At 62.9% G+C, this 46,065-nt stretch carries 47 protein-coding genes and 1 pseudogene; 44 read left to right on the plus strand and 4 right to left on the minus strand.

Annotated features, from left to right (window positions below; genetic code table 11):
- Window positions 1-74 precede the first annotated feature (74 nt).
- The 44 genes and pseudogenes from HNW77_RS11385 to HNW77_RS11600 all read left to right on the plus strand — a co-directional run.
- Window positions 75-2,096: pseudogene (locus HNW77_RS11385) on the plus strand (efflux RND transporter permease subunit); the annotation flags it as partial.
- A complete protein-coding gene (locus HNW77_RS11390) occupies window positions 2,093-3,379 on the plus strand; it encodes an efflux RND transporter periplasmic adaptor subunit (RefSeq protein WP_172157767.1) in 1,287 nt (428 codons plus the stop codon). The pseudogene HNW77_RS11385 and the gene HNW77_RS11390, both read left to right, overlap by 4 nt.
- A complete protein-coding gene (locus HNW77_RS11395) occupies window positions 3,376-5,019 on the plus strand; it encodes an efflux transporter outer membrane subunit (RefSeq protein WP_172157768.1) in 1,644 nt (547 codons plus the stop codon). Before HNW77_RS11390 ends, HNW77_RS11395 begins: the two co-directional genes overlap by 4 nt.
- 106 nt (window positions 5,020-5,125) lie before the next feature.
- A complete protein-coding gene (rplK, locus tag HNW77_RS11400) occupies window positions 5,126-5,560 on the plus strand; it encodes a 50S ribosomal protein L11 (RefSeq protein WP_010513094.1) in 435 nt (144 codons plus the stop codon).
- A gap of 5 nt (window positions 5,561-5,565) precedes the next feature.
- Window positions 5,566-6,261 (plus strand): 50S ribosomal protein L1, encoded by a 696-nt coding sequence (rplA, locus tag HNW77_RS11405; RefSeq protein WP_172157769.1) that lies wholly within the window; start codon window positions 5,566-5,568, stop codon window positions 6,259-6,261.
- Between the two features lie 279 nt (window positions 6,262-6,540).
- Window positions 6,541-7,059, plus strand: a complete 519-nt coding sequence (gene rplJ, locus HNW77_RS11410; RefSeq protein ID WP_172157770.1) for a 50S ribosomal protein L10 — start codon at window positions 6,541-6,543, stop codon at window positions 7,057-7,059.
- 103 nt (window positions 7,060-7,162) lie between these two features.
- The gene (gene rplL / locus HNW77_RS11415; protein ID WP_172157771.1) at window positions 7,163-7,537 is read left to right on the plus strand and encodes a 50S ribosomal protein L7/L12; all 375 of its coding nucleotides are present in this window, start codon (window positions 7,163-7,165) and stop codon (window positions 7,535-7,537) included.
- A gap of 256 nt (window positions 7,538-7,793) precedes the next feature.
- Window positions 7,794-11,966 (plus strand): DNA-directed RNA polymerase subunit beta, encoded by a 4,173-nt coding sequence (gene rpoB, locus HNW77_RS11420; protein WP_172157773.1) that lies wholly within the window; start codon window positions 7,794-7,796, stop codon window positions 11,964-11,966.
- A 102-nt stretch (window positions 11,967-12,068) separates the two neighbouring features.
- Window positions 12,069-16,262, plus strand: a complete 4,194-nt coding sequence (gene rpoC, locus HNW77_RS11425; RefSeq protein ID WP_172157775.1) for a DNA-directed RNA polymerase subunit beta' — start codon at window positions 12,069-12,071, stop codon at window positions 16,260-16,262.
- 414 nt (window positions 16,263-16,676) lie between these two features.
- The gene (gene rpsL, locus HNW77_RS11430) at window positions 16,677-17,048 is read left to right on the plus strand and encodes a 30S ribosomal protein S12 (RefSeq protein WP_003621118.1); all 372 of its coding nucleotides are present in this window, start codon (window positions 16,677-16,679) and stop codon (window positions 17,046-17,048) included.
- A 15-nt stretch (window positions 17,049-17,063) separates the two neighbouring features.
- The gene (rpsG, locus tag HNW77_RS11435) at window positions 17,064-17,540 is read left to right on the plus strand and encodes a 30S ribosomal protein S7 (protein ID WP_007399617.1); all 477 of its coding nucleotides are present in this window, start codon (window positions 17,064-17,066) and stop codon (window positions 17,538-17,540) included.
- Between the two features lie 93 nt (window positions 17,541-17,633).
- Window positions 17,634-18,824, plus strand: a complete 1,191-nt coding sequence (gene tuf / locus HNW77_RS11440; protein ID WP_172157777.1) for an elongation factor Tu — start codon at window positions 17,634-17,636, stop codon at window positions 18,822-18,824.
- 105 nt (window positions 18,825-18,929) lie between these two features.
- Window positions 18,930-19,238 carry a 30S ribosomal protein S10 gene (gene rpsJ / locus HNW77_RS11445; protein WP_007282720.1) on the plus strand — a complete coding sequence of 103 codons (309 nt, stop codon included), beginning with the start codon at window positions 18,930-18,932 and terminating at the stop codon, window positions 19,236-19,238.
- A gap of 10 nt (window positions 19,239-19,248) precedes the next feature.
- Window positions 19,249-19,932: a 50S ribosomal protein L3 gene (gene rplC, locus HNW77_RS11450; protein ID WP_061271393.1), complete on the plus strand. Its 684-nt coding sequence runs from the start codon at window positions 19,249-19,251 to the stop codon at window positions 19,930-19,932.
- A 12-nt stretch (window positions 19,933-19,944) separates the two neighbouring features.
- Window positions 19,945-20,559, plus strand: coding sequence for a 50S ribosomal protein L4 (gene rplD, locus HNW77_RS11455; RefSeq protein WP_061271391.1), 615 nt, complete (start codon window positions 19,945-19,947; stop codon window positions 20,557-20,559).
- A 35-nt stretch (window positions 20,560-20,594) separates the two neighbouring features.
- The gene (locus HNW77_RS11460) at window positions 20,595-20,891 is read left to right on the plus strand and encodes a 50S ribosomal protein L23 (RefSeq protein ID WP_172157796.1); all 297 of its coding nucleotides are present in this window, start codon (window positions 20,595-20,597) and stop codon (window positions 20,889-20,891) included.
- 16 nt (window positions 20,892-20,907) lie between these two features.
- Window positions 20,908-21,738 (plus strand): 50S ribosomal protein L2, encoded by an 831-nt coding sequence (rplB, locus tag HNW77_RS11465; protein WP_130730317.1) that lies wholly within the window; start codon window positions 20,908-20,910, stop codon window positions 21,736-21,738.
- A 12-nt stretch (window positions 21,739-21,750) separates the two neighbouring features.
- Window positions 21,751-22,029, plus strand: a complete 279-nt coding sequence (gene rpsS / locus HNW77_RS11470; protein ID WP_007399623.1) for a 30S ribosomal protein S19 — start codon at window positions 21,751-21,753, stop codon at window positions 22,027-22,029.
- Between the two features lie 2 nt (window positions 22,030-22,031).
- A complete protein-coding gene (rplV, locus tag HNW77_RS11475; RefSeq protein WP_007399624.1) occupies window positions 22,032-22,433 on the plus strand; it encodes a 50S ribosomal protein L22 in 402 nt (133 codons plus the stop codon).
- A gap of 3 nt (window positions 22,434-22,436) precedes the next feature.
- Entirely contained in the window at window positions 22,437-23,114 is a 678-nt protein-coding gene (rpsC, locus tag HNW77_RS11480) for a 30S ribosomal protein S3 (RefSeq protein WP_061271387.1), read from the plus strand.
- 53 nt (window positions 23,115-23,167) lie between these two features.
- Window positions 23,168-23,584 carry a 50S ribosomal protein L16 gene (gene rplP, locus HNW77_RS11485; protein WP_007399626.1) on the plus strand — a complete coding sequence of 139 codons (417 nt, stop codon included), beginning with the start codon at window positions 23,168-23,170 and terminating at the stop codon, window positions 23,582-23,584.
- 1 nt (window position 23,585) lies between these two features.
- Complete coding sequence (gene rpmC / locus HNW77_RS11490; RefSeq protein WP_159262189.1) at window positions 23,586-23,822, plus strand: 50S ribosomal protein L29; 237 nt, start codon at window positions 23,586-23,588, stop codon at window positions 23,820-23,822.
- A 13-nt stretch (window positions 23,823-23,835) separates the two neighbouring features.
- Window positions 23,836-24,117 (plus strand): 30S ribosomal protein S17, encoded by a 282-nt coding sequence (rpsQ, locus tag HNW77_RS11495; RefSeq protein ID WP_061271381.1) that lies wholly within the window; start codon window positions 23,836-23,838, stop codon window positions 24,115-24,117.
- Between the two features lie 14 nt (window positions 24,118-24,131).
- Window positions 24,132-24,500 (plus strand): 50S ribosomal protein L14, encoded by a 369-nt coding sequence (gene rplN / locus HNW77_RS11500; RefSeq protein ID WP_061271379.1) that lies wholly within the window; start codon window positions 24,132-24,134, stop codon window positions 24,498-24,500.
- Window positions 24,500-24,820, plus strand: a complete 321-nt coding sequence (gene rplX, locus HNW77_RS11505) for a 50S ribosomal protein L24 (protein WP_172157779.1) — start codon at window positions 24,500-24,502, stop codon at window positions 24,818-24,820. Before rplN ends, rplX begins: the two co-directional genes overlap by 1 nt.
- 10 nt (window positions 24,821-24,830) lie before the next feature.
- Entirely contained in the window at window positions 24,831-25,400 is a 570-nt protein-coding gene (gene rplE, locus HNW77_RS11510) for a 50S ribosomal protein L5 (protein WP_061271377.1), read from the plus strand.
- A gap of 105 nt (window positions 25,401-25,505) precedes the next feature.
- Window positions 25,506-25,811 carry a 30S ribosomal protein S14 gene (gene rpsN / locus HNW77_RS11515; RefSeq protein WP_061271375.1) on the plus strand — a complete coding sequence of 102 codons (306 nt, stop codon included), beginning with the start codon at window positions 25,506-25,508 and terminating at the stop codon, window positions 25,809-25,811.
- Window positions 25,812-25,823: 12 nt separating this feature from the next.
- Complete coding sequence (gene rpsH, locus HNW77_RS11520; RefSeq protein WP_010506719.1) at window positions 25,824-26,222, plus strand: 30S ribosomal protein S8; 399 nt, start codon at window positions 25,824-25,826, stop codon at window positions 26,220-26,222.
- A gap of 10 nt (window positions 26,223-26,232) precedes the next feature.
- Complete coding sequence (gene rplF / locus HNW77_RS11525) at window positions 26,233-26,766, plus strand: 50S ribosomal protein L6 (protein ID WP_061271373.1); 534 nt, start codon at window positions 26,233-26,235, stop codon at window positions 26,764-26,766.
- Window positions 26,766-27,128, plus strand: coding sequence for a 50S ribosomal protein L18 (rplR, locus tag HNW77_RS11530; protein WP_172157781.1), 363 nt, complete (start codon window positions 26,766-26,768; stop codon window positions 27,126-27,128). Before rplF ends, rplR begins: the two co-directional genes overlap by 1 nt.
- A gap of 17 nt (window positions 27,129-27,145) precedes the next feature.
- Window positions 27,146-27,724, plus strand: coding sequence for a 30S ribosomal protein S5 (rpsE, locus tag HNW77_RS11535; protein WP_014105019.1), 579 nt, complete (start codon window positions 27,146-27,148; stop codon window positions 27,722-27,724).
- Entirely contained in the window at window positions 27,717-27,905 is a 189-nt protein-coding gene (gene rpmD, locus HNW77_RS11540) for a 50S ribosomal protein L30 (protein WP_061271369.1), read from the plus strand. The genes rpsE and rpmD overlap by 8 nt, the downstream gene beginning before the upstream one ends.
- A 1-nt stretch (window position 27,906) precedes the next feature.
- Complete coding sequence (gene rplO, locus HNW77_RS11545) at window positions 27,907-28,395, plus strand: 50S ribosomal protein L15 (RefSeq protein ID WP_172157783.1); 489 nt, start codon at window positions 27,907-27,909, stop codon at window positions 28,393-28,395.
- A gap of 158 nt (window positions 28,396-28,553) precedes the next feature.
- Window positions 28,554-29,903, plus strand: a complete 1,350-nt coding sequence (gene secY, locus HNW77_RS11550; RefSeq protein ID WP_061271365.1) for a preprotein translocase subunit SecY — start codon at window positions 28,554-28,556, stop codon at window positions 29,901-29,903.
- Window positions 29,900-30,559: an adenylate kinase gene (locus tag HNW77_RS11555; protein ID WP_172157785.1), complete on the plus strand. Its 660-nt coding sequence runs from the start codon at window positions 29,900-29,902 to the stop codon at window positions 30,557-30,559. Before secY ends, HNW77_RS11555 begins: the two co-directional genes overlap by 4 nt.
- A gap of 233 nt (window positions 30,560-30,792) precedes the next feature.
- Window positions 30,793-31,170, plus strand: coding sequence for a 30S ribosomal protein S13 (rpsM, locus tag HNW77_RS11560; RefSeq protein ID WP_061271361.1), 378 nt, complete (start codon window positions 30,793-30,795; stop codon window positions 31,168-31,170).
- 77 nt (window positions 31,171-31,247) lie between these two features.
- Entirely contained in the window at window positions 31,248-31,640 is a 393-nt protein-coding gene (gene rpsK / locus HNW77_RS11565; protein ID WP_003621069.1) for a 30S ribosomal protein S11, read from the plus strand.
- Between the two features lie 120 nt (window positions 31,641-31,760).
- Window positions 31,761-32,780 carry a DNA-directed RNA polymerase subunit alpha gene (locus tag HNW77_RS11570; protein WP_007399646.1) on the plus strand — a complete coding sequence of 340 codons (1,020 nt, stop codon included), beginning with the start codon at window positions 31,761-31,763 and terminating at the stop codon, window positions 32,778-32,780.
- A 33-nt stretch (window positions 32,781-32,813) separates the two neighbouring features.
- Window positions 32,814-33,239: a 50S ribosomal protein L17 gene (gene rplQ / locus HNW77_RS11575; RefSeq protein WP_061271359.1), complete on the plus strand. Its 426-nt coding sequence runs from the start codon at window positions 32,814-32,816 to the stop codon at window positions 33,237-33,239.
- 265 nt (window positions 33,240-33,504) lie between these two features.
- Window positions 33,505-34,548 (plus strand): ABC transporter substrate-binding protein, encoded by a 1,044-nt coding sequence (locus HNW77_RS11580; protein ID WP_172157786.1) that lies wholly within the window; start codon window positions 33,505-33,507, stop codon window positions 34,546-34,548.
- The gene (locus HNW77_RS11585) at window positions 34,545-35,309 is read left to right on the plus strand and encodes an ABC transporter permease (protein WP_172157787.1); all 765 of its coding nucleotides are present in this window, start codon (window positions 34,545-34,547) and stop codon (window positions 35,307-35,309) included. Before HNW77_RS11580 ends, HNW77_RS11585 begins: the two co-directional genes overlap by 4 nt.
- A 5-nt stretch (window positions 35,310-35,314) precedes the next feature.
- Window positions 35,315-36,124 (plus strand): ABC transporter ATP-binding protein, encoded by an 810-nt coding sequence (locus HNW77_RS11590; protein ID WP_172157788.1) that lies wholly within the window; start codon window positions 35,315-35,317, stop codon window positions 36,122-36,124.
- A gap of 99 nt (window positions 36,125-36,223) precedes the next feature.
- Complete coding sequence (locus HNW77_RS11595) at window positions 36,224-36,484, plus strand: hypothetical protein (RefSeq protein WP_172157789.1); 261 nt, start codon at window positions 36,224-36,226, stop codon at window positions 36,482-36,484.
- 61 nt (window positions 36,485-36,545) lie between these two features.
- Window positions 36,546-36,722 (plus strand): DUF1328 domain-containing protein, encoded by a 177-nt coding sequence (locus tag HNW77_RS11600; protein WP_172157790.1) that lies wholly within the window; start codon window positions 36,546-36,548, stop codon window positions 36,720-36,722.
- A 60-nt stretch (window positions 36,723-36,782) separates the two neighbouring features.
- Here the strand turns inward: HNW77_RS11600 and HNW77_RS11605 are convergent, their stop codons facing one another.
- From HNW77_RS11605 to HNW77_RS11620, 4 genes are all read right to left on the minus strand, one after another.
- On the minus strand, window positions 36,783-38,339 hold the full coding sequence (locus HNW77_RS11605) for an efflux transporter outer membrane subunit (protein WP_172157791.1): 1,557 nt from the start codon (window positions 38,337-38,339) through the stop codon (window positions 36,783-36,785).
- A gap of 5 nt (window positions 38,340-38,344) precedes the next feature.
- Window positions 38,345-41,644 (minus strand): efflux RND transporter permease subunit, encoded by a 3,300-nt coding sequence (locus HNW77_RS11610; protein WP_172157792.1) that lies wholly within the window; start codon window positions 41,642-41,644, stop codon window positions 38,345-38,347.
- Complete coding sequence (locus HNW77_RS11615) at window positions 41,641-44,820, minus strand: efflux RND transporter permease subunit (protein WP_172157794.1); 3,180 nt, start codon at window positions 44,818-44,820, stop codon at window positions 41,641-41,643. Before HNW77_RS11615 ends, HNW77_RS11610 begins: the two co-directional genes overlap by 4 nt.
- 63 nt (window positions 44,821-44,883) lie before the next feature.
- Window positions 44,884-46,065 (minus strand): efflux RND transporter periplasmic adaptor subunit (locus HNW77_RS11620; RefSeq protein ID WP_241694429.1); only part of this gene is annotated, 1,182 nt, incomplete at its 5' end.

The raw sequence follows: 46,065 nt of genomic DNA on the forward strand, positions 1-46,065 counted from the left end.
CCCGTAAGCTGGAACAGCGGCATCCACACGATACAGATGCACAATGTCGAGACGAAGGTGGGAATGACGATCTGGTTGGCGGTCTCGCGCTGGCCGTGGGCATTCTGGTCGATGATGCGACGGTGATGATCGAGAACATCGACGCGCATCTGGAAATGGAGAAGGACCTGGAAACGGCCATCATCGATGCCGCCAACCAGATCGTCATTCCCACCTTCGTCTCGACATTGTGCATCTGTATCGTGTGGATGCCGCTGTTCCAGCTTACGGGCGTTGCGGGCTGGCTGTTCATGCCCATGGCGGAAGCCATCATCTTCGCCATGATCGCATCGTTCATCCTGTCGCGCACGCTGGTGCCGACCATGGCCAAATACATGCTTGCAGCCCAGGTTGCGGCGCACGCCAAGGCAAAGGCGGAGGGCGGCCATCATGAGCCGACCAACATCTTCGGGCGCTTCCAGCAGGGCTTCGAGCGGCGTTTCGTCACCTTCCGCAACAGCTACAAGGCGCTGCTCGAGCACCTGCTGCTCATCCGCGGGCGTTTCGTGCCGATCTTCGGCCTTGCGGCGTTCGCCTCGCTGGGGCTGCTGCTGTTTGCCGGGCAGGACTTCTTCCCCGAGATCAATTCCAACGCGCTGGCCATTCACATGCGCGCGCCCATGGGCACCAAGATCGCGGAAGCGGGCAAGATCGCCATGCTGGTCAATGGCGAGATCGAGCGCCTGCTGCCCGGCCAGGTCGAGGGCATTGTCAATAACTGCGGCCTGCCGTTCAGCCCGCTCAACCAGGCGTTCATTCCCACGCCCACCGTCGGCGCGCAGGACTGCGACCTGACCGTGACGCTGAAGGACGAGGAAGCGCCGGTGGCGAAGTTCCGCGGCATCCTGCGCAAGGGGCTGGCCGAGAAATTCCCTGGCACCGACATTACCTTCATGCCCGCCGACCTGACCGCCAAGATCCTGAATTTCGGGCTGCCCGCGCCGCTCGACGTGCAGGTATCGGGGCGCAACCTGTATGACAATTTCGACTTTGCCGAGAAACTGGCCGAGAAACTGCGCCACGTGACCGGCATTGCCGACGTGTCGGTGCAGGAACCGCTCAACACGCCCACGCTGCGCGTCAATGCGCGCCGCACCTACGCGCTGGGCACCGGGCTTACGGAAGCGGACGTGGCCAATAACGCGCTTGCCGTGCTGTCGGGCAGCGGGCAGGTGGCGCCGACCTACTGGCTCGACCCCAAGACCGGGGTGTCGCATCTGGTCGATATCCAGACGCCGCTGCAGTTCCTGCAGACCATGAACGACCTCGAGACCATTCCCATCGACAAGGGTGACGGCAACCCGTCCGACAAGCCGCCCCAGATCCTTGGCGGCCTGAGCGAGATCGTGCAGACCGGCACGCCGGGCGAGGTGTCGCACTACAACATCATGCCCGTGTTCAACATCTATGCCTCGAACGAGGGGCTGGACCTTGGCGCGGTCTCGCGTGAGGTCGGGCGCGTGGTGGATGAAGCCCGCAAGGAACTGCCACGGGGCTCGAGCCTGACCATCTATGGCCAGGCCTCGACCATGAACGGGGCCTATACCCAGCTGATCGGCGGCCTCGCGATGTCGATCCTGCTGGTGTACCTGATCATCGTGGTCAACTTCCAGTCCTGGCTGGACCCGTTCATCATCATCACAGCCCTGCCGGGCGCCCTTGGCGGCATTGCATGGGCGCTGTTTCTCACGCACACGGCGCTGTCGGTTCCGGCGCTGACGGGGGCGATCATGTGCATGGGCACGGCCACGGCCAACTCCATCCTTGTCGTGTCATTCGCGCGTGAGCGGATGGACCTGCATGGCGATGCGGTGAAGGCCGCGATCGAGGCGGGTTACGAGCGTATCCGCCCGGTGCTGATGACGGCTTCGGCCATGATCATCGGCATGCTGCCCATGTCGCTGAGCAATTCACAGAATGCACCGCTCGGGCGCGCGGTGATGGGTGGCCTGCTGGTGGCCACCTGCGCCACGCTGCTGTTCGTGCCGTGCGTTTTTGCGCTGATCCATTCCAGAAAGTCCAAGAAAGCCGCCGCAGGCGAAGGAGAGCACGCATGACCGCCTCAGGGGAAAACCAGACGCCGCGCATGTCCAGGCGTGGGCGGCTGTACGTGACCCTTGGCGGGGTTGTGGTGGCTGCCATCGTTGCCGGGGGCATTCTCGAGCGGCGTATCCATGTTTCGAACCTGAAGGATGCGGCGCAGGATGCCGCCATCCCGCGCGTGCAGGTCATCACGGCTGAAAAAAGCCCCGCCACCCGCACGCTCGACCTGCCGGGCAACATCTCGGCATGGTACCAGGCGCCGATCTACGCGCAGGTCTCGGGCTATGTGCAGATGTGGTACAAGGATATCGGCGCCAAGGTGAAGGCGGGCGAGATCCTGGCCACCATCGACACGCCGGGCCTTGATGCGCAGTACGCGGCCTCAAAGGCCAATTTCGACGTGGCGATGGCGCGTTACCGCCTGGCGCAGATCACGGCCAGGCGCTGGCGTGCGCTGCAGGGCACGCAGGCGGTCTCGCAGCAGGAGGTGGACGTGCAGGCCGCCGATGCCGAGGCCCGGCAGGCCGAGGTCGAGGCCGCCCGCCACGAGGTCTCGCGCTATGCGGCGCTGATCGGCTTCAAGCAGCTTGTCGCCCCCTTTGATGGCGTGGTCACCACCCGCCTGGCCGACGTGGGCGACTACGTGAACGCAGGCGGCGGCGATGTCTCCTCACGCGGGACGGCGACCGAACTGTTCAGCGTGGCCGATGTGCACCGCATGCGCGTGTTCGTGTCCGTGCCGCAGGATTATGCCGACATCATCAGCCCCAAGCTGGAGGGTGACGTGTCGGTGCCGCAATATCCGGGCCGGGTGTTCAAGGCCAAGTTCCTCGCCACCGCCAAGGCATTCAACGCGGGCACCCGCACCGTGACCACTGAACTGGTGGTCGATAACGACAAGCGCGAACTGTGGCCCGATTCTTACGCCAATGTACACTTTGTCGCACCCGGTGACCCCGATATCCTGATAGTGCCTGAAGGCGCGCTCGTGTTCCGTGCGCAGGGCATGCAGGTGGCGATCGTGGACAAGGACGACCGCATCCGCCTGCATAATGTAACGGTGGGGACGAACCTGGGTACCAAAGTGCAGATCCTGGCGGGAATCGGCCCGCAGGACCGGATTGTGAACAACCCCTCGGCAGGGCTGCTGGAAGGCCAGAAGGTCTATCTGGTCGGATCGACGCCCGGCTATAACGATGCAGGCGCCATGGCGTCGCCCGCCGTGGGCAAGGGAGATGACGTGCGGGCCATGCCAGCAGGAGACAGCAGTGCAAGTGACGCGGGAGTGCGTCAATGAGTGCAGCGCCGCGCAGCCGGTCACGCCATATCCCGTCCCGCCGCATGCTTTCGTGTCGCATGCTTTCCCTGGCAGGCTGCGCCGCCCTTGCAGGCAGCCTGGCCGGGTGCGTGGACCTGGCGCCCAAATATCGCCACCAGCACTACCTCCTGCCCGATAACTGGAAGGGCGACAGCCTGATGCAGTATGGCACGCCGCAGGATGGCGCGCCGCGCGGGGACTGGTGGAGCGTGTTCAACGACTCCACCCTCGATGACCTCGAGGACCGCGCCAGCCGCATGAACCCCAACCTGCAGGCCGATGCGGAAACCTTCACCCAGGCGCGTGACATCGCGGCCGAGGCGCAGTCCAACCTGTATCCGCAGATATCGGGTAGTACCGGCGCCTCGAACAACCAGGCGTCGTCGCACAGGCTGTGGCGTGGCGCGGGTTCGACGGGGCCGATCTACATGTCATCCGAGCAGTACAGCGCCACGGCACGGTGGGAGCCGGATTTCTGGTCGTCCATCCGTAACCGCAGGCGGGTGCAGCAGCGCATGGCGCAGGCGGCAGCAGCGGATTTTGCGGTGGCCCGGCTGAGCATCCAGTCCGAACTGGCCAATGATTACATGCAGTTGCGCGGCATGGACGCGCAGCACGCCGTCTATCTCGACTCGATCCGCTATTACCAGACCGCCGTGCAGATCACGAAGATGCGGCAGGCGGGCGCGATTGCGGCGGGTATTGACGTTGCGCGTGCCGAGACCCAGCTTGCCTCCACCCAGGCGGCCGATACCGACCTGCAGGCCCATCGCGCGGTGATGGAGCACGCCATTGCCATCCTGTGCAACGTGGCGCCCGCGAGTTTCCATATCACGCCGCGTGCGCAGATCAGCTTCCCCAAGGTGAAAATACCCGTGGGCCTGCCCTCCACCCTGCTGGAGCGGCGGCCTGACATCGCCAGCGCCGAGCGGCACATGGCGGCGGCCAACCGGGCCATCGGCATCTCGCGCGCGGCGTTCTACCCGCACGTGACCTTCAGCGCGATGGCCGGTTTCATGGATAACGGCTTCACGCTCGATAAGATCGCCAACGGCATGTACAACTATGCCGCCCAGGCGGTGCTGCCGCTGTTCCAGGGCGGCCTGCGCCGGGCGGAACTGCAGCGCAACTGGTCGCAGTACCGCCAGTCGGAAGACCAGTACCGCGCCACCGTGCTTGATGCCTTCAAGGACGTGGAGGACGGGCTGAGCATGACGCATGACCTCAATATCGAGGCTGGCCAGCAGGCCGAGGCCGTGCAGGCCTCCATGCGCACGCAGAACATGACCATGCAGCTCTATACCGGCGGCCTGACCAATTACCTCGACGTGGTGGTGGCGCAGGTCGCCGCCCTGCAGGCCCGCATTGCCGAGGTGCAGGTCGAGACCCGCTACATGCAGGCGCAGGTGGAACTCATCCGCTCGCTCGGTGGTGGCTGGACCACGGCCGAACTGCCCAACAACAAACAGATCCGCCCGTTTGACGTGATGCAGTACAGCCATCTGCGCATGCCAAAGGCGGTCAATGGCGTGAATGTCGATAACAGCCCCGAGTCCCTTGATCTGTCCGGCAGCGGATTCCATGACAAAGACTTGACAGGCACCCCAAAACAGCGGTAGGTGCGCGCCTCTTATCGGAACGCGGGAGGTCGCCCTCCCTGCCCATGCGGGGTAGCGGGCGGCCACCAGAACCGCGGTCCGGGTGAAACAGTCAGGAGCCCCGGATATGGCCAAAAAAATCGTTGGCTACATCAAGCTGCAAATCCCCGCCGGCAAGGCGAATCCGTCACCGCCGGTTGGTCCGGCACTGGGTCAGCGCGGCCTGAACATCATGCAGTTCTGCAAGGAGTTCAACGCCAAGACGCAGGGCCTCGAGCCCGGTATGCCGATTCCCGTCGTCATCACCGCCTATGCCGACCGTACGTTCAGCTTCATCACCAAGACCCCGCCGAACACCTACTTCCTGATGAAGGCTGCCAAGATCTCCAAGGGCAGCTCGACCGTAGGCAAGGCCGCGAGCGTTGGTAAGGTGACCATCGCGCAGCTGCGCGAGATTGCCGAGACGAAGCAGAAAGACATGAACGCCAACGACATCGACGGCGCCGTGCGCATGCTGGCAGGTTCTGCCCGCTCCATGGGCCTCGACGTGGTGGAGGGCTGATACCAATGGCAAAGAACAAGCGTCTGACCGCAGCCCGCGCCGCAGTCGATCCCACCAAGCAGTATGGCCTCGATGAGGCGATCAGCCTGATCAAGAACAACGCCAAGGCGAAGTTCGACGAGACGGTCGAGATCTCCATGAACCTGGGCATCGACCCGCGTCATGCCGACCAGATGGTCCGTGGCCTGCTGTCCCTGCCCAACGGCACGGGCAAGACCCTGCGCGTTGGCGTGTTCGCCCGCGGCCCCAAGGCCGAGGAAGCGAAGGCCGCCGGTGCCGACGTGGTCGGCGCGGAAGACCTGGCCGAGAAGGTGCAGGCTGGCGAGATCGAGTTCGACCGCTGCATTGCCACGCCGGACATGATGGCGCTGGTGGGGCGCCTGGGCAAGATCCTCGGCCCGCGTGGCCTGATGCCCAACCCCAAGCTGGGCACCGTGACCATGGACGTGAAGGGCGCGGTCTCCGCCGCCAAATCCGGCCAGGTCGAGTACCGCGCCGAAAAGGCCGGTATCGTGCATGCAGGCGTTGGCAAGGCATCGTTTGACGAAGCCAAGCTGGCCGAGAACATCCGCGCGTTCGTGGATGCCGTGCAGAAGGCCCGCCCCACGGGTGCCAAGGGCACGTATGTGAAGAAGATCGCCCTGTCCTCCACCATGGGGCCGGGTGTTACGGTTGATGTCGCCGCTTTCACGGCGGGCTGATTAACCAAGGAATGACCCTTTCCTGCTAAGGGGGAGGGGACAGGGGCTGGCGGCCTGGCCGCCAGTTTCCGAACCTGTCCATGACCGGATGTGGCGCAAGCCTTGATGGCCCCAAAAGGGTCGCAGCCGGGAGACGGGGATTACCGGATCGGGGCGAAAGCCCACACTGGTTGTTCCGTTAAAAGGACAGGCGAACCGGGATGCACCGGCCTGTCGGCGCATCCCCAGGGTAAACCCTACCTGCTGGCCCAGGCTGGCAGGTGATGATGGAGACGGGATTTGGACCGTACGGAGAAGCGGGAGTTTGTTGCCTCCCTCGCAGCCGTGTTCGCTGAAACGTCCATGGTCATTGTCACCCGTAATGACGGGCTGAGCGTGGCTGATGTGACGGACCTTCGGCGGCGCGTGCGTGCGGCTGGAGCGACACACAAGGTCGCGAAGAACCGGCTGGCCTCTCTCGCCCTGGCAGGGACCCAGTTCGAAGGCATCAAGCCGCTGCTCAAGGGGCCGACCGCGCTGTCGTGGGCGGATGAACCGGTAGCCGTGGCGAAGGTGCTCGTCGAGTTCGCCAAAACCAATGACAAGCTTGTTCTGCTCGGCGGATCGCTTGGTGCCCAGACGCTCAGCGTCGAAAGCATCAAGGCTCTGGCCGAACTGCCGTCGCTTGACGTTCTGCGCGCGCAGCTGGTGGGGCTCATCTCCACCCCCGCTACGCGGATCGCAGGCGTGCTGCAGGCGCCGGCCGGACAGCTTGCACGGGTTTTTGGTGCCTATGCCAAGACGGGCGAAGCCGCCTGAGACCCCATGGCCCGGCCCGCCGGGCTATCAACAAAACGGCATTTTCCCTAAAAAACGGGATTGTGTCGTGCCAACCAGTGTATAAATTAGGAAGACCAATATCATGGCCGATCTGAACAAGATTGTTGAAGACCTGTCCGCCCTGACCGTTCTGGAAGCGGCTGAGCTGTCCAAGCTGCTGGAAGACAAGTGGGGCGTTTCCGCCGCTGCTCCGGCCGCTGTTGCCGTTGCTCCGCAGGGCGGTGGCGCTGCTCCGGCAGAAGAGAAGACCGAATTTGACGTGGTCCTGGCCAAGGCCGGCGACAAGAAGATCAACGTGATCAAGGAAATCCGTGCGATCACGGGTCTGGGCCTGAAGGAAGCCAAGGACCTGGTCGAGGGCGCGCCCAAGACCATCAAGGAAGGCGCCAGCAAGGATGAAGCCGAGAAGATCAAGAAGACCCTTGAAGACAACGGCGCTTCGGTCGAAATCAAATAAGTTGGCCAATCGGGATGCGTCGTTTATGACGCACTCAGGCTGATTGTTCAGGTGAGGGTGGAAACCGTCTGGTTTCCGCCCCCTTGGGCGTTACAGGCACCCTGGCCGCGAGGCTTCGGGTGCCTTTGGCGGTAGTGAAAGGTTGGTCGGGCGCAGGTCCGGTCGATCTGCCAAGGATTTTCAAGGGCCGCGCAGTCCGCGTGACATGACCATGTCACGACCGTGCGGGCCTGTGTGGATGGGGGCTGGATAGGCGATGAACGCGATTACGAAATCGTTCACGGGACGCAAACGCATCCGCAAGAGCTTCGGGCACATACCCGAAGTGGCTCCGATGCCCAATCTGATCGACGTGCAGCGGGCAAGCTACGAGACGTTCCTTCAGATGAATGTGGCGCCCGACAGCCGGACGCCGACGGGCCTGCAGGAAGTGTTCCGTTCCGTCTTTCCGATCAATGACTTCGCGGGGCGCGGGCGTCTTGAGTTCGTCAGCTACGAACTCGAGGAGCCGAAATACGACGTTGAGGAATGCATCCAGCGCGGGCTGACCTTTGCCGCCCCGCTGAAGGTGATCCTGCGCCTGATCGTATGGGACGTGGATGAGGATACCGGGTCGCGCTCGATCCGCGATATCAAGGAGCAGCCGGTCTATATGGGCGACATGCCGCTCATGACCGATAACGGCACGTTCATCATCAATGGCACCGAGCGCGTCATCGTCAGCCAGATGCACCGCAGCCCTGGCGTGTTCTTTGACCACGACAAGGGCAAGACCCACTCCTCGGGCAAGTTCCTGTTTGCCGCGCGCGTCATTCCCTATCGTGGCTCGTGGCTCGATTTCGAGTTCGACAGCAAGGACCTGATCTACGTCCGCATCGACCGCAAGCGCAAGCTGCCGGTCACGACGCTGCTGTACGCGCTGGAAGGCGCCGCCTCCGAGGCCGCCCGCGCCGCCAAGGCCGCCGAGGGCGGGGATGTGGAGTCGATGGAAATCCAGGGCATGGACCCTGATGAGATCCTGTCCTACTTCTACGGCAAGGTGGAGTTTACCAAGACCGAGAAGGGCTGGGCGCGCCGCTTCGATGCCGAGGCCTTCCGTGGCCAGAAGCTGCTTGAGCCGCTGATCGATGCCCAGACCGGCGAGGAAGTGGCCCCGGCCGACGCCAAGCTGACCGCGCGCATGGTCCGCAAGATCGCCGAGACCACCAAGGAAGTGCTGGTTGGCCCTGCAGGGCTGATCGGTCGCTTCATTGCCAGCGACATCGTCAACGAGCACACCGGCGAGATCTATGCCGAAGCGGGCGACGAACTGACCGAGCAGAAGCTTGAGGAACTGGAAAACGAGGGCCTGACCACGCTGACCACCCTGGCGGTGGACGCGGCCAATGGCCCGTGGATCCGCAACACGCTGGCCGTGGACAAGAATGCCTCCCGCGAGGAAGCGCTGACCGACATCTACCGTGTCATGCGCCCCGGCGAGCCGCCCACGCCCGAGACGGCGGAAGCGATGTTCTCCGGCCTGTTCTTCGATCCCGACCGCTATGACCTGTCCGCCGTGGGTCGCGTGAAGATGAACATGCGCCTTGGCGTGGACGTGCCCGACACGGTGCGCGTGCTGCGCAAGGAAGACATCCTGCGCACCGTCAAGATCATGTGCGAACTCAAGGACGGTCGCGGCGCGATCGACGATATCGACAACCTTGGCAACCGTCGTGTCCGCTCCGTGGGCGAACTGATGGAAAACCAGTACCGCGTTGGCCTGCTGCGCATGGAGCGCGCCATCCGCGAGCGCATGGGCTCGGTCGATATCGATACGGTCATGCCGCATGACCTGATCAACGCCAAGCCCGCTGCGGCCGCCGTGCGCGAGTTCTTCGGTTCCTCGCAGCTCAGCCAGTTCATGGACCAGACCAACCCGCTGTCGGAAGTGACGCACAAGCGCCGCCTCTCGGCGCTTGGCCCGGGTGGCCTGACCCGTGAGCGCGCAGGCTTCGAAGTCCGTGACGTGCACCCGACGCATTATGGCCGCATCTGCCCGATCGAGACGCCGGAAGGCCCGAATATCGGCCTGATCAACTCGCTGGCCACCTATGCCAAGGTGAACAAGTACGGCTTTATCGAGACCCCGTACCGCATGGTCGAGGACGGCGTGCTTCAGGATGGCTGGAAATATCTTTCCGCCATGGAAGAAGAGAAGCTGATCGTCGCCCAGGCGGACGCAAAGCAGGACGCGCAGGGCCACCTGACCGATGATCTGGTGTCCGTGCGTCGTGGCGGCGACTTCCGCCAGGTGCCTCCGACCGAAGTGACCGCCTGCGACGTCTCGCCCAAGCAGCTTGTCTCGGTAGCCGCGGCACTCATTCCGTTCCTTGAGAACGATGACGCCAACCGCGCCCTGATGGGTTCGAACATGCAGCGCCAGGCCGTGCCGCTGGTGCGCTCGGATGCGCCGCTGGTCGGCACGGGCATGGAAGCGGCCGTGGCGCACGATTCCGGTGCCGCCATCGTGGCCCGCCGCCATGGCGTGGTCGACCAGATCGACGGCGCGCGCATCGTGGTGCGCGCCACCGATGAGGGCGGCGCCACGCAGGGCGTTGATATCTACCGGCTGCGCAAATACATGCGCTCCAACCAGTCCACCTGCATCAACCAGCGTCCGCTGGTGCGCGTGGGCGATGAAGTGCGCCCGGGCGAGATCATTGCCGATGGTCCCTCCACCGAACTGGGTGAACTGGCGCTGGGCCGGAACGTGCTGGTCGCGTTCATGCCCTGGAACGGTTACAACTTTGAAGATTCGATCCTGATTTCCGAGCGGATCGCGCGTGATGACGTGTTTACCTCGATCCATATCGAGGAATTCGAGGTCATGGCCCGTGACACCAAGCTGGGCCAGGAAGAAATCACGCGCGATATTCCCAATGTCGGCGAGGAAGCCCTGCGCAACCTCGACGAGGCGGGCATCGTCTATGTCGGCGCGGAAGTGAACCCCGGCGATATCCTGATCGGCAAGGTCACGCCCAAGGGCGAAAGCCCGATGACGCCGGAAGAAAAGCTGCTGCGCGCCATCTTTGGCGAAAAGGCGTCCGACGTTCGTGACACCTCGCTCAAGCTGCCGCCCGGCACGACCGGCACCATCGTGGATGTGCGCGTCTTCTCCCGCCGTGGCGTGGACAAGGACGAGCGCGCGATGGCCATCGAGCGCGCCGAGATCGAGCGCCTCGCCAAGGACCGTGATGACGAGCGCGCCATCCAGGAGCGTTCCTTCTACAACCGTCTGCGCGAGCACCTGATCGGCCAGACGGCGGGGGCCGGCTTCAAGGGCATCCGCTCGGGCACCGAGATCACGGATGAGGTCCTGTCCGAGCATCCGCGTGGCGCGTGGCGTAACATCACCGTCGTGTCCGATGAGGTCATGGCGGAGCTTGAAACCCTGCGCCGCGAGTTTGACGCGGCAGTGGCCAAGATCCAGGCCCGCTTCGACAACAAGGTCGAGAAGCTGCAGCGCGGCGATGAACTGCCGCCGGGCGTGATGAAGATGGTCAAGGTCTTTGTCGCGGTGAAGCGCAAGCTGCAGCCGGGTGACAAGATGGCCGGCCGCCACGGCAACAAGGGTGTCGTCTCGCGCGTCGTGCCGGTGGAAGACATGCCGTTCCTCGAGGATGGCACGTCGGTTGACATCGTGCTCAACCCGCTCGGCGTGCCCTCGCGCATGAATGTGGGGCAGATCCTCGAGACGCATCTGGGCTGGGCCTGCGCCAATATCGGCCGCCAGATCGGCCAGCTGGCCAATGACTACCAGCGCACGGGCGAGAAGCGGCAGGAACTGCTTGATGAACTGAAGTCGGTCTATGGCGACGCGGTTTATGACGAGCAGATCGGCGACATGACCGATGCCCAGCTGCTCGAGCTGTGCGGCAACCTGCGCAAGGGCGTGCCGATCGCGACCCCGGTGTTCGATGGCGCGTCCATTCCCGATATCGAGGCGATGCTGACCCGCGCGGGCGTGGACAAGTCCGGCCAGTCGCAACTGATCGACGGACGCACGGGCGAGCCGTTCGAGCGCAAGACCACGGTTGGCTACATCTACATGCTCAAGCTGCATCATCTTGTTGATGACAAGATCCATGCCCGCTCCATCGGCCCGTATTCGCTGGTGACCCAGCAGCCGCTGGGCGGTAAGGCGCAGTTCGGTGGGCAGCGCTTTGGTGAGATGGAAGTGTGGGCGCTCGAAGCCTACGGCGCGGCCTACACGCTGCAGGAAATGCTGACGGTCAAATCGGATGACGTGTCCGGTCGTACCAAGGTCTATGAGGCCATCGTGCGCGAGCAGGATGATTTCGAGGCCGGTATTCCGGAAAGCTTCAACGTGCTGATCAAGGAACTGAAGTCCCTTGGCCTGAATGTTGACCTGGAACAGAGCGGTAACTGATCCGGTCGGCATGTTGCACGTCGGTTCATCTATTTTTCTTTCAGGAGTGGAGGCAGGTGCGGCGCCTGCTTCCGCTTCATTCCCTCAGGGGGTTTGCGGCGCATGAATGAACTCATGAAGATCCTTGGCCAGGGCGGCCAGGCCATGACCTTTGACCAGATCAAGATCCAGCTGGCCTCGGCCGAGCAGATCCGTTCGTGGTCCTATGGCGAGATCAAGAAGCCCGAGACCATCAACTACCGGACCTTCAAGCCGGAGCGTGATGGCCTGTTCTGCGCGCGGATTTTTGGTCCGATCAAGGACTATGAATGTCTGTGCGGCAAGTACAAGCGGATGAAGTTCCGCGGCATCATCTGCGAAAAATGCGGCGTTGAAGTTACGCTGGCCAAGGTGCGCCGCGAGCGCATGGGCCATATCGAACTGGCCAGCCCGGTTGCGCATATCTGGTTCCTGAAGTCCCTGCCCAGCCGGATCGGCCTGATGGTCGACATGACGCTGAAGGATCTGGAAAAGATCCTGTATTTCGAGAGCTATGTGGTGCTCGAGCCCGGCACCTCGCCGCTCAAGCAGTACAGCCTGCTGACGGAAGACCAGTATCTCGATGTCATGGACGAGCATGGCGACGAGGGCATCGAGGTCGGCATTGGCGCGGAAGCGATCAAGAAGATCCTCGAGCGCATCGACTGCAAGGTCGAGAAGGAAGAACTGCGCCTCGAGCTGAAAGAGACCACGTCCGAGGCCAAGCGCAAGAAGCTGGTCAAGCGCCTGAAGCTGGTCGAGGCCTTTGCCGACAGTGAATCGCGCCCGGAATGGATGATCCTGGACCTCGTGCCGGTCATTCCGCCCGAGCTGCGCCCGCTGGTGCCGCTTGATGGCGGCCGCTTTGCCACGTCTGACCTGAATGACCTGTACCGTCGCGTCATCAACCGTAACAACCGCCTCAAGCGGCTGATCGAGCTGCGCGCGCCCGACATCATCGTGCGTAACGAAAAGCGCATGCTGCAGGAATCGGTCGATGCGCTGTTCGATAACGGCCGCCGTGGCCGCGCCATCACGGGTGCCAACAAGCGTCCGCTCAAGTCGCTGTCCGACATGCTCAAGGGCAAGCAGGGCCGCTTCCGCCAGAACCTGCTCGGCAAGCGCGTCGACTATTCGGGCCGTTCGGTCATCGTGGTGGGGCCGGAGCTGAAGCTGCACCAGTGCGGCCTGCCCAAGAAGATGGCGCTCGAACTGTTCAAGCCGTTCATCTACTCCAAGCTGGAAAAATACGGTCACGCCACCACCATCAAGGCTGCCAAGCGGATGGTGGAAAAGGAACGTCCCGAAGTGTGGGATATCCTTGAAGAGGTGATCCGCGAGCATCCGGTCATGCTCAACCGCGCGCCCACGCTGCACCGTCTGGGCATCCAGGCGTTCGAGCCGGTGCTGATCGAAGGCAAGGCCATCCAGCTCCACCCGCTGGTCTGCACCGCGTTCAACGCCGACTTCGATGGCGACCAGATGGCCGTGCACGTGCCGCTGAGCCTCGAGGCGCAGCTTGAAGCCCGCGTGCTGATGATGTCGACCAACAACATCCTCAGCCCGGCCAACGGCAAGCCCATCATCGTGCCGTCGCAGGATATCGTGCTGGGGCTGTACTATCTCAGCCTCGAGACGCCCGAATTCCGCGCAACGCCCGACAAGAACAGCTACGACGACAAGGGGCAGGTGACCGTGACCGGCGCGCCGTCCTTCTCCAGCGTGGGTGAAGTGGAATACGCGCTGAGCACGGGCGCGGTGAAGCTGCACGACAAGATCCGCGCGCGCATCGAGAGCTTCGATGCCGAGGGCAAGACCGTGCGTGAGACGGTGGTCACCACGCCGGGCCGCATGCTCGTCGCCCAGATCCTGCCGCGCAACCCGGCGCTGCCGTTCTCGCTGATCAACCGCCAGTTGACCAAGAAGATCGTGTCGGACGTGATCGATGCGGTTTACCGTCACTGCGGCCAGAAGGAATGCGTGATCTTCTGTGACCGCCTGATGGGCCTTGGTTTCCGCCACGCCGCGCGTTCGGGCATTTCCTTCGGCAAGGACGACATGATCGTCCCCGTCGAGAAGAAGGAACTCGTCGACCGCACCGCCGCCGAGGTGAAGGAATTCGAGCAGCAGTATCAGGACGGCCTGATCACCGCGGGCGAGCGCTACAACAAGGTGGTCGATGCCTGGTCGCGCTGCACCGATGAGGTGCAGGCCGCGATGATGAAGGAGATCTCCAAGCAGGAGATTGGCAAGCCCACCAACTCGGTGTGGATGATGAGCCACTCCGGTGCCCGTGGGTCGCCAGCGCAGATGAAGCAGCTTGCCGGCATGCGTGGCCTGATGGCCAAGCCGTCGGGCGAGATCATCGAGCAGCCGATCATCGCCAACTTCAAGGAAGGCCTGTCGGTTCTCGATTACTTCACCTCCAGCCACGGTGCGCGTAAGGGCCTGGCCGATACCGCGCTCAAGACTGCCAACTCGGGTTACCTGACCCGCCGCCTCGTTGACGTGGCGCAGGACAGCATCATCGTCGAGGAAGATTGCGGCACCGAGCGTGGCCTGACCGTGCGTGCGGTCATGGATGGCGGCGAAGTCGTGGCCTCCCTGTCCGAGCGGATGCTTGGCCGCACGCTGGCCGCCGACGTGCTCGACCCGGCAACGGGCAAGGTGCTGTTCCCGCGCAATACCCTGATCGAGGAAGCCGAGGCCGAGCAGATCGAGAAGGCGGGTGTCGAAAGCCTGCTGATCCGCTCCGTGCTGACCTGTGACAGCCGCGTGGGCGTGTGTGGCCACTGCTATGGCCGTGACCTTGCACGCGGCACGCCGGTCAATATCGGTGAGGCCGTGGGTGTTATCGCCGCCCAGTCCATCGGTGAGCCGGGCACGCAGCTGACCATGCGTACCTTCCATATCGGTGGTGCGGCGCAGCGTGGCGCCGAACAGTCGATGGTCGAGGCCTCGCGTGATGGCAAGGTGACGATCCGCAACAAGAACGTGGTGCATAACAGCCAGAACGTGCCCATCGTCATGTCGCGCAACTGCGAGATCCTGCTGACCGATGACCGCGGCACCGAACGCGCCCGCTACCGCGTGCCCTATGGTGCGCGCCTGCTGGTCGAGGATGGTGCCGAGGTGGCCCGTGGCCAGAAGATGGCCGAGTGGGACCCGTACACCCTGCCCATCATCACCGAGCAGCCTGGCAAGGTGGAATATCTCGACCTGATCGACTCCATCACCCTGGTGGAGCGGATGGATGAGGTGACCGGCCTGACCTCGAAGGTGGTCGTGGACTACAAGCAGGCTTCCAAGGGGATCGACCTGCGTCCGCGCCTGCAGCTCAAGGACGCCAACGGCGACGTGGTGAAGCTGGCCAACGGTAACGATGCCCGCTACTTCCTGTCGCCTGACTCGCTGCTCTCGGTCGAGAACGGCGCGCAGGTCAACGCAGGTGACGTGCTGGCGCGTATCCCGCGTGAAGGTTCCAAGACGCGTGACATTACCGGTGGTCTGCCGCGCGTGGCGGAACTGTTCGAGGCCCGCCGCCCGAAGGATCACGCCATCATCTCGGAAACCGAGGGGCGTGTGGAATTCGGCAAGGACTACAAGTCCAAGCGCCGCGTCATCGTCAAGAACGACGAGACGGGCGAGGAGACGGATTACCTCATCCCCAAGGGCAAGCACGTTTCCGTTCAGGAAGGCGACTTTGTCCAGGTGGGCGATCCGCTCGTCGACGGGCCGCGCGTGCCGCATGACATCCTCAAGGTGCTGGGTGTCGAGGCGCTGTCCGACTACCTCGTCAACGAGATCCAGGACGTCTACCGACTGCAGGGCGTGAAGATCAATGACAAGCACATCGAAGTCATTGTCCGCCAGATGCTGCAGAAGGTGGAAATCCTTGAGCCGGGCGATACGACCTACCTGATCGGCGAGACGGTGGACCGTATCGAATACGAGGAAGAGAATGCCAAGCGCCTGAGCCTGGGCGAACATCCTGCCGTGGCCATGCCGGTGCTGCAGGGTATCACCAAGGCTTCGCTGCAGACGCAGTCCTTCATCTCGGCGGCCTCCTTCCAGGAGACCACCCGTGTCCTCACCGAGGCCGCTACGGCGGGCAAGAAGGATACGCTCAACGGCCTGAAGGAGAACGTCATCGTCGGCCGCCTGATCCCGGCAGGGACGGGCAGCGTGATGAACAAGCTCCGCGCGGTTGCCGCGGGCGAGGACAAGCAGCGCCTCGCCAAGGCCCGTGCCGCCGTGCCGCCCAAGGCGGCCGAGTAACATACGAGAGAAATGCCGGATGGCGGGGGACCGCTATCCGGCATGATTCGGTGCTGCACTATTGTCACCATCCGATTCAGGCGGTATCAGCAGCCTGACGGAGCGGTGCTCCGAGTCTGGCGGAACAGAGTCGTTACGCCAGACTGCTAGCGAATCCTGCGCAAGGCTTGACTTTTGGTCAGTTTGCCCGTAGGTAACGCGCCCTCGGCTAGCCCTGTCTGAAAGACGTCGTTGGCCGTCGAATGCAGCATGCAGGCATGCGGTGCCGCAGTCCGGGAATCGGGCTGCCCAGGCCGGATGTAAATATGATGCCCGAACGGATGGTTGTCATTCGTTGGGGTTTTGTTGTGAACGACAGTCGGCAACCAGATATGGGGTTGGCCGGCCGAATTTTGTAAGGATCGGGAAAGGCGTATGCCGACCATCAACCAGTTGATCGCGAAAGGTCGCGAACCCGCAGCCAAACGCAATAAGGTTCCTGCCCTGCAGGGCTGTCCGCAGAAGCGTGGCGTTTGCACTCGTGTTTACACAACCACACCGAAGAAGCCGAACTCGGCTCTGCGTAAGGTGGCAAAAGTACGCCTGACCAACGGTTATGAGGTTGTGAGCTATATTCCGGGTGAGGGGCATAACCTCCAGGAACATAGCGTTGTCCTGATCCGTGGTGGTCGCGTTAAGGATCTTCCTGGCGTGCGTTATCACATCCTGCGCGGCGTTCTGGACACCCAGGGTATCGCCAAGCGTCGTCAGCGTCGCTCGCTCTATGGCGCGAAGCGTCCTAAGTAAAAGGAATAACGAGGCATGAGTCGCCGTCATCGCGCAGTCAAGCGCGAGATTCTTCCCGATCCGAAATTTGGTGATGTCGTCATTACGCGTTTCATGAACGCCCTGATGTACGACGGCAAGAAGTCCACCGCTGAAGGGATCGTCTATGGCGCCCTTGAGGTGCTGCGCCGCCGTGGTGGTGCCGCGGCCGACCCTGTGGTCATGTTCCACAGCGCGCTGGACAACGTCAAGCCGGCTGTCGAGGTGCGTTCCCGCCGTGTTGGTGGCGCCACCTACCAGGTTCCGGTCGAAGTCCGGGCCGAGCGTCGTCAGGCGCTGGCCATCCGCTGGCTGATCGACGCCTCGCGCAAGCGTGGCGAGAACACCATGCAGGATCGCCTGTCGAACGAACTTCTTGACGCCGTCAACAATCGTGGCGCCGCGGTCAAGAAGCGCGAAGACACGCACCGCATGGCCGAAGCCAACAAGGCATTCAGTCATTACCGCTGGTAAAGGCGGTCAGGCCGGTTTATTGACCGGCCCGGCTTCCGAAACGGAACTTTCCAACCCGACTCTCGGCACGAGGCCGAGTTAACGGAGAAAACGATGGCAAAGGCTAAATTTGAGCGGAATAAGCCGCACTGCAACATCGGCACGATTGGTCACGTCGATCACGGCAAGACCTCGCTGACCGCTGCTATCACCAAGACGCTGGCGAAGTCCGGCGGCGCGGAATTCAAGGCGTACGACATGATCGACGCCGCTCCTGAAGAGCGCGCCCGTGGCATCACCATCTCGACCGCGCACGTCGAGTACGAGACCGCGAAGCGTCACTACGCACACGTCGACTGCCCCGGCCACGCTGACTATGTGAAGAACATGATCACCGGTGCCGCGCAGATGGACGGCGCGATCCTGGTCGTGTCGGCCGCTGATGGCCCGATGCCCCAGACCCGCGAGCACATCCTGCTTGCCCGCCAGGTTGGCGTGCCGGCCCTGGTCGTCTTCCTGAACAAGGTTGACCAGGTTGATGATCCCGAGCTGCTCGAGCTGGTGGAAATGGAAGTGCGCGAGCTGCTTTCCGCTTACCAGTTCCCCGGCGACGATATCCCCATCATCAAGGGTTCGGCCCTGGTGACGCTGGAAGATGGCGATGCGGAAGTGGGCGAGAACCGCGTTCTCGACCTGATGAACGCTGTGGATGAATACATCCCGCAGCCGGAGCGTCCGATCGACCGTCCGTTCCTGATGCCGATCGAAGACGTGTTCTCCATCTCGGGCCGTGGCACCGTGGTGACGGGCCGTGTCGAGCGTGGCGCCGTGAACGTGGGCGACGAAATCGAGATCGTTGGCCTGCGCCCGACGCAGAAGACGACCGTGACCGGCGTGGAAATGTTCCGCAAGCTGCTTGATCGTGGTGAAGCAGGCGACAACATCGGCGCGCTGCTGCGTGGCACGAAGCGTGAAGACGTTGAGCGTGGCCAGGTGCTGGCAAAGCCGGGTTCGATCACCCCGCACACCAAGTTCAAGGCGGAAGCCTACATCCTGACGAAGGAAGAGGGTGGCCGTCACACGCCGTTCTTCACCAACTATCGTCCGCAGTTCTATTTCCGCACGACCGACGTTACCGGCGTCGTTCACCTGCCCGAAGGCACGGAAATGGTCATGCCTGGCGATAACGTCGCCATGGATGTCGAGCTGATCGCTCCGATCGCCATGGATGAAGGCCTGCGCTTCGCTATCCGCGAAGGCGGCCGCACCGTTGGTGCAGGTGTTGTTGCTTCCATCACGGCGTGATTGGACAGTAACTGAACTGTGGCATCCCGGTCGGAGCAATCTGGCCGGGTTTCCATTGCGGATCGGGTTCCCCCGAATCAGGTAAAGTTGGACTGAAACAGAAAGATGGACAACCAGAACATCCGCATTCGCCTGAAGGCGTACGATCATCGGGTGCTAGACAACAGCACGAAGGAGATCGTCAATACGGCGAAGCGTACGGGTGCGCGGGTTCGGGGTCCTATCCCGCTGCCGACGCATATTGAACGGTTTACCGTAAACCGCTCCCCCCACGTGGATAAGAAAAGCCGCGAGCAGTTCGAAATTCGGACCCATCGCCGGCTGCTCGACATTGTCGAGCCGACCCCGCAGACCGTGGACGCTCTCATGAAACTCGACCTCGCCGCTGGCGTAGATGTCGAGATTAAACTCTAAGGTCCAGACGATGCGCACCGGATTGATCGCAAAAAAGCTGGGTATGACCCGGCTGTTCAAGGAAGACGGCACACATGTGCCGGTGACTGTCCTGCAGCTTGATGATCTGCAGGTGGTTGATGTTCGCACCACCGAGCGTGATGGCTATACGGCCGTCCAGCTTGGCGCGGGCAAGGCCAAGGTCAAAAATGTGTCCAAGCCGAACCGCGGCCATTTTGCCAAGGCCAAGGTCGAGCCCAAGAAGAAGCTGGCGGAATTCCGTGTATCGGATGACGCCGTCCTGGAAGTCGGGGCTTCTCTGTCCGCCGCCCATTTCGTGGTGGGGCAGAAGGTGGACGTTACCGGCACCAGCAAGGGTAAGGGTTTTGCCGGCGCGATGAAGCGCTGGAACTTTGCCGGTCTCGAAGCCACCCACGGTGTCTCGATCAGTCACCGTTCGCACGGTTCCACGGGTAACCGCCAGGATCCGGGCAAGGTTTTCAAGAACAAGAAGATGGCCGGCCATCTCGGTTCCGAGCGTATCACCACGCTGAACCTTGAGGTTGCGGCTGTTGACGCCGAAAAGAACCTGATCATGATCCGCGGCTCCGTGCCGGGCGGAAAGAATGAAACGGTTCTCGTTCGTGATGCGATCAAGAAGGCCCGTCATGCCGAGGCGCCGTATCCGGCGGCCCTGGTTGAGGCTGCGGGCTGAGGATAGAGGGCAATGGATTACGAGATCAAAACCCTCGATAACGGAAGCGCAGGTACCGCCAGCCTTCCCGACGAGATTTTCGCCGCAACGCCGCGCACGGACATCCTGGCGCGTGTGGTGCACTGGCAGCTGGCCAAGCGCCGGGCTGGTACGCACAAGGTCAAGGGCATGGGGGAAGTCTCCGGCACGACCAAGAAGCCGTACCGCCAGAAGGGCACGGGTAGCGCCCGCCAGGGCTCGCTGCGTGCACCGCAGTACCGCACAGGTGGTATCGTTCATGGCCCCGTGGTGCGTGACCATGGCTATGACCTGCCCAAGAAGGTGCGCCGCCTCGGCCTGATTTCCGCCCTGTCGCAGAAGGCGGCGGAAGGCAAGCTGGTGGTGCTCGACGCCGCCACCGCCTCGGGCAAGTCGGCCGAACTGGCCAAGAAGCTGAAGGTCCTGGGCTGGACATCCGCGCTGATCGTGGATGCCGCGGTTGAAGAGAACTTTGGCCGTGCTGCGCGCAACCTGCCGAAGATCGACATTCTTCCGACAGTGGGCGCCAATGTCTACGATATCCTGAACCACGATGTGCTCGCGATCACGCGCGCCGGGGTTGAGGGTCTGAAGGAGCGTCTGGCATGACCAACATCCTGGCAATCCGCAAGAAGGCGGAACGCATGTCTCGGGAAGCGATGTACGACATCATCCGCTCCCCCCTGATCACGGAAAAGGCGACCGCCCTTTCCGAGAAGAACCAGGTCGGTTTCAAGGTCGCGATCAGCGCCACGAAGCCGGAGATCAAGGTTGCAGTCGAGACGCTGTTTGGCGTGAAGGTTCTGGGTGTGAACACGCTCATCCAGAAGGGAAAGGCCAAGCGCTTCAAGGGACGTCCCGGCCAGCGTTCGGATGTTAAGAAAGCGTTTGTTCAGCTTGCAGAAGGTCAGTCCATCGACCTGACCGCGAAGCTGGTCTGACGCGGGGTGACAAGAAATGGCATTGAAGCACTTTAATCCAGTTACCCCCAGCCTGCGCGGAACGGTTCTGATCGACCGCAAGGAGCTGTGGAAAGGCAAGCCCGTCAAGGGCCTGACCGAGGGGAAGAACAAGAGCGGCGGCCGTAACAACCACGGTCGCACCACCTCGCGTTTCATCGGTGGCGGTCACAAGCAGTCCTATCGTTATGTTGACTTCAAGCGTCGCAAGTTCGACGTGGTCGGCACGGTGGAGCGGCTGGAATACGATCCCAACCGCACCGCGTTCATCGCGCTCATCAAGTACGCTGATGGCGAACTGGCCTATATCATCGCGCCGCAGCGCCTCAAGGCAGGTGACGAAGTCATCGCCGGTGCGCGCGCCGATATCAAGCCGGGCAACGCCATGCCCCTGTCTGCCGTTCCGGTGGGCACGATCATCCACAACATCGAGCTCAAGGCCGGTGCTGGTGGCAAGATCGCCCGCTCGGCTGGCACGTATGCGCAGCTGGTCGGCAAGGACATGGGCTATGCCCAGATCAAGCTGCAGTCCGGTGAACTGCGTGTTGTGCGTGCGGAATGCATGGCCACCATCGGTGCCGTGTCCAACCCGGACAACATGAACCAGCACCTGGGCAAGGCCGGCCGCAATCGCTGGCTGGGCCGCCGCCCGCACAACCGTGGTGTCGTCATGAACCCGGTTGACCATCCGCATGGTGGTGGTGAAGGACGCACTTCGGGTGGGCGTCATCCGGTTACGCCATGGGGCAAGCCGACTAAGGGTTACAAGACCAGGGTCAACAAGCGTACGGACAGTCTGATCATCCGTCGCCGGAAGACCGGCAAGTAAGGGGCATTTAAGATGGCACGTTCCGTCTGGAAGGGCCCGTTCGTGGACGGGTATCTGCTGAACAAAGCCGATGCATCGCGCGCGTCGGGCCGTAACGAAGTGATCAAGATCTGGTCGCGTCGATCCACCATCCTGCCGCAGTTCGTCGGACTGACGTTCGGCGTCTATAACGGGCACAAATTCCTGCCCGTGCAGGTTTCCGAGAACATGGTGGGGCACAAGTTCGGTGAGTTCTCACCGACCCGTACCTTCACGGGTCATTCTTCGGACAAGAAAGCGAAGCGGGGCTGATCATGAGCAAGCCTAAGCATCCGCGCACGCTCGCGGAAACCGAGGCGCAGGCGCTGACGCGGAACATCCGCATCAGCCCGCGCAAGCTGAACCTTGTTGCGGGTCTGATCCGCAACAAGCCGGCCGCGCAGGCAATCGCCACCCTCACATTCTCCAAGCGTCGCATTGCCCAGCAGGTCAAGAAGACGCTGGAAAGTGCGATCGCCAACGCCGAGAACAACCATCAGCTGGACGTTGACCAGCTGGTTGTTGCCCGCGCTGAGGTGGGCAAGTCGATCGTGATGCGTCGTTTCCACGCACGTGGTCGTGGCCGTTCGGCCCGCATCGAGAAGTTCTTCAGCCACCTGACGATCGTCGTGGCTGAAAAGAAGCCCGAAGCTGAAACCGAAAAGAAGGCGGCCTGATCCATGGGACATAAAGTTAATCCGATCGGGCTTCGGCTCGGTATTAACCGGACATGGGACAGCCGCTGGTACGCCGATGCGGACTACGCCCGCCTGCTGCATGACGACCTGAAGCTGCGCGCCTACCTGCGCCGCAAGCTGGCTGGTGCCGGCGTGTCCCGCGTGGTGATCGAGCGCCCGGCCAAGAAGCCGCGCGTGACCATCTACGCGGCACGCCCCGGCGTGGTGATCGGCAAGAAGGGCCAGGACATCGATGTGCTGCGCAAGGACCTGGCCCGCATGGCCAAGACCGATGTGGCGCTGAACATCGTCGAGATCCGCAAGCCGGAAATCGATGCGACCCTGGTGGCCGAGAACATCGCCCAGCAGCTCGAGCGCCGCGTGGCCTTCCGTCGTGCCATGAAGCGCGCCGTGCAGTCCGCCATGCGCCTGGGTGCGCAGGGTATCCGGATCAACTGCTCGGGCCGTCTGGGCGGCGCGGAAATCGCGCGCGTCGAGTGGTATCGTGAAGGCCGGGTGCCGCTGCACACGCTGCGTGCGGATATCGACTACGGTGTGGCGACCGCCAAGACGACCTATGGCACCTGTGGTGTGAAGGTCTGGATCTTCAAGGGCGAGATTCTTGCCCATGATCCGCTGGCGCAGGACCGTCGCGCCGCCGAACAGGCCCCGCAGCGCTAACTGCGGGGTCCAATGGACCTAGATGCGCCAGGCGGCGCGTGAGGATTTGAAAAATGCTTTCTCCCAAGCGGACAAAGTACCGCAAGGCCCACAAAGGGCGCATTCATGGGTTGGCCAAGGGCGGCACAACCCTGAATTTCGGGGCTTTTGGCCTGAAGGCTCTCCAGCCTGAACGGATCACGGCCCGCCAGATCGAAGCGGCCCGCCGGGCCATTACCCGCGCCATGAAGCGTGCGGGTCGCGTCTGGATTCGGATTTTCCCTGATCTTCCGGTCTCGACAAAGCCGGCAGAAGTGCGTATGGGGTCCGGCAAGGGGTCGCCCGAATATTGGGTGGCTCGTGTGAAGCCGGGTCGAATCCTGTTCGAGATCGAAGGCGTGCCGCCGGAAGTCGCGCGTGAAGCGCTGGCTCTTGGTGCGGCAAAGCTGCCGATCAAGACGAAATTCGTGACCCGTATCGGAGAGGCGTGAGATGGCAAAGGCAACAAAGCCGGCCGATCTGCGTGCCAAGACTGTTGAAGAACTGGATACGCTTCTCGTCGATCTGAAGCGCGAGCAGTTCAATCTTCGGTTCCAGCATGCGACCGGCCAGACCGAGGGGCAGTCCCGCATGCGCGTGGTTCGTCGTGAAATCGCGCGTGTGAAGACGATTGCGACCGAGGTTGTTAAGAAGAGTTCTGCTGGCCATGCGCCGGCAGTAAAGTCCTGAAGGGAGACGGGCGATGCCAAGGCGCGTCCTGACCGGGCGGGTAACGAGCGACAAGATGGACAAGACCGTTACGGTTCTTGTCGATCGTCGCATTATCCACCCGCTGTATAAGAAGTTCATTCGTCGCTCGAAGAAGTATGCGGCGCATGACGGCTTGAACGAATGCAAGGTGGGCGACACGGTTCGCATTGAAGAATGCAAGCCGATTTCCCGCCGCAAGACCTGGACGGTCGTTGTCCGGAATGGCCAGCCGCTCGCGGCAGCCGCCGGTGCTGCGTCTGGCGCCCAGGCGTAAAGAAGGCATAGACCATGATCCATCCCGAGACCAACCTTGACGTGGCCGACAATTCCGGTGCCCGTCAGGTGCAGTGCATCAAGGTACTGGGCGGTTCCAAGCGGAAGTCTGCCTCGGTCGGCGACGTGATTGTCGTGTCCGTCAAGGAAGCCATTCCCCGCGGCAAGGTCAAGAAGGGCGACGTTCACCAGGCGGTGATCGTGCGCACTTCCTACCCCGTGCGCCGGGCCGATGGCAGCGCCATCCGTTTTGACCGCAATGCGGCCGTGCTGATCAACAAGCAGCAGGAGCCGATCGGTACCCGTATCTTTGGCCCGGTCGTGCGTGAGCTGCGTGCGCGCAAGTTCATGAAGATCATCTCGCTGGCACCGGAGGTGCTGTAATGGCTGCTCGTATCAAGAAGGGTGACCAGGTCCTGGTCACCACCGGTGGTTCCAAGGGGACCCGTGGCGAGGTCGTTACGGTCCTGCCCGCGGCCAACAAGGCCGTGGTGCGTGGCGTTGCCATTGCGAAGCGTCATACCCGTCCTTCGCGCATGGGTGAGCAGGGCGGCATTGTCCACAAGGAAATGCCGGTGCACCTGTCCAACCTGAAGCTGATCGACCCCAAGAGCGGTGACCCGACGAAAGTCGGCTTCCGCGTTCTGGAAGATGGTCGCAAGGTTCGTGTCGCCAAGGCGACCGGCGAAGTAATCGAAGGCTGAGGGGGCGGGAATGTCTGAAGTGAAAGAAGCCCGCGCCCTGCCGCGCATGCAGCAGCGTTATCAGGACGAGCTGCGCGCGAAGCTGCGCGAGGAATTCGGGTACAAGAACGAGATGCAGGTTCCGCGTCTCGAGAAGATTGTCCTGAACATGGGTGTTGGCGAAGCCGCGGGCGACCAGAAGAAGCTCGACGCTGCGGTCAAGGAAATGACCCTTATCGCTGGTCAGAAGCCGGTCAAGACGGTTGCCAAGAAGGCGATCGCCGGCTTCAAGATCCGTGAAGGTCTGCCCATCGGGTGCAAGGTGACGCTGCGCCGTGCCCAGATGTTCGAATTCCTCGATCGTTTCGTGACCATCGCCCTGCCGCGCGTGCGCGATTTCCGCGGTCTGCCGGCGAACAAGGGTTTCGACGGTCGTGGCAACTTCGCGATGGGGCTGAAGGAACAGATTGTCTTCCCGGAAATCGAATACGACAAGGTAGACGAGATCCGCGGCATGGACATCATCTTCGTGACCACCGCGAAGACGGATGCGGAAGCGAAGGCTCTGCTGAAGGCGTTTGATCTGCCCTTCGCTGCATAAAATGTAGCGAAAGGGCTTCCGTCTGAAGTCCAGAAGACCTAATACACACGTTGTTTGGAAAACCGTTGGGAATGGCCCGACAGGTTCCGGAGGGTAAAACAAGGCATGGCCAAAATTTCCGCCGTAAACCGGAATGTCAAGCGCGAGCGCATGGCAGACCGGGACCGGGCTAAGCGGACTGCATTGAAGAACATCATCATGGACCGGTCTCTGCCGGTTGAAGATCGATTCGATGCGTCGCTCAAGCTTGCTGAACTTCCTCGCAATGGGTCGCGCGTGCGCGTGCGTCTGCGCTGCAAGCTCACCGGGCGTCCTCGCGCCAATTACAGAAAGTTTGAACTCTGCCGTATCGCCCTGCGCGACCTGGCCTCCAATGGTCAGATCCCGGGCATGGTCAAGTCAAGCTGGTAAGGGCAGGGAACGATGTCACTTTCTGATCCTTTGGGTGATCTGCTCACCCGGATCCGCAATGCGCAGCGTGCACGGCATGCTGCCTGCGTGGCGCCGGCTTCCAAGCTGCGCGCCAGTGTTCTCGAGGCGCTTCGCCGCGAGGGGTATATCCGTGGTTTCTCGCGTGAGGAACTGCGCAAGGGTGTGGCCCAGCTGCGCATCGAGCTGAAATATCTCGATGGCGAGCCGGTCATCAAAGAAATCCACCGTGTGTCCAAGCCGGGGCGCCGCGTCTATTCCAAGATCAAGGAACTGCCGCGTGTCTATGCCGGGCTGGGTGTGTCGATCCTGTCGACGCCGCGTGGTGTTCTGTCCGATGCGGAGGCCCGCGCTGCCAATGTTGGCGGTGAAGTCCTCTGCCGTGTGTTCTGAGGAGGGATAAATGTCGCGAGTGGGCAAATATCCCGTCGAAGTTCCGTCGGGCGTTCAGGTTTCCGTTGCTGGTGGCGTGCTGACCACGAAGGGCAAGCTCGGCGAGCTCAAGCTGCCGCTGTCCGGTCATGTCGCCGTTGATGTCGCGGATGGCAAGGTTGCGGTCAAGCCGGTTGGCACCGAGGCCCAGGCCCGCATGATGTGGGGGACCACGCGTTCCCTGATCGCGAGCATGGTCAAGGGTGTGTCGGAAGGGTTTTCCAAGACTCTGGAAATCTCCGGCACCGGTTACCGTGCTGCGGTGCAGGGCAAGAACCTGGTCATGAACCTCGGTTATTCGCATGACATCGTCTATGCGATTCCCGAAGGCATCAAGATCACCACCCCGCGGCCTACGGCCGTGACTGTCGAGGGGATCGACAAGCAGCGGGTTGGTCAGGTTGCGCTTGATATCCGTAGCTTCCGCAAGCCTGAGCCCTACAAGGGCAAGGGTGTCCGTTATGAAACGGAAACCATCCGTCGCAAGGAAGGCAAGAAGAAATAATGAGCACGCAGAAGGATCTGCGGGAGCGGCGGCGCCAGCGTCTCCGTTTCCAGCTTCGCCTCAAGAGTGGTGGCCGTCCGCGTCTGTCGGTGTTCCGTTCGGGCAAGAATATCTACGCGCAGGTGATCGACGATGCAGCTGGCCGCACGCTGGCCGCAGCTTCGACCCTCGACAAGGACCTGCGTGCCACCCTCAAGGGTGGTACGGACGTGAAGGCAGCCGGTGCGGTCGGCAAGCTTCTTGCCGAGCGCGCGGTGGCTGCTGGTGTGTCGAAGGTCGTTTTCGACCGCGGCTCGTATCTGTATCATGGGCGTATCAAGGCCCTGGCGGAGGCTGCCCGTGAGGGCGGTCTCTCGTTCTGACGAAAGGGTCACGCATAATGGCACGTGAACCGAGAGAAGGCGGCCGGGGTGGTCGCGATCGTGACCGCGAAGGCGACGATCTGGTCGACAAGCTGGTTACGATCAATCGTGTTGCCAAGGTTGTAAAGGGCGGTCGCCGCTTTGCATTCGCGGCACTGGTTGTTGTTGGTGACCAGAAGGGTCGCGTAGGGTTCGGCGCGGGCAAGGCCCGTGAGGTTCCCGAGGCGATCCGCAAGGCAACCGACCGCGCCAAGCGGACGATGATCCGCGTTCCGATGAAGGAAGGTCGTACGCTGCATCACGATGTGGCCGGTCACTTCGGGGCGGGCAAGGTTGTCCTGCGTTCTGCTGATGCAGGCACGGGCATCATTGCCGGTGGTCCGATGCGCGCCGTGTTCGAGAGCCTAGGCATCAATGACGTGGTGGCCAAGTCGCTCGGCACCCGCAACCCGCACAACATGGTCAAGGCGACGTTCGCCGCGCTGGAGCGTTGCGCCAGCCCGCGTTCGGTTGCCAACCGCCGTGGCAAGAAGGTTTCGGACATCCTGGGGCGCCGCGAGGCTGCGGTAGCGACGGAGGCTGCGGCCGATGTCTGATACCAAGGCAACCATTCGCGTTACCCAGGTGCATTCTGGCAATGGCCAGAAGCCGGGCCAGCAGGCTACGCTGGTGGGCCTGGGCCTGAACAAGATCGGTCGTACCCGCGAGCTGGAGGATACCCCTTCGGTTCGTGGCATGATCCGCAAGGTGTCCCACCTGATCAAGGTGGAGGATTGAGATGAACCTGAACGAACTTCGTGACAACGAGGGCGCACGCTATCGCAAGAAGCGCCTTGGTCGCGGCATCGGCTCTGGCAAGGGCAAGACGTCGGGCAAGGGTGTGAAGGGCCAGAAGGCACGCTCCGGTGTGTCGCTGAACGGTTTTGAAGGCGGTCAGCTGCCCATCTACCGTCGTCTGCCCAAGCGCGGCTTCAAGAACATCTTCCGCAAGGACTATGCGGTGGTGAACCTGGGCGTGCTCGACAAGGCGATTGCTGCTGGCAAGATCGATGCCAAGGCCGTGGTGACGGAAGAGATCCTGACCAAGGCCGGTCTGGCCGGCTCAGGCCGCTTTGACGGCATCCGCCTGCTTGCCGATGGTGCGCTGAACCATGCCGTGACCATTGAAGTGTCCGGCGCTTCGGCCGGTGCCATTGCCGCAGTTGAAAAGGCTGGCGGCAAGGTGCAGGTCAAGGTCCAGAAGCAGCAGGCTCCTGCCGCCGAATGACCGGCTGGGGGCACAGGCACGTTCTGTACCCGAAGCATGATAAAAGCGATGCTGCTTGCACTCGGCGGGCGCATCGCTTTATTACTTTCTGCGGTTTTTTTTATCATGACAGCGTCCCGTTTTCGGCGGTGGCGCTGTTCTTGTGAAAGGATGGGCGCATGGCCTCCGCGGCCGAACAGTTGGCTGCCAATCTGAATTTCAGCTCCTTCGCCAACGCGACGGAACTGAAGAAGCGTATCTGGTTTACCCTCGGTGCGCTGATCGTTTACCGGATTGGCACCTATATCCCCGTCCCTGGCGTCGATGCGACGGTGATGGGGCAGCTTCTGGCCCGGCATCAGGGCGGTATCCTGGGTATGTTCGATATGTTCACGGGTGGTGCGCTGGGGCGCATGACCGTGTTCGCACTCAACATCATGCCCTATATCAGTGCCTCGATCATCGTGCAGCTCATGTCGGCGGCCATTCCCTCCCTTGAAGCCCTGAAGAAGGAAGGCGAGGGTGGGCGGCGCAAGCTGAATGAATATACCCGCTACCTGACCGTGGTCATTGCGCTGTTCCAGGCCTACGGCATCGCCATCGGGCTGGAGAACATGCATACGGAGGCAGGCTCGGCCGTTGTCTCGCCGGGGCTGTTCTTCATTGTCTCGTGCGTGCTGACGCTGGTGGGCGGCACCATGTTCCTGATGTGGCTGGGCGAGCAGATAACGTCGCGGGGGGTTGGTAACGGCATCTCGCTGATCATCTTCGCGGGTATCGTGGCAAACCTGCCCAATGCGCTCGCAAGCCTGTTCCAGCTTGGCTATACCGGCGCGCTCTCGCCGTTCTTCGTGCTGGTCTTCCTGGTGCTGGCGGCGGTGACCATTGCGTTCATCGTGTTCATGGAACTGGCACAGCGGCGCGTGGTGATCCAGTACCCCAAGCGGCAGGTCGGCCAGCGCATGTTTGGCGGTGACTCGACGCACATGCCGCTGAAGGTGAATACCGCGGGTTCGATTCCGCCGATCTTCGCCTCATCGGTGCTGCTGATTCCCGTGACCATCGCGGGGTTCGTCAACAACAGCTCGATGCCGGGCTGGCTGTCCTTCCTGGGGCAGTCGCTGGGGCAGGGGCAGCCGCTCTACATGCTGTTCTACGCGGCGATGATCGTGTTCTTCTCGTATTTCTATGCGGCGGTGACGTTCAACCCGCAGGAGACGGCGGAAAACCTGCGCAAGCAGGGCGGCTTCGTGCCTGGTATCCGGCCTGGCGCCAACACGGCGGCCTTCTTCGACCGGATCCTGACGCGCATCACGACCATTGGCGCGCTCTATCTTGTCGCTGTCTGCCTGTTGCCGCAGATCCTGATCAGCCATTACAACGTGCCGTTCTATTTTGGTGGTACGAGTCTGATCATTATCGTGACCGTGACGATCGATACGGTGACGCAGGTGCAGTCGCATCTGGTGGCACACCAGTATCAGGGCCTCATGCGTCGCGGACGGGGCCGAAAGGGCAAAATGCGGTGAATATCATTTTTCTCGGGCCGCCGGGTGCCGGAAAAGGCACCCAGTCGAAGCGGCTGGAAGAACGCTACGGAATCGCCCAGATTTCAACGGGCGACATGCTGCGGGCCGAAGTCGCGACCGGCAGCCCGCTCGGGCAGAAGGTCAAGGCGGTCATGGCGAACGGGCAGCTTGTGTCCGATGACCTGATCATTGCCATGATTGAAAACCGCATCCGCCAGCCGGACTGCGCCAAGGGGTTCATCCTTGATGGATTCCCGCGCACGCGGGCCCAGGCGGAAGCGCTTGACGCCATGCTGGCCCGCAGCGGGCAGCACATCGATGCGGTGCTGCTGCTTGACGTGGACGAGGATGCCCTGGCCGACCGGATCGCGGGCCGTTACACCTGCGCCAAGTGTGGCGCGGGCTATAACGACGTGTCCAAGCGGCCGAAGGTGGAAGGTACATGCGATGTGTGTGGTGGCCACGAGTTCATCCGCCGCGAGGATGACCGGCGTGACACCGTGGCCGCGCGCCTGAAAACCTACCGGGAACTGACCGCGCCGATCCTGCCTTATTACGAGGCGGAAACGCGGCTGTACCGTGTGGATGGCATGGCCGATATCGATGACGTGACGAAGCAGGTCTTCGGGATTATCGATCGTATCACTAAAAAGTGATGCGAAATAATTGACTCAATGGGGGGCAGCAGTATATTGCGCGCCCTCAAGGTATGAGCGTCGTGTGAGTCGTCCATGAGGGGCGGCTCGTAGGGCCAGAATGTATGATGATGGGGTTGGCCGGTCGTAAACCGGTATGTTCACGATGCTCCCGCCACACAGGGCGGGTGGTGTGACGCAGCCCTGCCTGATAGTTAGTGCCCTGAATCAGGGGCGGACGAGGAGTAAGTGGCGTGGCACGTATTGCCGGCGTGAACATCCCTAGCAACAAGCGGGTCACAATTGGCCTTCGTTATATCTATGGTATCGGGGCCACCAAGGCCCAGGCGATCTGCGACAAGCTGGAAATCCCGGCTGAGCGGCGCGTCAACGAACTGTCTGACGACGAGATCGGCAAGATCCGTGAACTGATCGACAGCGATTACCGCGTTGAAGGTGACCTTCGCCGTGAAGTGGCGATGAACATCAAGCGCCTGATGGACCTGGGCTGCTACCGTGGCCTGCGCCACCGTCGTGGCCTGCCTGTCCATGGTCAGCGGACTCATACCAACGCCCGTACCCGCAAGGGTAAGGCCGTGGCGATTGCGGGCAAGAAGAAGGCGACCCGCTAATCAGCGGATTGCCTGGTATGAGTGCATGGAGCCTGCGGGTTCCGTGCACCGTTTGAACTGACAGGATCGAGAAAATTATGGCGAAAGCTGCGGCTCCGCGTATTCGTAAGAAAGAGCGGAAAAACATCATTTCCGGTGTGGCGCATGTGCTGTCCACCTTCAACAACACCATGATCACCATCTCGGATGCGCAGGGCAATGCGATTGCCTGGTCTTCCGCTGGTGCCCAGGGTTTCAAGGGCTCGCGCAAGTCCACGCCGTATGCGGCGCAGGTTGCCGCCGAGGATGCAGGCCGCAAGGCCCGCGAGCACGGCATGGAAACGCTGGAGATCGAGGTTTCCGGTCCGGGTTCGGGGCGTGAGAGCGCCCTGCGCGCGCTGCAGGCTGTCGGCTTCTCGATCACGGCCATCCGTGACATGACGCCGGTGCCGCATAACGGCTGCCGCCCCCGCAAGCGCCGTCGCGTCTGATACGCCGTCTGCCTTAGTCGTATTCCCCCGCATGCGGGGGAAGATTGTCATTCCGGTATCCTGCCACAGGGTACCATCTGCCACTCTCGGGTGGCAGATCAGTCTTGAAAGGCCATTACCTTGGTCCTCCAGAAAAACTGGCAATCCCTGATCAAGCCGGAAAAGCTGGAAGTCGAACCGGGGGCGGAACCTTCACGCATTGCTACCGTCGTAGCCGAGCCGCTGGAACGCGGGTTTGGCATGACGCTGGGCAACGCGATCCGTCGGGTTCTGCTGTCGTCCCTGCAGGGGGCTGCGGTTACGGCAATCCAGATTGACGGCGTGCTGCATGAATTCTCGTCGGTGGCGGGTGTTCGTGAAGACGTGACCGACATCGTGCTGAACATCAAGCAGCTCGCGCTGCGCATGCATGGCGAAGGCCCCAAGCGCATGGTGCTGACGGCCACCGGCCCCGGCGAAGTGCGTGCCGGCCAGATCCAGACCGGGCATGACATTGAAGTCATGAACCCCGATCTCGTGATCTGCACCCTTGATGAAGGGGTGAAGTTCGGGATGGAGTTCACCGTGAACATGGGCAAGGGCTATGTTCCGGCAGCGGCCAACCGCCCGGAAGATGCGCCGATCGGCCTGATCCCGGTTGATGCCATCTACTCCCCGGTCCGTCGCGTGTCGTACAAGGTGGAGCAGACCCGCGTGGGTCAGGTCACCGATTATGACCGCCTGCTGCTGACGGTGGAAACCAACGGCGCGGTGACACCGGAAGATGCCGTGGCCCTGGCCGCGCGTATCCTGCAAGATCAGCTCCAGCTGTTCATCAACTTCGATGAGCCGCGCACGGTGCGTACGGAAGAGCCGCAGGATGACCTGCCGTTCAACCGCAACCTGCTGCGCAAGGTTGATGAGCTTGAGCTGTCGGTCCGCAGTGCGAACTGCCTGAAGAACGACAACATCGTCTATATCGGTGATCTGGTTCAGAAGACCGAGCAGGAGATGCTGCGTACCCCGAACTTCGGCCGCAAGTCGCTCAATGAGATCAAGGAAGTCCTGACCGCCATGGGGCTTTCACTGGGTATGAATGTGCCGGCATGGCCGCCGGAAAATATCGAAGATCTGGCCAAGAGGCTCGACGAGCCGTTCTGATCCTCCGAACCGGATAAAACAGGAAATTACATCATGCGTCACGGTGTTGCCGGCCGTAAGCTCGGCGTTACCTCGTCCCATCGACAGGCCATGTTTCGCAACATGGCTGTCGCCCTGATCAAGCACGAACAGATCACCACCACGCTGCCCAAGGCGAAGGAACTCCGCCCGGTTGTGGAAAAGCTGATCACCCTTGGCAAGCGCGGCGATCTGCATGCCCGCCGCCAGGCTTTCGCCCAGCTGCGTGACGACAAGATCGTGTCCAAGCTGTTTGCTGCCGTGGCTGACCGCTACAAGGCGCGCTCGGGTGGTTACACCCGCGTGCTGCGTGCGGGCATGCGCCATGGCGATGCGGCTGACATGGCCGTGATCGAACTGGTTGACCGCGATGTGTCGGCCAAGGGCCAGGACAGCGGTCCGCGCCCCGAGGCCGCCACGGAAGAAAACCTGGCAGCCTGAGGAACCCTGTTCCTTCAAGAAAGCCCGGCTTTATGCCGGGTTTTTTTGTGTCGCGGGCCTAATTGATCTTTTTCATCGTTATATAGATATACAGGCAGGATTTCGTACATTACTGATTAATACACTTGGCTTGTGTTCAAAAGGCATCGCGCTCTGTCGTCTGGCCTGAAGGCAGGCGATGCGTGGCATCTTTTATCAATCGGGTGTTTTCAAAAAATCTCTTACCCGCAGGATTTGGCCTGCGTGGCAGGATGGGGCGTAAGACATGGCAGCAAGGGTTTGGGGGCATCTGTTACGGCGCGGGCTTTACGCCATGGCCAGCGTGATGATGCTGTGCGGCACGGCGCAGGCGGCTGCCGTGCGGGTGGGCTATATTCCCGTCATCGGTTCGGCGCCGCTTTTTGTCATGCAGGGCACGAACTGGGGGCATGATGCGGGCGTGGAGTTGCAGCTTGTGCGCTTCCAGTCCGGGCCGCAGGCCATACAGGCGCTGATATCGGGCAAGATCGATGCCTATGTGGCGGGCGTGCTGCCGCTGTTGCAGGCCCGTGCGCATGGCGCGGATGTCAAGGTGGTGGCCAGTGCGGCGACGGAGGAGCTTGAGGTCGTCGCACGCGGGGATCTGGCAACGGGCCTGCCCGAGCAGCCTGCAACACTGGCCCCCGATGCGCTGCGCCAGCGCCTGGCCGATTTTACCAGCAGGGATGGCCACAAGCCCAAGATTGCCGCCCAGCCCCTGGGCTCGGTGCCGGACACGCTGCTGCGTTACTGGCTGAAGGCAGGCAACGGGCTCGACCCGGCGCAGGTGGCCGATATCGTGGGCATTGATATCGATGCCGCCCAGCAGGCCTTTCTGGCAGGCGCGGTGGATGGCGCGATCCTGCGCGAACCGGCATTGACCATCATCCGCCACCGTCTGCCCGCAACACGGGTGCTGGCCTCGGGTCATGACCTCATGCCCGGCCAGCCGGGATCGGTGCTGGCCATTGTCAATGAAAACGCGCCTGACCGGGCGGCGTGGAAAAACGCGTTTGTCAGCGCTTTCGTCAAGGCCACGCAACTTCTGGCAACCGACCCCGAGCAGGCGGCGCCTTACGTGCAGCAAGCACTTGGCGGTGGCATGCTGCCCACGGCGATCATCATCGAGGCGCTGAAGGCTTCGGCGGGTGGTTATGTGTCCGATCCCGAGCGGATCGTGGCGGCCGTGGGCAAGTTGCAGGATTTCGAGGTTGAGAGCGGCCTGCTGCGCAAGGCCGAGCCGGTGGCCGACCTGTTTGACCTCGAGACCTACCGGCAGGTCCGGCCATGAGCCAGGCCCGCGCCCACCTGCTTCGTCCTGCTCTCGGGCTGGCCGGGGTGGTCGTGCTGTTTGGCGTATGGGAAGGCGCCGTGCGCTGGGGGTGGATACAGTCCGGCTTCCTGCCAGCGCCCTCCAGCCTCGGCCCGGCATGGCTGGATGAGGTGCGCAGCGGGGCATGGGTGCAGGCCATCCGCGACAGCCTGACCCATTACCTGACCGGCCTTGTGGCCGGTTCGGTCATGGGCACGCTGGTGGGGCTGCTGTGCGGGGCGCTGCCGGTGCTTGATGGGCTGCTCTCGGGCATCGTGCGCGTGCTGCGCCCCATCCCGGGCCTGGCCTGGGTGCCGTTTGCCATATTGTGGTTCGGGCTGAACACGGCGGGGGCCACGTTCATCATCGCCATCTCTGTGTTCTGGATCAATTTCTATGCCGCCTATGGCGCGGTGCGCGCAATCGACCCGGACCTGTATGAGGTCGCCGCCGCCTTCGGCCATGGCGGCTTCTGGGCGCGGCTGCGCACGGTGGTGCTGCCTGCCGCAAGCCCCGGCGTGCTTGATGGGCTGCGCACGGGCATCGGGCAGGCCTGGATGTCGGTCGTGGCGGCGGAACTGTTTGGCGTGCCGGGCATTGGCGCGCGGATGATGCAGGCCTCGAGCCTGCTCGCGACCGATCTGGTGGTGGTCTACATGCTCACCATGGCGCTGCTCTATGCGGTGACCGACACGCTGTTCATGCTGGTGCGGCGCAGGCTGCTGGGCTGGCAGGGATGAACACGATGGCACCATGCGAAACTGGCCCCGCCAGCCCCGGCGCGGTCGTGGTGCGGCTGGAGAATATCGGCCTGTCGCACGATCATGGGCGCAGTTTCATCCTGCGCCATGTCGATCTTGAAATCCGGGCTGGCGAGTTCGTGGCGCTGCTCGGTCCCTCGGGCGTGGGCAAGTCCACGCTGCTGCGCGTCATCATGGGGCTTGTGCCCCCGAGCGAGGGGCAGGTGACGCTGCACGCGCGCCCAGCGCAGGCACACCGGCCCGCCGCCATGGTGTTTCAGGATGCCAAGCTCATGCCGTGGCGCAGCGTGCGGCGCAATGTGGAACTCGGGCTTGAGGGGCTGGGGCTGAACCGCGCCGCGCGGCACGCCCGCGCCATGGCTGCCCTTGAACTGGTGGGACTGGCCGACAGGGCGGAGCGCTGGCCACGCCAGCTTTCAGGCGGGCAGCGCCAGCGCGTTGGCGTGGCGCGGGCGCTGACGGTGGAACCTGACCTGCTGCTGATGGATGAACCCTTTGGCGCGCTCGATGCCATTACGCGCGCCGGCCTGCAGCGCGAACTGCTCGACATCCATGCCCGCAGGCAGGGCACGGTGCTGTTCGTGACCCATGACCTTGACGAGGCCCTGCTGCTCGCTGACCGCATCATCATCCTGCAGGGTCACCCGGCGGGGGTGAAGGGCGACTTCATGGTGGGGCCACGCCCGCATGAGGGGGCGGCCGTGCAGGCCATGGCCGCGCGCATGAAGCGGCTGATTGCCGGTGAACCCGACCCCGGCGCGGATGCGGCCTATTGGCAGGCATCGGAGATATGATAAGTCTCGGCACTCACCCTGCCTGGCGCAGGTGGGCATGAAGGCATGGGGGCAAGGCGGTCGGGCCTGCGCCCCTGGCAAGCATAGGGAAGACAGAGCATGACAAATCCCCCCAACCTTGAAGCGCATCTCGAGGAAGGCATCGGCCGCCTTCAGGATGGGCTGGATGGTTTTGTCGGTGATTCCGGCATGCCGCTGTCAGCCCGCATGCAGGGCGCCGGTGGTGCCGCACAGCAGGGCCTGGGCGAGATCTGCGACAGCCTGCGTGACGTGACCGCCGACCGCCCGCTCGTGGCGCTGCTTGGGGCCTCCTTCCTGGGCTTTATCGTAACCGCGTTCCTGCGCCGCAGGCGCGGTTGAGGCAACATATGCCGTGCTGTCGCGTTGAATGGCGCATGACCGATTTGCAAGGAAATAAGCCATGCTGAAACTGGCGCTGTTTTTTCTTATTGTCTCGCTGGTGGCCGGTCTGTTCGGCTTCAGTGGCATTTCCGCCGTTTCGGCAGGGATGGCGAAGATCCTGTTCTTCATTGCCATCCTGTGCTTCGTGGTCGTGGTGCTGCTGGTGCTGTTCTCGGCTAATACGTTATTCCGGTAGCAACCCGCCCGGCCCTGCCAAAACCCCCTGCGCCATGCGGCACAGGGGGTTTTTTCATGCCTATTTGTTGGTGTCCTTCTGGATGAAGGAGGGCAGGAGCGGATTGTCCTTTTGCAGCGATTTCTTGCTGGGCAGGCGGGAGGCATCCCACCCGCCGCCAAGCGCCTGCACCAGGCTCACGCTGTCGACCATGCGCTGCTGCTGGATGCCAAGCAGCGTCTCGGCATCGCTCAGGGCCGAATTCTCGTTGGTGATGACGGTGGTATAGATCGCGGTTCCGGCCTCGTACTGGTTGAGCGAGACCTCGACCGTGCGGTTGGCGAGGTCGAGCGCCTTCTGCTGCTGGCGGCTCTGCTCGGCCAGGATGCGCAGGTTCGAAAGCTGGTCTTCCGTGTTCTGCAGGGCGGTCAGCACGGTCTGGCGGTAGGTGGCCACCGCGCTGTCATACTGGGCATTGGCCTCATGCACGGCCGCCGTGCGCGAGCCGCCCTCAAACAGCACCTCGGTGGCGGAAGCGCCAAGCGACCATACCCGGTTCATGGCCTGCATCAGCGAGGTCACCGGGTCGCCGCCACTTTGGGAATAGCTGGCATTGATGGTGATGTCGGGGAAGAAGGCGGCCATGTCCGCGCCGATCATGGCGTTGTATTCCTCCATCGTGCGCTCGGCGGCGGCAATGTCGGGGCGGCGTTGCAGCAGGTCGGCCGGCACGCTGACCGGAATGGGCGGCACGGTGCGCGCAAGCTCCGCCGGGGCGATCGTGACATCGGCGGGCGGCTTGCCCACCAGCACGGCAATGGCGTGCTCGTACTGCGCGCGGTTGATGCCCGCCTGAACCAGCGAGGCCCGGTTCTGCTCCAGCGTGGTGCGGGCCTGCAGCACGGCGGTGGGGTCCGCGGTGCCCGCCTCGAACTGGTTCTGGGTAATCTGGAGCGCCTGTTCATTGAAGTGGACATAGCGCTGCAAGAGGTCGGTCAGGCTGTCCTGGTAGCGCAGGTTGAAATAGGCCGTGGCCAGTTGCGCCTGATAGGACAGCGTGGCGTTGGCAAGGTCGGCCGCACTGGCCTGCGCCGCGGTCACCTGCTCCTGCACCTGCCGGCGGATCTTGCCCCAGATGTCGAGATCCCAGCTGGCGCTGGGGCCGATATCATAGGTGTTATAGGTCGAGCCCTCCTTGGCGTAATTGCTGCCGGTGGAGGAAAGCGACCCCGCCCCATGTCCCGCGCGGTTGAAGCCAAGGCTGCCGCTGATGGTGGGGAAAAGCTGGGCGCGCACGCTGTCGATCATGGCGCGCGCGTTACGGTAATTGGCCTCGTACTGCTTCACGTTCTGGTTGGAGATCGCAACCTGCGCCTCCAGCGCGTTCAGCACGGGGTCGTTATAGATTGTCCACCAGTCATGCTTGGGCAGCTCCGCAAGCTTCGGGTTGGCGGTTTCCCAGCCGGGTTCGGGCCGCAATTCCTTGAAGTGGGCCGAGACGATGGCGGCGGGGCGATGGTATTTCGGCCCGATCATGCATCCGCTCAGCGCCGCAAGCGGCACAAGGGCCAGGCCAAGGCGCAGGCGGCGGCGGGGCGCATGGCTGGCACGGATGGGGGATGGCGAGGGACGTGTCATCCGGTTCAGGAATCCTGCTGGTGGGAAAGACGATGGCGTCGGGACAGCCGCCCATACAGCCGGTTGAAAAGGTCGCGGCAGGCTATCCCCATATGGTCGAGATAGAGATAGACAACCGGCGTGGTATAAAGCGTGAGCGCCTGGCTGACGAGCAGCCCCCCCACGATGGCGATGCCCAGCGGGCGGCGCAGTTCCGAGCCGTAGCCATGGCCGAAGATGAGCGGCAGGGCCCCAAGGGCTGCGGCGAACGTGGTCATCATGATCGGACGGAAGCGCAGCAGGCAGGCCGTGCGGATGGCCTCGAGCGCGGTGTGCCCCTCATCGCGCTCGGCGGTGATGGCGAAGTCGACCAGCATGATGGCGTTCTTCTTCACGATGCCGATCAGCAGGATCACCCCGATCATGGCAATCAGCGAGAACGCCTCGCCAAACACCTGCAACGCCAGCAGCGCGCCCACGCCCGCCGAGGGCAGGGTGGAGAGAATGGTCAGCGGGTGCACGTAGCTTTCGTACAGGATGCCCAGCACCATGTACACCGCCGCCAGCGCGGCAAGGATGAGCAGCGGCTCGTTATTGACCGATTTCTGGAACTGCGCGGCATTGCCCGCAAACGCGCCCTGTATGTTGTCGGGCATGTGCAGGCGCACCATCTCTTCATTGATGATCTGCACCGCCTGGCTGAGCGAGACGCCATTGCTCAGGTTGAACGAGACCGTGCTCGAGACCGTCTGCCCGTCATGGTTGATGCTGAGCGCGGTCTTGGTGGGCTTGAGGGTGGAGACGAGCGTGAGCGGCACCATGGATTCCGAAGAGGTGGAAACCGCCGACCCGGTCGAGGCGCTGTTGCCGCCCGCCAGCTTGTTGGCAATCTGGTTGCGAAAGGATTCAGCACTCAGTTGCGATGCGGTGGTGCCGGTATCGGCCTTGACGCGGATGGTGTTGGACTGCGTGCCGCCGCCCGCCGTGCCGCCCGCAACACTGACCCAGACCTGCTTGAGCGTGGTCGGATCGGACCAGAAGCGGGGCTCGACCTCCATCACCACGCGGTACTGGTTGAGCGCATTATAGATGACCGAGGCCGAACGCTGGCCATACGCATCATAGAGCGTGTTCGACACAAGCTGCGGCGTGATGTTGAGGCGGCTTGCGGTATCGCGGTCGATCTGTACGTCAAGCGCTGAACCACCCTGCAGCACGTCCGATGAGATATCGGAGAGTTCATGATGCTTCTGCAACGCCGAGACCAGCAGCGGCGTCCATTTGTACAGGTCCTTCGAGGAATCGGAATGCAGCGAATACTGGTAGGCCGCATTGCTCTGCCGCCCGCCAATGCGCAACTGCCCCGGCGCCGAGGCATAGAACGTGGCGCCCACCATGTTGTGCAGCCGGCGTGAAATGCGGGCGATGGTCTGGGCAGGGGTGTCGTTGCGCGCTGACTTGTCCTTCAGCGTGACGAACATGTTGGCCTGGTTGGAACTGCCGCGCCCGCCCATGAAGCCCATCACATGCGCCACGTCCCGGTCCGCCATGATGGCGGACTGCACGGTATGCACCTGCGCCTGCATGGCCTGGAAGGAAATGGACTGGTCCCCCATCAGGTGGCCCATCAGCATGCCGGTATCCGATTCAGGGAACAGGCTCTTGGGCATCTTGATGAACAGCCCGACCATGATGGCGATGGTGACGGGTAGCGACAGGATGGTGATGCGCCGGTGCGTGATCGCCCATTCCAGCGAATGCGCATAGCCCTGCTGGGCAGCATTCAGCCCGGCTTCCAGCCACAGGCCGATGCGCCCGAACACGCTTGTGGCCGAGGTGGGTTTTTCATACTGCCTGAGCAGGCGCGAGGTCATCATGGGGGTGAGCGAGAGCGACAGCACCATGGAGATGACGATGGTGAGCGACATCGTCATGGCGAATTCATGGAACAGGCGCCCCGCCACCCCGCTGAGCAGCAGGATGGGCAGGAACACCGCAATCAGCGATACCGTGATCGACAGCACCGTGAACGCCACCTCGCGCGTGCCGAGCAGGGTGGCCTGCAGCCGGTCCATGCCCGCCTCCATATGGCGGCTGATGTTCTCCACCACCACGATGGCGTCATCCACCACGAAGCCGGTGGAAATGGTCAGCGCCATGAGCGAGAGGTTGTCGATCGAATACCCCATCAGTTTCATCGCGCCGAAGGTGGTGATGATGGAGGTGGGCACGACAATGGCGGGGATGATGGTGATGCGCGGCGAGCGCAGGAACAAAAGCACCACCAGCACCACCAGCACCACCGACAGCACCAGCGTGAACTGCGTATCGGCCAGGGCGGCGCGGATGGTGGTGGAGCGGTCCATGAAGTTGCCAAGGTCCACATCCGCCGGCAATGCGGCCCGCAGCATGGGAATCTGCGCGCGGATCTGGTCATTGGTGTTGATGATGTTGGCCCCGGCCTGCGCGAAGATGATGGCCAGCACGCCGGACTTGCCATCCACATAGCCCGCGTTGCGCACGTCTTCCACGCTGTCATGCACGTAGGCCACGTCTTCAAGCCGCACGGGGCGGCTGTCATGGTAGGCCACGATCAGGTCGCGATAGGCCTGGGCGTTATGTGCCTGGTCGTTGGTGGACAGCACGAAGCGGCTGTCGCCCTGATCGATGAAGCCCTTGGGCGTATGCGCGTTGGCGGAGGCGAGGGCCGCGCGGATATCTTCAAACCCGATGCCGAATTTGTACAGCGCCAGCGGGTTCATCTCCACCCGCACGGCAGGCAGCGAACTGCCGCCGATCTCGACCTGCCCCACGCCCTGGATCTGCGAGAGGTGCTGCTGCAGCACGTTCGAGGCCAGGTCATAAAGCTGCGGCGCCGTGCGCGTGCGCGAGGTCAGCGCCAGGATCATGACCGGCGCGCCGTTGGGGTTGGCCTTGAAGTAGCTCGGGTTCTGCCGCAGCGAGGAGGGCAGGTCGGCATGGGCGGCCTGCAGCGCCGCCTCCACGTCACGCGCGGCGCCGTTGATGTCGCGGTCGAGCGAAAACTGCAGCGTGATCCGCGCCTGGTTGGCCGATGACTGCGAGGTCATTTCCGTCAGGTCGGCAATGGCGCCGAGATGCCGCTCGAGCGGGGCGGCCACCGAGCTTGCAATTTCCTCGGGCGAGCCACCGGCCTGCTGCGCCTGCACCTGTATGACCGGAAAGTCCACATTGGGCATGTCGGCCACCGGCAGGGTGGTATAGCCGATAATGCCACCCAGGATCAGCGCCACCGTCAGCAATATGGTGGCGACCGGCCTGCGCACGAAGATGGCAAGCGGGTTCATGCAGAAGCCTGCGGGCCGGGCTGGCCACCATCAGGTCTGGTTTCATCCGTCGTGCCAAAGCGGCGGCTAAGCTTCTGGCTGATCCCGTCCATGAGCAGGTAGATGACCGGCGTGGTGAACAGCGTGAGCAACTGGCTTACCGCAAGCCCGCCCACGATGGCGATGCCCAGCGGCCGGCGCAGTTCCGAGCCGGTGCCGGTGCCCAGCATCATCGGCACCGCTCCCAGCATGGCGGCCAGCGTGGTCATGAGGATGGGGCGGAAGCGCAGCAGGGCGGCATGACGGATGGAGTGGAGCGGCGTCATGCCCTCCACCCGCTCGGCCTCAAGCGCGAAGTCGATCATCATGATGGCGTTTTTCTTCACGATGCCGATCAGCAGCACCAGCCCGATGATGCCCATCACATCCAGCCCCGAGCCCGTCAGCCACAGCGCCAGCAGCGCGCCGATGCCAGCCGAGGGCAGGGTGGACAGGATGGTGATGGGATGGACAAAGCTCTCATACAGGATGCCCAGCACGATATAGACCGCCACCAGCGCCGCCAGCACCAGCCACGCCTCGTTTGACAGCGAGCTGCGGAAGGCCGCCGCCGTGCCCTGGAACGAGGTCTGGAAGCTCGAGGGCAGGTGGATGTCCTTCGCCGCCCGCTCGATCGCATCCGTCGCATCGCCCAGCGCGTAGCCGGGCCTGACGTTGAACGAGACGGTCGTGGCCGGGAACTGCCCCACATGCGTGATCAGCAGCGGCGCGGTGTCCTGCGTGAGCGTGGTGACGGAGGAAAGTGGCACCAGCCCCGAGGTTGGCGAGCGGGTGGGGCCGGACGTGCTCTCGCCCGCATTGCCGCTGATGCCCGGCAGGTAGATCTGGCTCAGCGAGCCCATGTCCTGCTGGAAGCTGGGCGTGGCCTCGAGGATCACGCGGTACTGGTTGGACTGGGTGAAGATGGTCGAGATCTGGCGCTGGCCAAAACTGTCATACAGCACGTTGTCGATGGTCTGCGGCGTGATCGAGTAGCGGGCACCCGTGGTGCGGTCGAGATCGACATGCGCCACCAGCCCCGCCGCCTGCAGGTCCGATGTCACGTCGGACAGGGCTTTTTCCTGCTGCAGGCGGGCGATGAATTTCGGCACCCAGGTGGTGAACTGGCTGTAGTCGGGGTTCTCCAGCAGGAACTGGTACTGCGTGGCGGCAACCGAGGTATCGAGCGAGAGATCCTGCACCGGCTGCACGTACAGTTCGGCCCCCGGTATGTCGGCGGTCTCGGCCCGCAGGCGGGTTGCGACCTGCTGCGCGGTGGAGGAACGTTTGCCCACCGGCTTGAGGTTGATGAGGAAGCGCCCCTGGTTGAGGGTGACGTTCTGCCCGTCCACCCCCACGAAGGAGGACAGGCTGGCCACGTCCCTGTCCTGCAAGATCCGCTCGGCAAGTTCCTGCTGGTGGCGCTTCATTGCGGTAAACGAGGTGGATTGCGCCATGACCGATATGCCCTGGATCACGCCCGTATCCTGCACGGGGAAGAACCCCTTGGGAATGATCACCGCCAGCACGCCGGTCAGCATCAATGTCGCGCCAAACACGCCCAGCGTGAGCCTGCGGTGGCGCAGCACCACATCGAGCGCGCGGCCATAGCCCTCGATCGTGGCGACCGTCCAGTGCTCGATGGCGGCTGACCAGGCGGGCTCGGCATGCTTGGTGTCGTGCTCATGCAGCAGGCGGGCGCACATCATGGGCACCAGCGTGAGCGACACCACGGCGGAGAGGATGATGGTGACCGCCAGCGTCATGGCGAATTCATGGAACAGGCGGCCCACCACATCCCCCATGAACAGCAGCGGGATCAGCACTGCGATCAGCGATACGGTGAGCGAGATGATGGTGAACCCGATCTCGCCCGCGCCCTTGAGTGCGGCCTGCATGCGGGTGTCGCCCATCTCGATGTAGCGGGCGATGTTCTCGATCATGACGATGGCGTCATCCACCACGAAGCCCGTGGCGATGGTGAGCGACATGAGCGAAAGGTTGTCGAGCGAGAAGCCGAACAGGTACATCACCGCCAGCGTGCCCACCAGCGACAGCGGCACCGACAGGCTGGGGATCAGCGTGGCCGGCACGTTGCGCAGGAACACGAAGATCACGCCCACGACCAGCACCAGCGCCAGGCCGAGTTCAAACTCCACATCCTCCACCGAGGCGCGGATGGTCGTGGTCCGGTCGGTCAGCGGCGTGATGGTGATGCCCGGCGGCAGGGCCTCCTGCAGTCGGGGCAGGGCGTATTTGATGTTGTCCACCACCGCGATCACGTTCGCACCCGGCTGGCGCTGCACGTTCATGACCAGCGCAGGCGTGCGGTTGGCCCAGGCGGCCAGTTCCGTGTTCTCCGGCCCGATCACCACGCTGGCCACGTCGCGGATGCGCACGGGGCCGTTGTTCTGATAGGCGATGACCTGGTCAAGCAGTTGCTGCACCCCGGTGATCTGCCCGTCAATGCGCAGCGTGGTCGCGCGCTTGGGGCCATCGAACGTGCCGGTGGGGGAGTTGATGTTCACGTTGCCGATGGTGGTGCGCAGCGTATCAAGGTCGATGCCGAACGAGGTCAGCTTGGGGATGTTGACGCGCACCCGCAGCGCCTTGCGGTTGCCGCCCGAAAGGGTCACGAGCCCCACGCCCGAGATCTGGCTGATCTTCTCGGCCAGGCGGGTATCGACGTAATCCTCCACCTCCGTCAGCGGCATGGTCTTGGACGAGATGCCAAGGGTCACGACCGGCGTATCGGCGGGGTTGACCTTGGCATAGACCGGCGGGGCGGGCAGGTCGGTGGGCAGCAGCGAATTGGCCTGGTTGATCGCGGCCTGCACCTCCTGCTCGGCAATGTCCATGGTCATGGTCAGGCCAAAGCGCAGGGTAATGACCGATGAGCCGCCCGATGAGCGTGATGTCATCTGCTCCAGCCCCGACATTTCGCCAAGCTGCGTTTCAAGCGGGGCGGTGACGGAGGTGGCCATCACATCGGGGCTGGCGCCGGGGTAGAAGGTCTGCACCGTGATGGTGGGGTATTCCACCTCCGGCAGGGCCGATACGGGCAGGAAGTGATAGCCCAGAAGCCCCGCCAGCAGGATGGCCAGCATGAGCAGCGTGGTCGCGACCGGACGGTGGATGAAAAGGCGGGAGGGATTCACGCGGCAATCTCCGGCAACGCGCAGGGCAGGTCAGGCAGGGGGGTGGGCAGGCGGGCGCGCACCCTAGTCCTTGCCCTTCTGCGCGGTGGCGGGGCTGTCGACCTGGGGAATGCTCACCTTCACCCCGTCACGCAGGTGGTCCACGCCATCGGTCACCACGCGCTCGCCTTCCTTCACGCCGTCTGTCACCACGGTCATGGTGTTGTTGGCATGGCCGGTCTTGACGTTGCGCACCTCGACCGTGCTGTCCGCCTTGACCACGTACACGAACTGGCCGTTGGGGCCATTTTGCAAGGCATTGGTGGGCACGAGCAGGGCATCATGGTCGGTGCTGACCAGCATGCGGGCGTTGACGAACTGGTTGGGGAAGAGTTCTTCCTGCGAATTGGGGAAGATCGCGCGCATGCGCACCGTGCCGGTCGAGGTATCGATCTGGCTGTCAAGCACGCTGGCCTGGCCGGTTGCGATCTTGTTGAGGTTGGCGCTGTCCCATGCATCGACCGAAAGCGGCGTGCCTTCGCGCAGGCGGGTGGCCACGGGGCCGATGTCGTTTTCAGGCAGGGTGAAGATGACCGAGATCGGCTGCATCTGCGTCAGGATCACCAGGCCGTTGGTCTGGCCTGCGGTGATGTAGTTGCCCATGTCCACTTCACGGATGCCCACGCGCCCGTCAACGGGGGCCACGATATGGCAGTAGGTGATCTGGAGTTTCTCGTTATCGACAAGCGCCTGGTCGGCCTTGACCGTGCCCTCGAGCTGCTCGACCTTGTACTGCTGATCCTTGGCCGTCATGGCGGCGACGCTGTTCTGCTGGATCAGGCGCTGGTAGCGCGCGTTGTCCACCTGGGCGGCCCTGAGCTGGGCCACGTCCTGCGCCAGCTGGCCTTCATACTGGGCCAGCAGCACCTCATAGGGGCGCGTGTCGATCAGGGCCAGCAGGTCGCCCTTGTGCACATGCTGCCCCTCGGTAAAGAGCACCTGCATCAGGTAGCCATCGATGCGCGACTGCACGGTAACGTTGGTGATGGGCACCACCGTGCCCAGTTCCGTCAGCACCACCGGCATGTCGCCCCGGCTTACGGCGGTGACCGCCACCGGCTGGTCGCCGCTTGCGGCGTGCTTCTTGTGGGTGTCGCCGTGGGGGCGCAGGAAAGCGACCGCCAGGATGACCGCCAGCGCCCCGCCCGCCAGGTAGAGCACGCGCCGCCCACGGCGCGGTCGGTCGGTCGGGGGTGTGGGTGTGGC

Source organism: Komagataeibacter melomenusus (genome assembly GCF_013155395.1).
Taxonomy (GTDB): domain Bacteria; phylum Pseudomonadota; class Alphaproteobacteria; order Acetobacterales; family Acetobacteraceae; genus Komagataeibacter; species Komagataeibacter melomenusus.

Bases quoted from the DNA above. Each gene is read 5' to 3' on its own strand.
- HNW77_RS11390 (WP_172157767.1), top strand. From the start codon at position 2,093: ATGACCGCCTCAGGGGAAAACCAGACGCCGCGCATGTCCAGGCGTGGG.
- HNW77_RS11395 (WP_172157768.1), top strand. From the start codon at position 3,376: ATGAGTGCAGCGCCGCGCAGCCGGTCACGCCATATCCCGTCCCGCCGC.
- rplK (WP_010513094.1), top strand. From the start codon at position 5,126: ATGGCCAAAAAAATCGTTGGCTACATCAAGCTGCAAATCCCCGCCGGC.
- rplA (WP_172157769.1), top strand. From the start codon at position 5,566: ATGGCAAAGAACAAGCGTCTGACCGCAGCCCGCGCCGCAGTCGATCCC.
- rplL (WP_172157771.1), top strand. From the start codon at position 7,163: ATGGCCGATCTGAACAAGATTGTTGAAGACCTGTCCGCCCTGACCGTT.
- rpoB (WP_172157773.1), top strand. From the start codon at position 7,794: ATGAACGCGATTACGAAATCGTTCACGGGACGCAAACGCATCCGCAAG.
- rpoC (WP_172157775.1), top strand. From the start codon at position 12,069: ATGAATGAACTCATGAAGATCCTTGGCCAGGGCGGCCAGGCCATGACC.
- rpsL (WP_003621118.1), top strand. From the start codon at position 16,677: ATGCCGACCATCAACCAGTTGATCGCGAAAGGTCGCGAACCCGCAGCC.
- rpsG (WP_007399617.1), top strand. From the start codon at position 17,064: ATGAGTCGCCGTCATCGCGCAGTCAAGCGCGAGATTCTTCCCGATCCG.
- tuf (WP_172157777.1), top strand. From the start codon at position 17,634: ATGGCAAAGGCTAAATTTGAGCGGAATAAGCCGCACTGCAACATCGGC.
- rpsJ (WP_007282720.1), top strand. From the start codon at position 18,930: ATGGACAACCAGAACATCCGCATTCGCCTGAAGGCGTACGATCATCGG.
- rplC (WP_061271393.1), top strand. From the start codon at position 19,249: ATGCGCACCGGATTGATCGCAAAAAAGCTGGGTATGACCCGGCTGTTC.
- rplD (WP_061271391.1), top strand. From the start codon at position 19,945: ATGGATTACGAGATCAAAACCCTCGATAACGGAAGCGCAGGTACCGCC.
- HNW77_RS11460 (WP_172157796.1), top strand. From the start codon at position 20,595: ATGTCTCGGGAAGCGATGTACGACATCATCCGCTCCCCCCTGATCACG.
- rplB (WP_130730317.1), top strand. From the start codon at position 20,908: ATGGCATTGAAGCACTTTAATCCAGTTACCCCCAGCCTGCGCGGAACG.
- rpsS (WP_007399623.1), top strand. From the start codon at position 21,751: ATGGCACGTTCCGTCTGGAAGGGCCCGTTCGTGGACGGGTATCTGCTG.
- rplV (WP_007399624.1), top strand. From the start codon at position 22,032: ATGAGCAAGCCTAAGCATCCGCGCACGCTCGCGGAAACCGAGGCGCAG.
- rpsC (WP_061271387.1), top strand. From the start codon at position 22,437: ATGGGACATAAAGTTAATCCGATCGGGCTTCGGCTCGGTATTAACCGG.
- rplP (WP_007399626.1), top strand. From the start codon at position 23,168: ATGCTTTCTCCCAAGCGGACAAAGTACCGCAAGGCCCACAAAGGGCGC.
- rpmC (WP_159262189.1), top strand. From the start codon at position 23,586: ATGGCAAAGGCAACAAAGCCGGCCGATCTGCGTGCCAAGACTGTTGAA.
- rpsQ (WP_061271381.1), top strand. From the start codon at position 23,836: ATGCCAAGGCGCGTCCTGACCGGGCGGGTAACGAGCGACAAGATGGAC.
- rplN (WP_061271379.1), top strand. From the start codon at position 24,132: ATGATCCATCCCGAGACCAACCTTGACGTGGCCGACAATTCCGGTGCC.
- rplX (WP_172157779.1), top strand. From the start codon at position 24,500: ATGGCTGCTCGTATCAAGAAGGGTGACCAGGTCCTGGTCACCACCGGT.
- rplE (WP_061271377.1), top strand. From the start codon at position 24,831: ATGTCTGAAGTGAAAGAAGCCCGCGCCCTGCCGCGCATGCAGCAGCGT.
- rpsN (WP_061271375.1), top strand. From the start codon at position 25,506: ATGGCCAAAATTTCCGCCGTAAACCGGAATGTCAAGCGCGAGCGCATG.
- rpsH (WP_010506719.1), top strand. From the start codon at position 25,824: ATGTCACTTTCTGATCCTTTGGGTGATCTGCTCACCCGGATCCGCAAT.
- rplF (WP_061271373.1), top strand. From the start codon at position 26,233: ATGTCGCGAGTGGGCAAATATCCCGTCGAAGTTCCGTCGGGCGTTCAG.
- rplR (WP_172157781.1), top strand. From the start codon at position 26,766: ATGAGCACGCAGAAGGATCTGCGGGAGCGGCGGCGCCAGCGTCTCCGT.
- rpsE (WP_014105019.1), top strand. From the start codon at position 27,146: ATGGCACGTGAACCGAGAGAAGGCGGCCGGGGTGGTCGCGATCGTGAC.
- rpmD (WP_061271369.1), top strand. From the start codon at position 27,717: ATGTCTGATACCAAGGCAACCATTCGCGTTACCCAGGTGCATTCTGGC.
- rplO (WP_172157783.1), top strand. From the start codon at position 27,907: ATGAACCTGAACGAACTTCGTGACAACGAGGGCGCACGCTATCGCAAG.
- secY (WP_061271365.1), top strand. From the start codon at position 28,554: ATGGCCTCCGCGGCCGAACAGTTGGCTGCCAATCTGAATTTCAGCTCC.
- rpsK (WP_003621069.1), top strand. From the start codon at position 31,248: ATGGCGAAAGCTGCGGCTCCGCGTATTCGTAAGAAAGAGCGGAAAAAC.
- rplQ (WP_061271359.1), top strand. From the start codon at position 32,814: ATGCGTCACGGTGTTGCCGGCCGTAAGCTCGGCGTTACCTCGTCCCAT.
- HNW77_RS11580 (WP_172157786.1), top strand. From the start codon at position 33,505: ATGGCAGCAAGGGTTTGGGGGCATCTGTTACGGCGCGGGCTTTACGCC.
- HNW77_RS11585 (WP_172157787.1), top strand. From the start codon at position 34,545: ATGAGCCAGGCCCGCGCCCACCTGCTTCGTCCTGCTCTCGGGCTGGCC.
- HNW77_RS11590 (WP_172157788.1), top strand. From the start codon at position 35,315: ATGGCACCATGCGAAACTGGCCCCGCCAGCCCCGGCGCGGTCGTGGTG.
- HNW77_RS11595 (WP_172157789.1), top strand. From the start codon at position 36,224: ATGACAAATCCCCCCAACCTTGAAGCGCATCTCGAGGAAGGCATCGGC.
- HNW77_RS11600 (WP_172157790.1), top strand. From the start codon at position 36,546: ATGCTGAAACTGGCGCTGTTTTTTCTTATTGTCTCGCTGGTGGCCGGT.
- HNW77_RS11605 (WP_172157791.1), bottom strand. From the start codon at position 38,339: ATGACACGTCCCTCGCCATCCCCCATCCGTGCCAGCCATGCGCCCCGC.
- HNW77_RS11610 (WP_172157792.1), bottom strand. From the start codon at position 41,644: ATGAACCCGCTTGCCATCTTCGTGCGCAGGCCGGTCGCCACCATATTG.